General features: G+C 58.0%; 56 protein-coding genes and 2 pseudogenes (2 of these 58 running past the window's edge). 38 read left to right on the top strand and 20 right to left on the bottom strand.

Features of this window, described 5'->3' with window-relative positions; translation table 11 throughout:
- Both arsA and arsB read right to left on the bottom strand, forming a co-directional pair.
- On the bottom strand, positions 1-501 hold the beginning of the coding sequence (arsA, locus tag BM186_RS23320) for an arsenical pump-driving ATPase (RefSeq protein WP_003118375.1). The gene continues 1,254 nt to the left of window position 1, outside the view; only the first 501 of its 1,755 coding nucleotides appear in the window; the start codon lies at positions 499-501; its stop codon lies beyond the left edge, outside the window.
- A 9-nt stretch (positions 502-510) separates the two neighbouring features.
- Positions 511-1,590 (bottom strand): ACR3 family arsenite efflux transporter, encoded by a 1,080-nt coding sequence (gene arsB, locus BM186_RS23315; RefSeq protein ID WP_003460650.1) that lies wholly within the window; start codon positions 1,588-1,590, stop codon positions 511-513.
- Positions 1,591-1,699: 109 nt separating this feature from the next.
- On the opposite strand from arsB, the gene BM186_RS23310 reads away from it, so the two are divergent.
- Genes BM186_RS23310 through BM186_RS23260 form a run of 11 tightly spaced genes read left to right on the top strand, consistent with a single transcriptional unit; the run spans position 1,700 to position 9,443 of the window.
- Positions 1,700-2,482, top strand: a complete 783-nt coding sequence (locus BM186_RS23310) for a metalloregulator ArsR/SmtB family transcription factor (RefSeq protein ID WP_003118377.1) — start codon at positions 1,700-1,702, stop codon at positions 2,480-2,482.
- A gap of 22 nt (positions 2,483-2,504) precedes the next feature.
- On the top strand, positions 2,505-2,975 hold the full coding sequence (locus tag BM186_RS23305; RefSeq protein WP_003118378.1) for an arsenate reductase ArsC: 471 nt from the start codon (positions 2,505-2,507) through the stop codon (positions 2,973-2,975).
- 18 nt (positions 2,976-2,993) lie between these two features.
- Positions 2,994-3,704, top strand: a complete 711-nt coding sequence (gene arsH / locus BM186_RS23300; protein ID WP_003118379.1) for an arsenical resistance protein ArsH — start codon at positions 2,994-2,996, stop codon at positions 3,702-3,704.
- Positions 3,705-3,723: 19 nt separating this feature from the next.
- Complete coding sequence (locus tag BM186_RS23295) at positions 3,724-4,224, top strand: cyclin-dependent kinase inhibitor 3 family protein (protein WP_017678239.1); 501 nt, start codon at positions 3,724-3,726, stop codon at positions 4,222-4,224.
- A gap of 23 nt (positions 4,225-4,247) precedes the next feature.
- Complete coding sequence (locus tag BM186_RS23290) at positions 4,248-5,252, top strand: ArsJ-associated glyceraldehyde-3-phosphate dehydrogenase (RefSeq protein WP_003118381.1); 1,005 nt, start codon at positions 4,248-4,250, stop codon at positions 5,250-5,252.
- An 18-nt stretch (positions 5,253-5,270) separates the two neighbouring features.
- The gene (gene arsJ, locus BM186_RS23285; protein ID WP_074918681.1) at positions 5,271-6,494 is read left to right on the top strand and encodes an organoarsenical effux MFS transporter ArsJ; all 1,224 of its coding nucleotides are present in this window, start codon (positions 5,271-5,273) and stop codon (positions 6,492-6,494) included.
- 27 nt (positions 6,495-6,521) lie between these two features.
- Positions 6,522-6,860, top strand: a complete 339-nt coding sequence (locus BM186_RS23280; protein ID WP_228380056.1) for a class II glutamine amidotransferase — start codon at positions 6,522-6,524, stop codon at positions 6,858-6,860.
- Positions 6,861-6,917: 57 nt separating this feature from the next.
- Entirely contained in the window at positions 6,918-7,814 is an 897-nt protein-coding gene (locus BM186_RS23275) for a cation efflux transmembrane domain-containing protein (protein WP_086005927.1), read from the top strand.
- Positions 7,815-7,862: 48 nt separating this feature from the next.
- A complete protein-coding gene (locus BM186_RS23270) occupies positions 7,863-8,294 on the top strand; it encodes a disulfide bond formation protein B (protein ID WP_003118384.1) in 432 nt (143 codons plus the stop codon).
- Positions 8,294-8,977, top strand: coding sequence for a DsbA family protein (locus BM186_RS23265; protein WP_003118385.1), 684 nt, complete (start codon positions 8,294-8,296; stop codon positions 8,975-8,977). Before BM186_RS23270 ends, BM186_RS23265 begins: the two co-directional genes overlap by 1 nt.
- Positions 8,978-8,981: 4 nt before the next feature.
- On the top strand, positions 8,982-9,443 hold the full coding sequence (locus BM186_RS23260; protein WP_003118386.1) for a methyltransferase family protein: 462 nt from the start codon (positions 8,982-8,984) through the stop codon (positions 9,441-9,443).
- 460 nt (positions 9,444-9,903) lie between these two features.
- On the opposite strand, the gene BM186_RS23250 is transcribed toward BM186_RS23260, so the two are convergent.
- Together BM186_RS23250 and BM186_RS23245 are read right to left on the bottom strand one after the other, a co-directional pair.
- Positions 9,904-10,407 carry a hypothetical protein gene (locus BM186_RS23250; protein WP_003118387.1) on the bottom strand — a complete coding sequence of 168 codons (504 nt, stop codon included), beginning with the start codon at positions 10,405-10,407 and terminating at the stop codon, positions 9,904-9,906.
- A gap of 320 nt (positions 10,408-10,727) precedes the next feature.
- A complete protein-coding gene (locus BM186_RS23245) occupies positions 10,728-12,158 on the bottom strand; it encodes an IS1182-like element ISPa7 family transposase (RefSeq protein WP_023098450.1) in 1,431 nt (476 codons plus the stop codon).
- Between the two features lie 185 nt (positions 12,159-12,343).
- Here BM186_RS23245 and BM186_RS23240 point away from each other — a divergent pair, with 185 nt between their 5' ends.
- The 6 genes from BM186_RS23240 to BM186_RS26685 all read left to right on the top strand — a co-directional run bounded on the left by BM186_RS23240 (position 12,344) and on the right by BM186_RS26685 (position 16,519).
- On the top strand, positions 12,344-12,673 hold the full coding sequence (locus BM186_RS23240) for a hypothetical protein (RefSeq protein ID WP_074918679.1): 330 nt from the start codon (positions 12,344-12,346) through the stop codon (positions 12,671-12,673).
- A 97-nt stretch (positions 12,674-12,770) separates the two neighbouring features.
- On the top strand, positions 12,771-13,739 hold the full coding sequence (locus BM186_RS23235) for a DUF932 domain-containing protein (RefSeq protein ID WP_074918677.1): 969 nt from the start codon (positions 12,771-12,773) through the stop codon (positions 13,737-13,739).
- An 80-nt stretch (positions 13,740-13,819) separates the two neighbouring features.
- Entirely contained in the window at positions 13,820-14,824 is a 1,005-nt protein-coding gene (locus BM186_RS23230; protein WP_074918675.1) for a YqaJ viral recombinase family nuclease, read from the top strand.
- 91 nt (positions 14,825-14,915) lie between these two features.
- On the top strand, positions 14,916-15,866 hold the full coding sequence (locus tag BM186_RS23225) for a recombination directionality factor (protein ID WP_074918674.1): 951 nt from the start codon (positions 14,916-14,918) through the stop codon (positions 15,864-15,866).
- Positions 15,838-16,335, top strand: a complete 498-nt coding sequence (gene radC / locus BM186_RS23220; RefSeq protein WP_074918671.1) for a RadC family protein — start codon at positions 15,838-15,840, stop codon at positions 16,333-16,335. The genes BM186_RS23225 and radC overlap by 29 nt, the downstream gene beginning before the upstream one ends.
- Before the next feature lie 10 nt (positions 16,336-16,345).
- Positions 16,346-16,519: a hypothetical protein gene (locus tag BM186_RS26685; protein ID WP_009686156.1), complete on the top strand. Its 174-nt coding sequence runs from the start codon at positions 16,346-16,348 to the stop codon at positions 16,517-16,519.
- Positions 16,520-16,588: 69 nt separating this feature from the next.
- On the opposite strand, the gene BM186_RS23215 is transcribed toward BM186_RS26685, so the two are convergent.
- The 3 genes from BM186_RS23215 to BM186_RS23205 all read right to left on the bottom strand — a co-directional run bounded on the left by BM186_RS23215 (position 16,589) and on the right by BM186_RS23205 (position 17,988).
- Entirely contained in the window at positions 16,589-16,870 is a 282-nt protein-coding gene (locus tag BM186_RS23215; RefSeq protein WP_074918669.1) for a type II toxin-antitoxin system RelE family toxin, read from the bottom strand.
- On the bottom strand, positions 16,860-17,105 hold the full coding sequence (locus BM186_RS23210) for a type II toxin-antitoxin system Phd/YefM family antitoxin (RefSeq protein WP_033942931.1): 246 nt from the start codon (positions 17,103-17,105) through the stop codon (positions 16,860-16,862). The genes BM186_RS23215 and BM186_RS23210 overlap by 11 nt, the downstream gene beginning before the upstream one ends.
- A gap of 184 nt (positions 17,106-17,289) precedes the next feature.
- A complete protein-coding gene (locus tag BM186_RS23205) occupies positions 17,290-17,988 on the bottom strand; it encodes an inovirus Gp2 family protein (protein WP_074918667.1) in 699 nt (232 codons plus the stop codon).
- Between the two features lie 927 nt (positions 17,989-18,915).
- Here BM186_RS23205 and BM186_RS23195 point away from each other — a divergent pair.
- The 5 genes from BM186_RS23195 (at position 18,916) to BM186_RS23175 (ending at position 26,742) form a co-directional block, all read left to right on the top strand.
- Complete coding sequence (locus tag BM186_RS23195) at positions 18,916-20,178, top strand: TolC family protein (RefSeq protein WP_003139513.1); 1,263 nt, start codon at positions 18,916-18,918, stop codon at positions 20,176-20,178.
- Positions 20,175-21,635 (top strand): efflux RND transporter periplasmic adaptor subunit, encoded by a 1,461-nt coding sequence (locus BM186_RS23190; RefSeq protein WP_003452298.1) that lies wholly within the window; start codon positions 20,175-20,177, stop codon positions 21,633-21,635. Before BM186_RS23195 ends, BM186_RS23190 begins: the two co-directional genes overlap by 4 nt.
- Positions 21,632-24,781: an efflux RND transporter permease subunit gene (locus tag BM186_RS23185; RefSeq protein ID WP_074918666.1), complete on the top strand. Its 3,150-nt coding sequence runs from the start codon at positions 21,632-21,634 to the stop codon at positions 24,779-24,781. Before BM186_RS23190 ends, BM186_RS23185 begins: the two co-directional genes overlap by 4 nt.
- Before the next feature lie 145 nt (positions 24,782-24,926).
- Positions 24,927-25,259: a DUF2790 domain-containing protein gene (locus BM186_RS23180; RefSeq protein WP_074918664.1), complete on the top strand. Its 333-nt coding sequence runs from the start codon at positions 24,927-24,929 to the stop codon at positions 25,257-25,259.
- A gap of 157 nt (positions 25,260-25,416) precedes the next feature.
- Positions 25,417-26,742 (top strand): OprD family porin, encoded by a 1,326-nt coding sequence (locus tag BM186_RS23175; RefSeq protein WP_074918662.1) that lies wholly within the window; start codon positions 25,417-25,419, stop codon positions 26,740-26,742.
- 178 nt (positions 26,743-26,920) lie between these two features.
- Here the strand turns inward: BM186_RS23175 and BM186_RS23170 are convergent, their stop codons facing one another.
- From BM186_RS23170 to BM186_RS23145, 6 genes are all read right to left on the bottom strand, one after another.
- Positions 26,921-27,364, bottom strand: coding sequence for a DUF411 domain-containing protein (locus BM186_RS23170; protein ID WP_003246746.1), 444 nt, complete (start codon positions 27,362-27,364; stop codon positions 26,921-26,923).
- Positions 27,354-28,196 carry a c-type cytochrome gene (locus BM186_RS23165; RefSeq protein ID WP_074918660.1) on the bottom strand — a complete coding sequence of 281 codons (843 nt, stop codon included), beginning with the start codon at positions 28,194-28,196 and terminating at the stop codon, positions 27,354-27,356. The genes BM186_RS23170 and BM186_RS23165 overlap by 11 nt, the downstream gene beginning before the upstream one ends.
- 9 nt (positions 28,197-28,205) lie before the next feature.
- The gene (locus BM186_RS23160; RefSeq protein ID WP_074918658.1) at positions 28,206-29,297 is read right to left on the bottom strand and encodes a copper resistance protein B; all 1,092 of its coding nucleotides are present in this window, start codon (positions 29,295-29,297) and stop codon (positions 28,206-28,208) included.
- Complete coding sequence (locus BM186_RS23155) at positions 29,287-29,601, bottom strand: hypothetical protein (protein WP_074918656.1); 315 nt, start codon at positions 29,599-29,601, stop codon at positions 29,287-29,289. Before BM186_RS23155 ends, BM186_RS23160 begins: the two co-directional genes overlap by 11 nt.
- 12 nt (positions 29,602-29,613) lie before the next feature.
- Positions 29,614-31,413 carry a copper resistance system multicopper oxidase gene (locus tag BM186_RS23150; RefSeq protein WP_074918654.1) on the bottom strand — a complete coding sequence of 600 codons (1,800 nt, stop codon included), beginning with the start codon at positions 31,411-31,413 and terminating at the stop codon, positions 29,614-29,616.
- Between the two features lie 188 nt (positions 31,414-31,601).
- Positions 31,602-31,808, bottom strand: coding sequence for a co-regulatory protein PtrA N-terminal domain-containing protein (locus tag BM186_RS23145; protein WP_003246751.1), 207 nt, complete (start codon positions 31,806-31,808; stop codon positions 31,602-31,604).
- A gap of 283 nt (positions 31,809-32,091) precedes the next feature.
- Between BM186_RS23145 and bufA2 the strand changes: the two genes are divergently transcribed.
- Genes bufA2 through BM186_RS23125 form a run of 4 tightly spaced genes read left to right on the top strand, consistent with a single transcriptional unit; the run spans position 32,092 to position 34,389 of the window.
- Positions 32,092-32,352 (top strand): BufA2 family periplasmic bufferin-type metallophore, encoded by a 261-nt coding sequence (bufA2, locus tag BM186_RS23140; RefSeq protein ID WP_074918652.1) that lies wholly within the window; start codon positions 32,092-32,094, stop codon positions 32,350-32,352.
- 44 nt (positions 32,353-32,396) lie between these two features.
- Entirely contained in the window at positions 32,397-33,233 is an 837-nt protein-coding gene (gene bufB / locus BM186_RS23135) for an MNIO family bufferin maturase (RefSeq protein ID WP_004374664.1), read from the top strand.
- Positions 33,230-34,024, top strand: a complete 795-nt coding sequence (locus tag BM186_RS23130; RefSeq protein ID WP_074918649.1) for an HvfC/BufC N-terminal domain-containing protein — start codon at positions 33,230-33,232, stop codon at positions 34,022-34,024. The genes bufB and BM186_RS23130 overlap by 4 nt, the downstream gene beginning before the upstream one ends.
- Before the next feature lie 50 nt (positions 34,025-34,074).
- Positions 34,075-34,389, top strand: coding sequence for a hypothetical protein (locus BM186_RS23125; RefSeq protein WP_074918647.1), 315 nt, complete (start codon positions 34,075-34,077; stop codon positions 34,387-34,389).
- A gap of 19 nt (positions 34,390-34,408) precedes the next feature.
- On the opposite strand, the gene BM186_RS23120 is transcribed toward BM186_RS23125, so the two are convergent.
- Positions 34,409-34,609: a heavy-metal-associated domain-containing protein gene (locus BM186_RS23120; RefSeq protein ID WP_003246756.1), complete on the bottom strand. Its 201-nt coding sequence runs from the start codon at positions 34,607-34,609 to the stop codon at positions 34,409-34,411.
- 238 nt (positions 34,610-34,847) lie between these two features.
- Positions 34,848-35,300: a Cd(II)/Pb(II)-responsive transcriptional regulator gene (gene cadR / locus BM186_RS23115; protein WP_074918645.1), complete on the bottom strand. Its 453-nt coding sequence runs from the start codon at positions 35,298-35,300 to the stop codon at positions 34,848-34,850.
- Between the two features lie 191 nt (positions 35,301-35,491).
- On the opposite strand from cadR, the gene BM186_RS23110 reads away from it, so the two are divergent.
- The 6 genes and pseudogenes from BM186_RS23110 to BM186_RS23085 all read left to right on the top strand — a co-directional run.
- A complete protein-coding gene (locus tag BM186_RS23110; protein ID WP_043217286.1) occupies positions 35,492-37,768 on the top strand; it encodes a heavy metal translocating P-type ATPase in 2,277 nt (758 codons plus the stop codon).
- Positions 37,769-37,780: 12 nt separating this feature from the next.
- Entirely contained in the window at positions 37,781-38,125 is a 345-nt protein-coding gene (locus BM186_RS23105; RefSeq protein WP_021703088.1) for a DUF3703 domain-containing protein, read from the top strand.
- A gap of 315 nt (positions 38,126-38,440) precedes the next feature.
- The gene (locus tag BM186_RS23100; protein ID WP_052520214.1) at positions 38,441-39,709 is read left to right on the top strand and encodes an OprD family porin; all 1,269 of its coding nucleotides are present in this window, start codon (positions 38,441-38,443) and stop codon (positions 39,707-39,709) included.
- A gap of 162 nt (positions 39,710-39,871) precedes the next feature.
- On the top strand, positions 39,872-40,099 hold the full coding sequence (locus BM186_RS26460; RefSeq protein WP_021703090.1) for a hypothetical protein: 228 nt from the start codon (positions 39,872-39,874) through the stop codon (positions 40,097-40,099).
- A gap of 310 nt (positions 40,100-40,409) precedes the next feature.
- A complete protein-coding gene (locus BM186_RS26455; protein ID WP_021703091.1) occupies positions 40,410-40,637 on the top strand; it encodes a hypothetical protein in 228 nt (75 codons plus the stop codon).
- 150 nt (positions 40,638-40,787) lie between these two features.
- Positions 40,788-41,347: pseudogene (locus BM186_RS23085) on the top strand (IS3 family transposase); the annotation flags it as partial.
- 433 nt (positions 41,348-41,780) lie between these two features.
- Here the strand turns inward: BM186_RS23085 and BM186_RS23080 are convergent.
- The 3 genes from BM186_RS23080 to BM186_RS23070 form a co-directional block, all read right to left on the bottom strand.
- Positions 41,781-44,969 (bottom strand): CusA/CzcA family heavy metal efflux RND transporter, encoded by a 3,189-nt coding sequence (locus BM186_RS23080; RefSeq protein WP_074918641.1) that lies wholly within the window; start codon positions 44,967-44,969, stop codon positions 41,781-41,783.
- A 23-nt stretch (positions 44,970-44,992) separates the two neighbouring features.
- Positions 44,993-46,540, bottom strand: a complete 1,548-nt coding sequence (locus BM186_RS23075) for an efflux RND transporter periplasmic adaptor subunit (RefSeq protein WP_074918639.1) — start codon at positions 46,538-46,540, stop codon at positions 44,993-44,995.
- A gap of 77 nt (positions 46,541-46,617) precedes the next feature.
- Entirely contained in the window at positions 46,618-47,805 is a 1,188-nt protein-coding gene (locus tag BM186_RS23070) for a TolC family protein (RefSeq protein WP_083431643.1), read from the bottom strand.
- Between the two features lie 561 nt (positions 47,806-48,366).
- Between BM186_RS23070 and BM186_RS23065 the strand changes: the two genes are divergently transcribed.
- The 6 genes and pseudogenes from BM186_RS23065 to BM186_RS23040 all read left to right on the top strand — a co-directional run bounded on the left by BM186_RS23065 (position 48,367) and on the right by BM186_RS23040 (position 54,259).
- Positions 48,367-49,041 carry a heavy metal response regulator transcription factor gene (locus tag BM186_RS23065; protein ID WP_074918691.1) on the top strand — a complete coding sequence of 225 codons (675 nt, stop codon included), beginning with the start codon at positions 48,367-48,369 and terminating at the stop codon, positions 49,039-49,041.
- Positions 49,038-50,483, top strand: a complete 1,446-nt coding sequence (locus tag BM186_RS23060) for a heavy metal sensor histidine kinase (protein WP_074918637.1) — start codon at positions 49,038-49,040, stop codon at positions 50,481-50,483. Before BM186_RS23065 ends, BM186_RS23060 begins: the two co-directional genes overlap by 4 nt.
- Before the next feature lie 188 nt (positions 50,484-50,671).
- Complete coding sequence (gene tnpA, locus BM186_RS23055; protein ID WP_003282986.1) at positions 50,672-50,989, top strand: IS66-like element accessory protein TnpA; 318 nt, start codon at positions 50,672-50,674, stop codon at positions 50,987-50,989.
- Positions 50,986-51,321, top strand: coding sequence for an IS66 family insertion sequence element accessory protein TnpB (tnpB, locus tag BM186_RS26925; RefSeq protein ID WP_003282984.1), 336 nt, complete (start codon positions 50,986-50,988; stop codon positions 51,319-51,321). The genes tnpA and tnpB overlap by 4 nt, the downstream gene beginning before the upstream one ends.
- 61 nt (positions 51,322-51,382) lie before the next feature.
- Positions 51,383-52,921, top strand: coding sequence for an IS66 family transposase (gene tnpC, locus BM186_RS23045; protein WP_074918635.1), 1,539 nt, complete (start codon positions 51,383-51,385; stop codon positions 52,919-52,921).
- Between the two features lie 30 nt (positions 52,922-52,951).
- Positions 52,952-54,259 (top strand): annotated as a pseudogene (locus BM186_RS23040) (OprD family porin).
- A 139-nt stretch (positions 54,260-54,398) separates the two neighbouring features.
- On the opposite strand, the gene BM186_RS23035 reads toward BM186_RS23040, so the two are convergent.
- Positions 54,399-56,762, bottom strand: coding sequence for a heavy metal translocating P-type ATPase (locus BM186_RS23035; protein WP_158234282.1), 2,364 nt, complete (start codon positions 56,760-56,762; stop codon positions 54,399-54,401).
- Between the two features lie 5 nt (positions 56,763-56,767).
- Positions 56,768-56,795 carry the end of a DUF2933 domain-containing protein gene (locus BM186_RS23025; RefSeq protein WP_003246761.1) on the bottom strand. It continues 221 nt past the right edge of the window, so the window shows 28 of its 249 coding nt (coding positions 222-249); its start codon lies beyond the right edge, outside the window — the gene reads right to left on this strand; the stop codon is at positions 56,768-56,770.

The following is a 56,795-nucleotide window of genomic DNA, read 5'->3' as shown; positions in this document are numbered from 1 at the left end:
TTGCCCCGCCTCCAGAAATCCACTCCAGGCACCCGGCAGTTGCAGCAGTCGAATCGTGTGCCCGGTCGGGGCGGTATCGAAAATGATGTGATCGAAGCGGGCCTTCAGTTCATCGTTGACCAGCAGTGAGGTGAATTCGTCGAAGGCTGCGATCTCGGTCGTGCAGGCTCCCGATAATTGCTCCTCCATGCCTTTGACCACATCAGCAGGCATGACACCCCTCGCCGGGCCCACAATCCGATCCCGATAGGCTTGAGCTGCGCCCTGTGGGTCGATCTCCAGGGCCGCCAGGTTTTCCACGGCGGGTACAGCGGTGATCTGATTGCCGATCTCCAGACCGAATACCTGCCCGACATTGGAGGCCGGATCGGTACTGACCAGCAGCACGCGCTTGCCCTGACGGGTCAGTTCCAGGGCTGTCGCGCAGGCAATGGAGGTCTTTCCGACCCCGCCCTTACCGGTGAAGAACAGGAAGCGTGGTGCATTGTCGATAAAGCGCATGCTGACCCCCTAGCGATTGTTGAGGCTGCTCTCGTACCAGTTGCGTGTGCTGTTGACCATGCGTACCAGCCATAGCATCACGGGCACTTCGATCAGTACGCCGACCACGGTTGCCAGGGCGGCACCCGAGTTGAATCCGTACAAGACAATGGCCACGGCTACGGCCAGCTCGAAGAAGTTGGAGGCGCCGATCATGGTGGCCGGGCCCGCTATGTCGTGGCGCACTTTCAGTGTATGGCAGAGCCAGTAACCCAGTGCCGCGATGAACAGTGTCTGCACCAACAGAGGAATCGCGATGATGCCGATGATCAGGGGTTGCTCGACGATGGACTCACCCTGGAAGGAGAACAACAGAACCAGAGTGGCCAGCAGAGCGATGATGGAAAATGGCGAAATCTTCGCCAGCACATTCTCGAAATAGGCTTCGCCGCGCTTCATCAGTTGAGCCCGCAGAAACTGGGCGATGGCCAGCGGGATGACGATGTACATCACCACGGAAAGCAGCAGGGTGTCCCAAGGCACCGGGATCGAAGAAACGCCCAGCAACAGCGCCACGATAGGCGCAAAGGCAAACACCATGACCAGATCGTTCAGTGCCACCTGGGTCAGGGTGAAGTTGGCATTACCCTTACACAGGTTGCTCCAGACAAACACCATCGCCGTGCAGGGCGCCGCACCGAGCAGGATCAAGCCGGCCATGTAGCTATCCAGCTCTTCGGCGGGCAGCCAGGGCGCAAACACCTGCTTGATGAAGAACCAGCCAATCAGCGCCATGGAAAACGGCTTGACCGCCCAGTTAACGAACAGGGTGACGAACATGCCGTTCTTCTGCTGGCGCACTTCGCTGATGGCGCTGAAGTCGATCTTCATCAGCATCGGAATGATCATCACCCAGATCAGCAGGCCAACCGGGATATTGACCTTCGCCACCTCCAGGGCGCCGACGGCCTGAGCCGCTTGCGGCACAACCAAGCCAAGCACGGTGCCCACCACGATGCACAGGAACACCCACAGGGTCAGGTAGCGCTCAAAAACTCCCAGTGGAGCCCCAGAGGCCTGCTTCATCGCGACTTCACACGCATTTGTCATCTTTGCTGCCTATCCTCGTTCCCTTGGCGCGCAACGCGCCGAATATTCATTTTACTGCATATTCGAAAAATAATATATTTGCTCATGTGCATCTTTGATAGGGATCAACATGAGCCAGAAAAAGCGCGTCCTGTTCCTCTGCGTCGCGAACTCCTCACGCTCGCAGATGGCCGAAGCCCTGCTGCGCCACACCGACTCAGAACATTTTGAAGTCTACAGCGCAGGCTCCGCCCCCACTGAAGTCGACACCCGAGCCCGCAACGCATTGGAGCAGCTTGGTGTTCCCACTGATGGGCTTTACAGCAAGTCCATCGAACAGGTCGCTGGCGAGCCTTTCGACTACGTGATCACCCTGTGTGACAAGTCCGCCCTGGAGTGCCAGGCCCTGCCAGGGGCTGGTGAGTACATCGCCTGGAATTTTGAAGACCCGGCAACCAGCTCGCAGAAAGATGCCTATCGCAAGACCCTGCATGAGATTCATGAACGGATAAAGATGTTCGTGCTGATCAAAAGCAAACCGGCTAAAGAAGCTTCCACTCTGCATGCCATGTCGCCAACCGAAGTCTTCAAATGTCTGGCCGAGGAAACGCGGGCGCGAATCGCCTTGCTGGTGACCCTGGAACAGGAACTCTGTGTCTGTGAACTGACCTCGGCACTGGAAGAGGCGCAACCCAAGATATCTCGTCACCTGGCCCTGCTGCGCGGCTGTGGCCTGCTGGAGGATCGGCGTAATGGCCAGTGGGTGTACTACCGCCTGCACCCGCAGCTGCCGGAATGGGTGACCGATATCCTCAAACAGGCCCTGGACAACAATGCCGAGTGGTTACGCCAGGATGTGCAACGCCTCTGGCAAATGCGAGATCGCCCTGGGCGCAAGCCGGCCTGCGATTGAATACCAGCCATTGAGGATGACCATGAAAGTTTTATTTCTCTGCACCGCCAATAGCTGCCGCAGCATCCTGTCGGAGGCTATCTTCAATGCGATGGCTCCCAAGGGCATGCGGGCCTTTAGCGCAGGCAGCTACCCCAAGGGGGAGGTCAATCCGTTGGCTTTGCAGGCACTGCTTGATGCTGGATTCGATGTTGAAGGCCTGTACAGCAAATCAACCGATGCGCATCAGGCTCTCGCCCCTGACATCGTCATTACCGTCTGCGACAAGGCAGCCGGAGAGGCCTGCCCAGTTTTCTTTGGCCCGGCGTCTCGTTGTCACTGGGGACTGAGTGACCCATCCGACGTTAACGGATCTGAGGCGGAAATAAACGCAGCGTTTGCAGCCACCATCCAGCAGATCCAGAAGCGAGTGAGCGCATTTATCGCGCTGCCCTTTGCTCAACTCGACAGCGATGCGCTCAAGGCCGAGCTGAACAGGATCGGCTCGTTGTAGCCCAAGAGGTAAGAACCCATGATCGACAACCTGCCCAACGTCGCCGAGGAGCTGTTTGCCCGCTCTATCCCGACAAATCTGGGCCTCGCCGAAGGCGAGCACAAGCCGCGCATTCTGCTGCTCTATGGCTCCAATCGTGAGCGCTCCTACAGCCGTCTGCTGACCCAGGAAGCGGCGCGCTTGCTGGAAGCCTTCGGCGCGGAAACCCGAATATTCGATCCTTCCGGCCTGCCCATGCCGGACGATGCCGACAGCAGCCATCCCAAGGTCAAGGAACTCATCGACCTGGTGCTCTGGTCTGAAGGTCAGGTGTGGTGTTCACCCGAGCGCCACGGCGCTATGACCGGCGTATTCAAGTCGCAGATCGACTGGATACCGCTGACCATGGGTGCCATCCGTCCCAGTCAGGGCAAGACCCTGGCCGTGATGCAGGTCTGTGGAGGCTCGCAATCCTTCAATGCGGTTAACCAGATGCGTGTGCTGGGGCGCTGGATGCGCATGTTCACCATCCCCAACCAGTCTTCAGTGCCCAAGGCCTACCTCGAATTCGACGAGGCCGGGCGCATGAAACCTTCCAGCTATTACGACCGCGTTGTGGACGTCATGGAGGAACTGGTCAAGTTCACCCTGCTGCTGCGCGGCCACAGCGACTATTTGGTCGACCGTTACTCGGAACGTAAAGAGTCCGCTGAAGAACTCTCCAAGCGCGTCAACCAGCGCGCCATCTGACTACCAGGAAACCCTCTCAATGAATCACCCCTACGACCGGCTCAGCATTCCCGGTATCCAAGGCAAACTCATCTTCACGCCCTGTCCCGGCACCAAAGACAGCAGCCTTGTCGACTCGCTGGCCACGCTGAAACAGGCCGGTGCCTCTGCCGTGATCAGCCTGATGCCGGCAAGCGAACTGGCCTCCAACGGGGCCGAGGACATCGGCAAGCAATGCCAGGCGCAGGACATGGCCTGGTTCCACCTGCCGGTGGCGGATGAGCAAGTACCGCTCGAAGATTTCGGCCAGGGCTGGAAAGCCTGCAAACAGAGCATCCTTGAGCGGCTCAATGCGGGCCAGGACATCGCCATCCACTGCAAGGGCGGCTCGGGACGCACCGGGCTGATTGCGGCGCGGATCATGATCGAGGCCGGCATTCCCCGCGCCGATGCCATTGCCCTGGTGCAAGCCCTGCGTCCCAAGGCTATTCAACACCCTGCCCACATCAACTGGATCACCCAGTTCGATGCTGCCCACTAACTCCAGTAGATGAGTCGAAAAACATGGCTATCAAAATTGGTATCAACGGTTTCGGTCGCATCGGTCGTTTGGCGCTGCGCGCCTCCTGGGACTGGCCCGAGTTCGAATTTGTCCGCATCAATGATCCGGCAGGCGATGCCGCCACCCATGCGCACCTGATCAACTTCGACTCGGTGCACGGTCGCTGGCACCACGAAGCCGGCAGCGAAGGCGATTGCGTGGTGATCGGCGGCAAGCGCATCCAGGTCACCGCCAACAAGGCGATTGCCGACACCGACTGGTCGGACTGCGATCTGGTGATCGAGGCCAGCGGCAAGATGAAGACCGTGGCGGTATTGCAGGCTTACCTGGATCAGGGCGTGAAGCGGGTCGTGGTCTGCGCGCCCGTGAAGGAGAAAGGCGCACTGAACGTGGTGATGGGTGTCAACCAGCAGCTGTTCAATCCAGCCGAGCACCGCATCGTCACCGCTGCCTCCTGTACCACCAATTGCCTGGCTCCGGTGGTCAAGGTGATTCACGAGAACCTCGGCATCCGCCATGGCTCGATCACTACCATTCATGACCTGACCAACACCCAGAGCATCCTCGACACCCCGCACAAGGATCTGCGCCGTGCACGCGCTAGCGGCATGAGCCTGATCCCGACCAGCACCGGTTCGGCCACCGCCATCGCCGAGATTTTCCCCGAGCTGCGCGGCAAGCTGAACGGCCATGCCGTGCGCGTGCCGCTGGCCAACGCCTCGCTGACCGACTGCGTGTTCGAAGTCGAACGGGCCACCACGGTGGAGGAAGTCAACCAACTGCTGAAGGCTGCTGCCGACAGCCAGCTGAAAGGCATCCTCGGCTACGAGGAACGCCCGCTGGTCTCCATCGATTACCGCACTGACCCGCGCTCCTCAATCATCGATGCGCTGTCGACCATGGTCATCAACGGCACTCAGGTGAAGCTGTATGCCTGGTACGACAACGAATGGGGCTATGCCAACCGCACCGTGGAGCTGGCCAAACTGGTCGGCCTGGCCGTTTAACCAAGTAGGGATGCAAGCATGAAGGCGTTGTCAGCCCTGGCCCCGGAGGTCAAACAGTACCTGCTGGTGACCGGCAATTACTGGGCATTCACCCTCACCGATGGCGCCTTGCGCATGTTGGTGGTGTTGCACTTCCACAGCCTGGGCTACAGCCCCTTGCTGATTGCCGCGCTGTTTCTGTTTTACGAGATCTTCGGCGTAGTCACCAACCTGGTCGGCGGCTACCTCGGCGCCCGATTGGGCCTTAATCGCACCATGAATATCGGCCTGGCGATGCAGGTGGTCGCACTACTGATGCTCACCGTGCCCGCCGCCTGGCTAACCGTGCCTTGGGTCATGGGCGCACAGGCGCTGTCGGGGATCGCCAAAGACCTCAACAAGATGTCGGCCAAGAGTTCCATCAAACTCCTGGTGCCCGATGCCCAGCAGGGCACGCTGTACAAGTGGGTGGCAATCCTCACCGGCTCGAAGAATGCGCTCAAGGGCGTGGGTTTCTTCCTCGGCGGCGCCCTGCTGGCCGTGCTGGGTTTTGCCGGCGCGGTATTGACCATGGCCGGCGTGCTGGCGGTGATCTGGATCGCCAGTCTGTTCCTGTTGAAGAAGGATCTGGGCAAGGCCAAAGCCAAGCCCAAGTTCAAGGACATCCTTTCCAAAAGCCGGGCGATCAACATCCTCTCCGCCGCGCGCCTGTTCCTCTTTGGCGCCCGCGATGTCTGGTTTGTGGTTGCCTTGCCGGTTTACCTGAGCACGGTTTTCGGCTGGGACTTCTGGATGGTCGGTGGCTTTTTGGCCAGCTGGATCATCGGCTACGGCATCGTGCAGTCCTTCGCTCCGGCCCTGACCGGCAAGCGCAGCGGGCATGTGCCCGATGGCCGTGCGGCGTTTCTCTGGGCGGCGCTGCTAGCCGGCATTCCGGTTGCGATTGCTCTGGGCCTGGATAGCGATTTACCCAAGCAGGCGGTACTGGTAGGTGGTCTACTGATCTTCGGTGCCGTGTTTGCCATCAACTCGTCGCTGCACAGCTACCTGATCGTCAGCTACGCCAAGGAAGACGGCGTGTCACTGGATGTCGGTTTCTACTACATGTCCAACGCGCTTGGCCGGCTGGTCGGGACGCTGTTGTCCGGCTGGGTCTTCCAGCAATACGGCCTGGAAGCCTGCCTGTGGGTCTCCAGCGCCTTTGTCGTGTTGGCCGCGCTGATATCCATCGGTCTGCCCAGGCATCAGCAGTTGGTGAGCTAAGCCAATACCCTATCCGGAGCACGCGCCATGTGTGAGTTGCTGGGAATGTCTAGTCGGTATCCCGCGAGACTGACCTCGTCACTGATGAGTCTGGCAGCACACGCAGGGGGTGCCAGCAGGAACAGCGATGGCTGGGGCATTGCGCTCTACGATGAGCGCGACGTGGCAGTTTTTAGAGAAACTGGCCGGGCTAGCGAGAGCCCGCTAGTACAGTTCCTGCTGGCTGGAGGGCCCTGCACGACACTGGCACTCGGGCATATTCGACATGCAACCCAAGGTGCCAGGACGCTGGCTAACACTGCACCCTTTACCCGAGAGTTAGCGGGTCGAATGCACGTATTTGCACACAATGGCATGCATGCTTGACCCTGTAGCTACTACATGGTTTGTAATCCGCAGGCTCAAGTTCAATAGGAGATATGGATAGTGAGCTCTTGTGAAAAGTCCTGTGGTTGCGGTTCTACTGCGGAAGCCATTGAAGCAGCGGCCATATCTTCGAGTGAAGGAAGCTGGGTCAGCAGTTTTTCTGTGCCCAAAATGGATTGCCCTTCCGAAGAGCGGATGATTCGGCTCGCACTCAATGGCTTGCCTGAACTTCACTCGTTGTCCTTTGATTTAGCCGGCAGGCAAGTACGCGCATTTCATGATGGGTCGGTTGATCAGATTGCCAGCAAGCTGGAGTCACTTGGCCTGGGCGCAACACTGCTAGGCACTCAACCAGCCAGCCAGGAGTCCGTCTCGGCCAACAGTGCTAGTGAAGAGCTAACTGCTTCGAAAGAGGCCAGTACGCTGAAAATCCTGCTCGGCATCAATGGCGCGATGTTTGTCACCGAGATGACCGCTGGTTTAATCGCTCAGTCGGCTGGCCTGGTTGCCGACTCTTTGGACATGTTTGCTGATGCTGCCGTTTATGGATTGGCTCTATACGCGGTCGGCCGCAGCGCGCAGTTGCAAGTGCGCGCAGCCCATCTGGCGGGCTTCCTTCAAATCGTATTGGCTCTGGGTGTACTCGGAGAAGTGATTCGGCGCTTCTTCTACGGTAGTGAGCCTGAGTCGATGCTGATGTTGGGGGTAGGTCTAGTCGCACTGGTGGCAAACGTCAGCTGCCTTTTGCTGATCTATGGCCACCGCGAAGGTGGTGCTCACATGAAAGCGAGCTGGATCTTTTCAGCAAACGACGTGCTCGCGAACATCGGTGTAATCACTGCAGGGGCATTGGTTGCCTGGACAGGCTCACCCTACCCAGATCTGGTCATTGGCACTGTAGTAGGACTGTTCGTGCTGAACGGTGCGCGCCGCATACTGGCCTTGAAGGCCTGATCAACAGGATCGTCTGCCGTAGCGCCCGCTAGGCATAAGGAAATTACGATGAGCCTTCAACCTTCCTCCGGCAGCTGGAATCTGCTGCTGCTCGCCTGGTTAGTAGCTTTGGTGTCGACTCTCTCCGCGCTGTTCATCGGCGAGGTAATGGGTCAGGCACCTTGCGTGCTGTGCTGGTTCCAGCGTGCCTTTATGTTCCCTCTGGCGGTGGTTCTGGCTATCGCCTGCTACCGCTCAGACTTCGCCATTTGGCGTTATGCCTTGCCGCTGGCCGCTATTGGCGCGGTGTTGGCCTTCGCCCACACGCTGCTCTACGCCGGACTGATTCCCCAGCCGATTCAGCCTTGCACGGCTACCGGCCCGTCCTGCTCAGGAGCCGAGATGACCATATTCGGCGGCGTGCCGTTGCCAGTGCTGGCTCTGCTCGCATTCATCCTGATCACCGTTCTACTCATCATCATCCGCCGGAGAACCATCTAATGAACCGCCGCCCCCTGGTCCTGATCATCAGTGTGGTGATCCTAGCTGTCTTCGCTGCCGCCGCTTACCTGTACGCGCCATCCAAATCGTCCCAGACATCGCAGCAGCCCCAGGCAACCGCGCCAGCACAAGCCGCAACGGAAGCCACCTCAGACAGCAGCAACCTGGTCCGTTTCCACTCGCCGGTGTTCGGCCCAGCTAAAGCCCCGGTGACCATTGTCGAGTTCTTCGATCCGTCTTGTGAGGCATGCCGGGCCTTCTACCCGCATGTGAAGAAAATCCTCGCCGAGAACCCCGCCGAAGTGCGCTTGGTGCTGCGCTATGTGCTGTTCCACCAAGTATCCGAGGAGGTGGCGCGCCTGCTGGAGGCCTCGCGTAAACAGAACCTGTATCCGCAGGTGTTGGAAGCGGTACTAGAAGCCCAGCCGGGCTGGCACGACGACCCCAAGGCCCAAGAGGCCTGGGTCGTCGCCGAACGAGTCGGTCTGGATGTGGAGAAGGCTCGTGCGGACATGAATAGTCCTGGTGTCGACGCCGTACTGAAGCAGGATATGCAAGATGTTAAGGCCGTGGGCGTTCAGGGCACGCCGACTTTCTTCGTCAATGGCCAGCCGTTGGATGAGTTCGGCCTAGAGCCGCTGCGCCAGCTGGTGAGCAGCGAAGTCGCCAAGGTAAGGAAGTGACACGATGGGCGTGTTAGAAAACCGAATTCCGCCGCCCTTGGTTGCAACCATCATTGGAGTGCTGATGGGGGCTTCCTATCGCTACCTGCCAGGCTTTGAGCTGACGCTTGGCTGGCGCCTAGCCGCCGCTCTGCCGGTGCTGTTACTCGGGCTCGGCGTATGTCTTGCTGGTGTATTGTCATTTCATCGTGCTCGCACCACGGTCAACCCGCTACGTCCGGAGAGCGCCTCCGCTCTGGTCGATGGTGGCATCTACCAGTACACCCGCAACCCAATGTATCTGGGCTTTGCCACCGCCCTGGTGGCTTGGTCGCTGCTGCTGGCCTCGCCACTCACACTGCTCGGTGTGGTCGTCTTCGTGCTGTACATGAACCGCTTCCAGATTGTTCCCGAGGAACGGGCACTAACGATGCTGTTCGGTGTGGATTTCGCCCGTTACTGCTCGCAGGTGAGGCGCTGGCTCTAAATCATCGAATGTCTGCTTCTGGCTGTGGCTCAACCTCCGAGCGCAACTTGGAGTAATCGTCGCCTCGATCGACGAGAGGTAAAGCGCTCGCCCTTAGGATCATTGATCGGCAAGAGCGATGCAGAGCCTCCACTATCTAGTACATCACGCTCGACTGACTCCAAGACCTCCCGACTAACCCCAGAACCAATGCGAATACTCACGCACGCCACGTCTTCGGCGTCAGACTGCATCACCATTACCGAGTTTCAGCCCGCTGGCTCCCGCAGAGCTTCCTAGCATCTGGAGCGAGGGCACTTACTGGGTAATTGAAAGATGTGCTAACGCGGCAGCCGACGCAGCGGGCGAGTGAGACCGAGCAGTTGCTACCGCATGAGGTCCTGCCCACCTCACGCAAGGTGAGGTGGGCAGACGCTTAGTGATGGGAGTCGGGCGGTTCCCGTGGAACAAGCGTTAGGGCTTAGCGAGGCGGAGTGCCCATGTGCTGCTGATGCTGCATCATCTGATCCATCATCATCTGTTGCATACCCATGTATCTGTCCATCATGTATTGATGTTGCCTCATCTGTTCAGGCGACATCTGGGAGTAGTGGCTGCCCATTTGGCCCCAGCCCATCATGTGGCCGCCCCCCATCATTTGCCCACCCATCTTGCCGCCTCCGCAGCAATCCATCATTCCGTCGCCCCACATCCCGTTCATCATTTGCATTCCATGCTGCATCATGACTTGGTGCTGTTGCATCAATTTCTGGCGCTGCGCAGGATCGGCCGCCTTCTGGATTAGGCTCATCTGCTCCTGCATGTTCTTCAGGTTTTCCTGCGCCTTCGCCATCTCCTGGTCAAATTGCTCGATGCTCATAGACTGCTGAGTCGGCTTGGCGGCGTTAGCGTCCTGCTGCGCAAAAGCTAAGGCTGGGAAAAGTACAGCCGCCAAAGCGAGGGCGGCGAGTTTGGATGCTTTCATAATTCAGATCCTTGTACGGGATAGTGGGCAGGGAGTGGATTGCCACTAATCAATATAGGCCTCGATTCAGGGCGCAAACTGATGTAAGTCAAAGGGTGACCTGACGCCTCAACACACGCAATGATGAGGGGCGTGCATGGCCGCTTTTGGCCCAGACCGTGTAAAAACGCAGCAAACGATGACCATCAACTTCCGGGGATTTTCTCAGCGTCTAGGAGGCCGTCGGAGGCCCAATCAGGCGCAATCGATAATTCTGGTTGCTATGGCACTTTCGGCTTCAGTACGCCTGCTGGAGGGCGGTACGAGTCGTAGAACAGGCCTCAGGCCTTCATCGCTGCCATCAGGGCACCGCTGCCCAGCACGTTCAACACGCGTTTGAGATTGTAGGCGAGCACATGCAGGCTCATCTCGGTACTCACTCGGTCGAGAGTCTTGGTGAGGAAGTGGGTGGCGCCCATCCAGCTCTTCAGCGTGCCGAACGGGTGCTCGACCGTCTGACGGCGGATTCGCATCATTTCAGGCGCTTGATCCAGGCGACTCTGCATCGCTTCGAGCACTGCCTCATGCTCCCATCGGCTCACTCGGCGCTCTGAGCTAGGCGTACAGTGCTCTTTCAACGCACAACCCTGGCAATGCGAACTCCAGTAGCGGTGCAGTTTCAGCCCTTTTTCGACGCTTGAGAACCGCCAGATCAGGCTTTGCCCAGCCGGGCATCGATACTCGTTCTTGGCTGCGTCATAGATGAAATCACCTTTGCCGAAGCGACCAGCCGCTGTCGCTCCCGAGGTCAGCGTCTTGGGCACGAAAACGGTGATTCCAGCCTCATGGCACGCCAGGATTTCTTCGCCTTTGAAATACCCTCTGTCTGCGACCGCCGAGAGTTCCTCGACACCCATGGCCTCTCGCGCTTGCTTGGCCATGGAGCTCAGTTGGTCTCGATCGACCCCGTCGTTCGTGACCTCGTGGGTCACGATCAGGTGGTGCTTCGCGTCGACCGCCGCCTGCACGTTGTAGCCGACTATTCCGCTGCCCCGGGTCTTCATTGAGCGGGCATCGGGATCGGTCAGGGAGATCTGTTTATCCGGTGTTTCGTTGAGCTGTACCTCGACTTCCTTGAGCTCCCGCAGCTTAGTTTTCAAGGTCGCAATCTTGTCGTGGAGGCGTTCGGCTTTGACCTGCGCCACGGCCGGTTCCTGGCGATCAGCGGTATCCAGTGCGGTCAGGTAACGGTTGATGCTGGACTCGATCTCCTCCATTCGCCGCTGAAGCTTGGCGCTGGTGAAATTGCGGTCACGGTTGTTGACCGCCTTGAACTTGCTGCCATCAATGGCTACCAGCGCTTCAGAGAACAGGCCAAGTTGCTGGCACAGCACCACGAACTGCCGACAGACGCCGCGGATTGCCTTGCCGTTATCCTTGCGGAAGTTGGCGATGGTCTTGAAGTCCGGCATCAAACGTCCGGTCAGCCACATCAACTCAACGTTGCGCTGACTCTCGCGTTCGAGACGTCGACTGGACTGGATACGGTTGAGGTAACCGTAGATGTAGATCTTCAGCAGGTCAGCAGGATGGTAGGCGGGTCTGCCGGTTTCCGCCGGGACGACACCCTCGAAACCCAGTAGGCCAAGGTCGAGTTCATCGACGAAAACATCGACCACCCGCACCGGGTTGGTGTCCGCCACGTAGTCATCCAAGCTCTCGGGAAGCAGTGTGCTTTGCCCTCGGTGCTCTCCCTGGATAAAGCGCTTCATTGGCGTCCCCCGCTGATTTTGAATCCATCAAATCACAGCAAGGACGATGCCAACGTTTTTACACGGTCTGGGTCGACTCCAGCCAGTTCGCACTCAGTTAGCGCTGCTGAAAAGCAGCCATTCGATTCAAAAAAATCTCAGCAACACATTACCGCAATGACATCAGCACCAAGGAGGTTCGCCCCATGTCATTGCAGTGCCCCCGCTGTCACTCCCCCAAAGTCGCTTCTTTCCATCACGCCATGAAAGCTGGCGCGGCCATCGGCGCTGTCGGTGGTCTCGCACGAGGCATCAGTGCTGCTCTGGCAGGCGGCAAGGCCGGCGCAGCGCTCGGCGTAATCGCCGGCCCTGTCGGTATCACACTTGGTTCGGTATCCGGCGCCATTCTCGGCGGCCTGGCCGGAAGCGTCGGCGGCTGTGCGATTGGCGCTCAGCTCGGCGAGTCGCTCGACCGCCATGTCCTGGCTCACAACCTCTGCCTGCTCTGCGGTCATCGCTTCAATCTGCCGGCCTGATCCGGCAACTGCTCTCCTCTTACTTATCCATCACTGATTGCCGGTGCTGCGCTCTGCGCGGCGCTTTATGCCGGCCTGCACCCAAAGGAAATTCGTCATGGCTCATCAAATCGAACAAATGGCCTATGTTGGCGCTACCCCGTGGCACGGCTTAGGCAACAACCTGCCGCAGAAACAGCCTATCGAGGTCTGGCAACGCGAAGCCGGCATGGATTGGCAGATCCTGGAAAGCCCCGTGCATTTCAAGTCGGACGCCATCGGCCACCTGGGCGCGATCCACTCATTCCCCGAGCAGAAGGTGCTCTACCGTTCGGACACCAAGGCACCGCTGTCGGTGGTCTCGCAGCGCTACCACACCGTCCAGCCTCGTGAGGTGCTGGAGTTCTACCGCGATCTGACCGAGGTCTCCGGCTACGAGCTGGAAACCGCTGGCGTGCTCAAGGGCGGTCGCAAGTTCTGGGCGCTGGCGCGAACTGGCCAGGGTGCAGCGATCAAAGGTAACGACCAGGTGAATGGCTACCTGCTGTTGGCCACTTCCTGCGACGGCACCCTGGCCACCACAGCAACGCCCACCACCATCCGCGTAGTTTGCAACAACACCCTGACCATCGCCCTGGACGGCACCAGCCGTGCGATCAAGGTGCCGCACAGCACACGCTTCGATGGCGATCTGGTGAAGAAGCAGCTCGGTATCGCCGTCTCGCAATGGGATGACTTCATGTACCGCATGCGCCACCTGGCTGAACGCAAGGTGCAGTGGCATGAGGCACTGGGCTTCTTTATGAACGTGATGTGCGACACAAGCCCGACTGGCGCACTGCCGGAGCAACTGCCCAACGAACGCGCTCTGCGCAAAGTGCAGGAGCTGTACGAAGGTCGTGGTCGCGGCAGCCAGCTGGACTCGGCACGCGGCACCGCCTGGGGCTTGCTCAATGCCGTGACCGAGTACGTCGATCACGAACGCCGGGCACGCAGCACGGAATACCGCCTCGACTCTGCCTGGTTCGGCCAAGGTGCCCAGATCAAGCAACGCGCTCTGGATACTGCCCTGCAACTGGTCGCCTGACCTTTTTACCTACTCCACCCCATAACGCCCGACCCGCTTCGTTGCAGGTCGGGCGTTTCTATTTCTGCAAGGTGAACGCTATGAAAGCCACTTCATTGAATCGCAGCACCAGCAAATCTCGTCCAGCTCTGCGCCTGGTCAGCACTAAGGAGCTGCCACGCGAGGACTGGCTGCAGATCCGTAAGCAAGGTATTGGCAGCTCGGATGCAGCTGCAGCCGTAGGACTCAACCCCTACAAGTCGCAGCTGGAACTCTGGATGGAGAAGACCGGCCGTGATGCTGGCATGCCCAAGGCCGACCCACAGGATGAGGAAAGCCCGATGTACTGGGGCAACGTGCTGGAGCCCATCGTGGCCTGGCACTACAGCAAGCGCACCAAGAATAAGGTACGCCGCATCAACGCCGTGCTGCAGCATCCCAATCCGGAGCTGCCCTGGATGCTGGCTAACATCGACCGCGAGGTGATCGCGGCGGACGATGTGCAGATCCTCGAATGCAAGACAGCAGGCATAAATGGGGCACGACTCTGGAAAGAGGGCGTGCCTGAGTATGTGCAGCTGCAGGTGATGCACCAGCTCGCCGTCACCGGTAAGCAGGCGGCGGATGTAGCGGTACTGCTGGGTGGCCAAACGCTGGAGATCCACCGTATCGAACGGGACGAGCAGATGATTGCTCGCCTGATCGAGCTGGAGCGCCAGTTCTGGCACTACGTGGAAACCGACACCCCACCGCCGGCCGATGGCACGGCTTCAGCTGAGTCTGCGCTGCGCTACCTCTACCCGGAGGACAACGGCCAGGTCGTCGACTTCAGCCAGCATGCTGGTCTTTCAGCGGCTTACATCGAGCTGAAAGCCGTGCGTCAGTCGATTGCCGACAAGGAAAAGCGCGAGGCCGAGCTCAAGCAGGTGCTGCAGCAGGCCATGGGCGATGCCAGTCGGGCGGAGTTCTCCAGCGGCTATGTCAGCTGGCGCAAGGCCAAGGACAGCATCGGTCTCGATGTAGCTCAACTGCTTAAGGACAAGCCCTACCTGCAGGCCAAGTACCCGTTGCTGAAACCGGGCGCACGGCGCTTCCGGCTCGGCTGAACCCCAGCTTTTCCAACTCTTCCCTCCCCTTGGCCAGTCCATGCAGTTCGCTCTGCGTGGCTGGCCTTTTTTCATTTCCAGGAGACTCACCATGCTCAAAGGTCTGGCTATCACTCCGCCGGTACTCGGGCGGATTTCCATCGGCAAGGTCATCGAGAAGAACGGCAAGCGTCTGCCGGAGAAAGATGACCAGTTCACCATCACTTCCCAAGTGCAAGGCAAGGACGGCTGGCTGCTGCACCCGCTCAATGACGAGCTGCGCCAGGGCAAGGACGACAAGCTGCGCAGCATTCCGGTACGGCTTCTGTTCAACGAACCGGAGCTGAATTTCCGAGCTGACTACACGCTGTTCGACCGACAGTCCGGACGCCCAATCTGCGTGGGCAATGGTGAAACCTGCAAGCGGGTCACTCAGGACGGCATGCAGTCACTGCCCTGCCCGTCACCGGATGCCTGCCCACTGGCCAAAGGCGGTGCCTGTAAGCCCTACGGCCGACTGAATGTGGTCATTGGTGATGAGGATCCGCTGGGCAGCTTCGTGTTCCGCACCACCGGCTTCAACAGCATCCGCACCCTCGCCGCTCGCCTGCATTACTTCCAGGCCATCTCGGGCAACCGCCTGGCCTGCCTGCCACTGGAACTACGTCTACGTGGTAAGTCGACTCGCCAGAGCCATGGCACGCCGATCTTCTACGCCGATCTGACGGTACGTGGTGGCATGGACATGTCTGAAGCACTGGTGTCCGCCAGTGAACTCGATTCGCGGCGGCAAGCTGCCGGCTTCAATCAAGCAGCGTTGGATGAGGCTGCACGACGCGGCTTCGGCAACGGAGCCTTCGAGGACAGCGAGGAGGATGCCAGCGCCATCGTGGAAGAGTTCTACCCCGAGGGTGAAGCTCCTGCTGCAGCAACAATTTCCCAACTCAACCCCACCAAACCCAGCCTGGCTGAAAAGCTCGATGCACAGGCTGCTCGTCACACCCCACCCACAGACCAAGACCAAGGAGGCCGCCATGCACCTGCACAAGCTGAAAGCCAGTGACACGGCCGGCACCTACTTGGTCGAGTCCCCGGTGACGGAAAACGACATCCTGCTGATGGCCAGGCAACTGGCCAGCCTGCGCCTGCGCAAGGGACGTGCACTGACCTCGCCTAAGGAGGCGTTCAGTCACCTGCAGACGCTGCTGGCTGATTATGAGCACGAGGTTTTTGCACTGCTCATGCTCGACAGCCGACACCGGGTGATTGCGTTCGAGGAAGTGTTTCGCGGAACCCTGGATGGAGCCAGCGTCTACCCACGGGAAATCGTGAAGATCGCCTTGGAACACAACGCAGCGGCAATCATCCTGGTACACAACCACCCCTCAGGTGATCCCGAGCCCAGCCAGGCGGATCGCAATCTCACCACGAAACTGCAGGACGCACTGAATCTGGTCGGAGTCAGAACGCTCGATCACGTTGTGGTAGGCCAGGAGGATTGTGTGTCGTTGGCTGAGCGCGGCTACCTGTAAGGAGGTGCCAATGAAACTGCTGCTACGGACTGTTGCCTCGGCATTCATGTTTGCCGGGATCTTGGCCGGTTGTCTGGCGATATTGCTGCTGATGATTCTGATGGTGCGCTTTCCACCATTGCTGATTGCCGTGGTGTTGGCGTGCTGGATCTACCGGAAGCAGAAAGTAAGAATGAACCCTTGAACGGTGAGCCAGCGTGGGTAGTCGAAAGACTGCCTGCAATGGCTCTCACTTCTTCTTTTGCCCTGGTAGCTAACGCTTACCTGCTGCCTTGTAAGCTGCACTTCGTTCACGCTTGCCCACTGCGACCACAATCACAACCACCCGATCATCTTCGACCCGATACACCAAACGATAGCCTGCTGTTCGGAGCTTGATCTTGTAGTGCCCAGGCAGATCCCTGAGGGCATCAGCCTGTACCTTTGGTGCTTCCAGCCGCTCACGCAGTTTTTTCTTTGCCTGCTCACGCACTGTATGACCCAGCTTCTCCCATTCCTTCAGCGCTGAGGGCAGGAACTCGAGCTTATAGGTCATCCAGGTTCACCGGCACCCCCTTCTCACCGGAGCGTGCATTAACGACATCGATCAGATCCAGATCGTCCAGACGGTCCAGCATCTGCTCGTACAGCTCGGCTGGCACCATGTACCCCATCACGCGGTTATGATTGAGAACGGCGACCGGCATGCCACCAGCACCAGCCATAACACCGGTGGGGTTTTTCTTCAGCTCAGAAACGCTCACTGCAACGTCAGCCAAAACACTCTGCATACCATAGCTCCTTTTTTAGGTCTTTATTTTGGTCTTAAGGTGCATAGCATAGCAAGGCATCCCCATGGGCAATCTTCCAAATGGCACGAGGCGTCCAATTTTGAACCGCCGCCATCTGGGAGAACTGATTGCCCTGAAGCCTCCCATTGAGCTGTGAGCCCATGCGGCTTGCGCGGACTGCTCCCTACCCCCGACTGGTCTCGAAACTCCGCTGACGATCGCCGTAGGACTTGGTCGCTTTCTTACACAGGTAGCTGGCTCGTTTGAACAGCTCAGGCAGCTCATCGAACTCGTCTCGACGAATTTCTCGATTGATAAAGTACTCAGGATTCTTTGGCCTATGGACCACCCCCCTAACCTGATCAGCTGATAATCCAAGTACACTGGCCCAAGACTCTTCAATCCGTCTGAACATGTTAATCCGTTCAGAACCTATCCGGCCTAGCCTGTAATAGGCATCACGGTTCAAAAGAATCAGTAGGTGGTAATGGCGACGACCTCTCTGACCGATCTCTTTCGACCAGACGTATCGTACTTTGCAACCACGCGAGTAACCACGCTCAGCCACGCGCTCCTGGTGGTACTGGATCTTCTTCGTAAACGATTCGAAGAACTTGCTTATGACCTTGTTCGTATAGGCGTACTCGGGTAGCTCGATAGCATTAGGCACATAAAGATCTACTCTGAAGGCAAGTACTCTAGGGTACTCAGCCATGGCTAAGTCGATGGTATGTTTGAGATCATAAAGGTATTCCAGAGCAAAGGGGCCTACTTCTGCCTGGATAGGAAAACCTTCAAAGGTCTCCCCGTAGTGCAAATGAAGATTGGTATTATCGGGATGACGTAGTGGGGAGTGCTGGGTTGTAGCGATATCGTTGACCATGGTTATGACTCCAGTTAATTTGACTCATAACACATATGCCATTATTAAATATTTAATACACCCTACACCCTCCACCCTTAACACCCGCACCATGCTAGATAAGTTTAATAGTTATCAATAAAATAATAATACTCCCGCCGCAAAATAAATAAGCAGAAAGCCCAGCAAACACGAAGGGCGCTATAGATAAAACAAAGCAATTACAGAGCCTTTAACAATCAATACAATTTCGGAATTAAATTATCCAAATTATCCAAAAATAATACGCTGATCCATGTAGTTAATTATAGAGTGATTATAGAATCCTCTTTGGCCTGAACTCTATCGCTTGCTCGATTGAAATCTCACCCGCTACAAAATCAGCTCGCCCTGTGAGACCAGCCACTCTATTTGATCCAAATCAACGAAGTGCTGTTATCGTCAAAAGGAGCATTCATGGCTCGGGGGCAATCTGCTATCGTCGGCCTATTGCCCCGCCTGGTGAATTGCTGTGCGTCGGATTGGATTGATCCTGCTAATGATTGCTAGCCTCGTGCTGCCGACCTTCGGCGGTGTGGCTTTCAGCATGCCGGCACAACCTTGCCCGATGCAGAGCGCCGATCATCAGGGCCATGCAATGGCCGATGCTCCGTGCTGCGAGCAAATGGACAAGTCTGATGGGGTGGCCAAGAAGTCCCCTTGCAAACCCGGCCAGGAATGCAAGACCGGAGGACTTCTCCAGACCACCGTGATCAAGAGCATATCCCCTCTCCCCTCACGCCCCGAGATATTGCTGACCCAGTCGGTGATTAAGCGAGAGCCCGCAGGACTCTGGCGCCCTCCTCGTTTCGTCTAATGCAGTGATCATCCCGCGCCTTACAGTCAGGCGCATCGTCGCGGTCACGTTTCGTAGTCGCGACTTCGATCAATCGCATTGGAGGCGAAAGCATGTCCGCTTTCCTTTTTCCACGCCGTGGCTTTCTCGGTGTGTTGGCTGCCGCATTCTGGGCAGCTCCCTGGCTTGCCGCGCAGGCGCAGCCCCTAACTTTCGAACGAGCCCAAGCTCTGGCCGAGCAGAGTGCCCCTGAGAACCTCGCGCGCCAGGCGCAGGTGGCATCGGCACAGCAGGCTGTCGAGCCCGCAGACGCCCTGCCCGATCCCAAGCTGATTCTAGGCATCGACAACCTGCCGATCGAAGGCCCTGACCGTTACACGCTTAATCGTGACTCCATGACCATGCGCCGCATTGGGTTCATGCAGGAAGTCCCCAACAGTGACAAGCGTCAGGCTCGGCGCCAGTTGGCCGAGGCTTCAGTAGGCCGAGCCGAGGCCGAGCAGCGTGCCATGCAGTTGGAGATCAAGCGCCAGACGGCAGTGAGCTGGCTGGATGTGTACTACGCCGAACGCAGTGTTGGCCTCTTCGATCAACTGGACCGTCAGATCGAGATGCTCCGCTCGACCGTGCAATCGCTGATTGCCGGCGGTAGTGCTCAGCCTGGCGAGCTGTTGCAGGCCGACCAGGAAGCTTTGGCGTTACAAGATCGGCGAGATGAACTGAATCGCGATGTGGCAGTAGCTCGTGCCAAGCTGCGCCGCTGGATAGGCAACGAGGCTGACCAGCCTTTGCAAGGAGGTGTTCCCAGTCTGAACCTGGTGGCACCGCACCTGCAGCAACGCATTGCCTCACACCCTGAGTTGCGCGCTGCCTCCGCCCGAGTCGGCGAGGCTAGCGCCGAGCTGAACGAGGCCATCGCCGAGAAGACCCCCGACTGGGGTGTTGAGTTTGCCTACAACAATCGCGACAACCAGTTCGGCGATATGGTGATGGTGCAATTTACCTTCGACCTGCCGTTGTTCGTAGGCACACGTCAGGGGCCCAAGATCAACGCCAGACAACAAAGCGTGTCGCAGATGGAAGCCGAGCAGGAAGCATTACTGCGCGCCCATCAGGCTGAGCTGGAAGGCGGTATTGCCGAGCTTGAGCAACTGCGCAGGACCTTGTCACGCACCGAAAAAACCTTGATCCCGCTTGCAAGCAAACGTGCCGATCTCGAACTGGCCGCCTACCAAGCCGGTAACAGCCAGCTCACATCCGTTATTACTGCCCAGCGCGACCTGATTGATGCGCAACTGCGGCAGATTGAACAACAGCGCAAGTTGAGCCAGCTCTCCGCAAGCCTGTACTACGCCTATGTGGAGGGCCTGAAATGAAGATATCGACATTTGGTTTTGCGGTCGCCGTGCTGACCGTGGGCATTGGCGCGGCGGGCGGTGGCTACTGGCTGGCCCAGCGGCAAGCCAAACACGAGCTACTGCCTAGCTCCGCACCGACGGACGAGCGCAAGGTGCTCTATTGGTACGACCCGATGCAGCCTGAGCAGCGCTTCGATAAACCGGGCAAGTCACCTTTCATGGATATGGAGCTTGTCCCTAAATACGCAGGATCCGAGCAAGATCCGTCTGTCCTGAGCGTCCCCGCTCAAGCCGTGCAGAACCTCGGAATGCGGACCTCGACGGTGATCCGCGGTGTACTGCCCTCGGATATCGAGGTGGTCGGCTCCCTGGCCTATAACCAGCGAGAGGTAGCGAACCTCCAGGCCCGCGCTGGCGGATTCGTCGAGCGGGTTTACGGGCGTGCCCCTGGCGATGTACTGCCAGCTGGAACACCCCTGGTCGACCTGCTGATTCCCGAGTGGTCCGCCGCGCAGTTGGAGTTCCTCGCGGTACTGCGTACCGGTGACGCCCGCTTGATCACTGCGGCCCAAGAGCGCCTCCGCCTGCTCGGCATGCCACAAGCGTTGATAGAGCAGGTTCGCCGCAGCGGCAAACCGCGGGCAGTGCAAACCCTCACCACACCTATCAGCGGCGAGCTCCAAGCCTTGCAGGTACGCGCCGGGATGACCGTTGAAGCCGGGCAGGATCTGGCGTTGATCAACGGGCTGTCCAGTGTCTGGCTCGATGCGGCGATACCCGAGGCCATGGCCGGAAGTATCCAGGTCGGGGACGAGATCCGCGCCAACCTGACGGCCTTTCCTGATCGACCGCTGCTGGGCCGCGTCATAGCCTTGCTGCCGAGTGCCGATCCGCAAACGCGCACGCTCACGGTACGCAGCGAGCTACCCAACCCTGCCGGTAAGTTGCGCCCCGGCATGTTCGCCGCCGTACGCCTGAACAGTGCCGTCGAACAATCCACGCTTCTTGTGCCGAGTGAAGCCGTGATTCGCACCGGGAAGCGTGCATTGGTGATGCTGGCCGAAGGCGACGGACGCTACCGTCCCCAGGAAATCACCTTGGGCCGCGAGGCCGATGGGCGTCTGGAGGTGTTTTCCGGTCTTGAGGAAGGTCAGGCGGTCGTTACCTCCGGCCAGTTCCTCATCGATTCGGAAGCCAGCCTGCAGGGCATCCTGGCCGGCAATGCAGAACAGGACAGCACGGAGGGGCTGCATGTGTCTCACGGCGTTATTCGCGCACTGGACGGGAAACAAGTCACCCTGGAGCATGGCCCCTTCGAGAGCCTGAATATGCCAGGTATGACCATGGCTTTTCCTCTGGTCAGCTCCGAAGTAGCTGTGGGACTTAAGCCAGGAGATCACGTACGCATCGCCGCACGTCAGACAAACTCCGGCCTGCTGATCGAGCAGCTCCGCAAGGAAGGAGACCAGCCATGATCGCGCGCCTGATCCATTGGTCGATCGGCAACCGCTTCCTGGTACTGCTGGCCACCCTGTTCATCACCGCCCTGGGCCTCTGGTCGCTGCGCAACACGCCGTTGGATGCACTGCCGGACCTATCTGACACCCAGGTCATCATCAGAACCAGCTTTCCCGGACAGGCACCGCAGATCGTCGAGAACCAGGTGACCTACCCACTGGCCACAACCATGCTCTCGGTACCGGGGGCGAAGACGGTGCGCGGCTACTCGTTCTTCGGCGACTCCTTCGTCTACGTGCTGTTCGAGGACGACACCGACCTCTACTGGGCGCGCTCGCGGGTGCTGGAGTACCTCAACCAGGCGCAGGAACGCCTGCCCGAGGGTGTTACCACCACCCTTGGGCCGGATGCCACCGGCGTGGGCTGGATCTACCAGTACGCCTTGGTCGACCGCAGCGGCCAGCATGATCTTGCCCAGCTGCGGGCACTGCAGGACTGGTTCCTCAAGTACGAACTCAAGAGCCTGCCCAACGTAGCCGAAGTGGCCACCCTCGGCGGCATGGTCAAGCAATACCAAGTGCTGCTCGATCCGCAGAAGCTGGTGGCTTATGGGGTAACTCAGCAGGAGGTCGAAGCGGCGCTGAAGAGCGCTAACCAGGAAACCGGCGGCGCCATCTTGGAGCTGGCGGAGCGCGAGTACATGGTGCGGGCCTCGGGCTATTTGGAGAGCCTGGATGATTTTCGCAATGTGCCGCTGCGGGCTTCGGCAAGCGGAATTCCGGTGCTGCTAGGCCAGGTGGCCACCATTCAACTGGGGCCAGAGATGCGTCGCGGTATCGCCGAATTGGACGGCCAGGGTGAAGTGGTCGGTGGCGTGGTCATCCTGCGCTCCGGCAAGAATGCCCGGGACACCATCGCTGCCGTGAAGACCAAGCTGGACAGCCTGAAAGCCAGCCTGCCCACCGGCGTCGAAGTGGTCACTACCTATGACCGTTCGCAACTGATCGACCGTGCCATCGACAACCTCAGCTACAAGCTGCTGGAAGAGTTCGTGGTGGTTGCCTTGGTTTGCCTGATCTTTCTCTGGCACCTGCGTTCGTCGCTGGTGGCGATCATCACCCTGCCCCTGGGCATCCTGATGGCCTTCATCGTCATGCGCTACCAGGGCGTCAATGCCAACATCATGTCGCTCGGCGGGATCGCCATCGCCATCGGCGCCATGGTCGATGCCGCCGTGGTGATGATCGAGAACGCGCACAAGCACATCGAGGCCTGGAAGGCTCGGCACCCCAATGAGCCGCTCCAAGGCGAGGCGCACTGGCGAGTGATCGGCGAAGCCGCAGCCGAAGTCGGACCGGCACTCTTCTTCAGCCTGCTGATCATCACCCTATCGTTCCTCCCGGTATTTACCCTGGAGGCCCAGGAAGGGCGCCTGTTCGGCCCTCTGGCCTTCACCAAGACCTATGCCATGGCCGCCGCCGCCGGCCTCTCGGTCACCCTGGTACCGGTGCTGATGGGCTACTGGATTCGTGGGCATATCCCCAGCGAACAGCAAAACCCCTTGAACCGCTGGCTGATCGGCGCATACCGGCCGGTGCTGGAGTGGGTGCTGGCCTGGCCCAAGGTGACCTTGGCGCTGGCCGTGCTGGTCTTTGTGTCCAGTCTGTGGCCCCTCAGCAGACTCGGAGGAGAGTTCCTGCCGCCCATGGACGAAGGCGACCTGTTGTACATGCCTTCGGCCCTGCCCGGCTTGCCGGCGAGCAAGGCAACCCAGCTGCTGCAGCAAACCAACCGCATGATCCTCACGGTGCCGGAGGTGGCCCGGGTATTCGGCAAAGCCGGGCGAGCGGAGACAGCCACCGATCCGGCGCCGCTGGAAATGTTCGAGACCACCGTGCAGTTCAAGCCGCGCGAGCAATGGCGCGCGGGTATGACGCCGGAGAAGCTGATTGAGGAGCTGGATCGTGCGGTGAAAGTCCCAGGGCTGTCCAACATCTGGGTGCCGCCAATTCGCAACCGCATCGACATGCTGGCCACGGGGATCAAGAGCCCCATCGGCGTGAAGGTCTCCGGAACCTCCCTGGTCGATATCGAGCGCATTACTCGCGATATCGAGGTGGTGGCCAAAGATGTACCTGGGGTGAGCTCAGCGCTGGCAGAGCGCCTCACCGGCGGACGCTATGTGGATATCCAGATCGATCGCCTGGCCGCGGCACGCTACGGCCTGAGCATTGCCGACGTACAAGCGGTGGTATCGGGTGCCATTGGCGGCAGCAATATCGGCGAGACGGTCGAAGGATTGGCCCGCTTTCCGATTAACCTGCGCTATCCCAAGGAGTGGCGGGACAGTCCCCAGGCGCTAAGGCGTATGCCGATCCTCACCCCTGCCGGCCAGCAGATCACCTTGGGCACCGTCGCCCAGGTTAGCCTGACCGAAGGGCCACCGATGCTGCGCAGCGAGAACGGGCGCCTGTCCGGCTGGGTCTATGTCGATGTCCGTGGGCGCGACCTGGCATCGACCGTGCGTGAGCTGCAGCAACGCGTAGCTGAGCGGGTAAAACTCGACGCTGGCATGACCGTTTCTTACTCCGGTCAGTTCGAGTACCTGGAGCGCGCCAATGCGCGGTTGTCCTGGGTGGTGCCGGCGACCTTGTTGATTATCTTCGTGCTGCTCTACCTGACCTTCAGCCGCTTCAGCGAGGCCCTGCTGATCATGGCCACCCTGCCCTTCGCCCTGTCGGGGGGCATCTGGCTGCTCTATTGGTTCGGCTTCAACTTGTCGGTGGCCACTGGGGTCGGCTTCATTGCCCTGGCCGGCGTCTCAGCCGAGTTCGGGGTGATCATGCTCTTGTATCTGAGGAACGCCTGGCATGCTCGGCTGGACTCTGGACGCAGCGGTGATCCGGCCCTGCTTGAGGCCATTCGTGAGGGCGCGGTGCTGCGCGTGAGGCCTAAGGTGATGACGGTGGCCGTGATCATCGCCGGCCTGCTGCCGATCCTCTGGGGCGGCGGTGCCGGTTCCGAAGTGATGAAGCGCATCGCCGCGCCCATGGTCGGCGGCATGATTACCGCGCCGCTGATGTCCATGCTGGTTTTGCCGGCCGCCTACTGGCTGATGCGAAGGCAGCGTACACAGAAGGTTCGCGCACCACAGGAGATATAGCTTTACAAACCCGGGCAAGCCACGCGCCAAGCTGACTCGCCCGGGTAACGCGGCAGGAAGCATTACGGCGATGTAACTTTGACTTCATTTTTATGACAGGTTGAGCGGATATATTTTAATCACCACCTTGAAGGAGTGATTAAATATGAAAAGCCTCAAAGTTATTGCAGCCCTTGCCGTTATGGTTGTTTCCTCTGCCGCTCTGGCAGAAGGCGGCGCTGATCGTGTTTATGGTCGGATGATTCAGGCCAATGAGCAGGCCATGCAAGAGTATGCTGCCGCTAACGGAAAGAATCCGCCTGAAGTTATTCATTACCGCTACGGCATGAAACTCGATATCGCCAGGGTCGTGGCCACTACCCCGACGGACTCTAGCTGCGGTGTGATGCCGGCCCAGATGACCTACGAGGACTCCAATGGCGATCTGAATATTCTTGAATACCGGGCAGCCGGGACAGGTTGCCTTAATCAAAACTAGATAAATGACATCGCGCTGACTGAAATGTAATTTCCAAGTCACCCTGACGTTATTTGGCATGTGGAAATATGACCAAGGCGTGCCTGGCTATGCCCGGCGCGCTTGGCACATATATGCGACCACACAATGACAACTGCCAATAACATCAGGAGCATTTATGAATAACAGAACCCTGTTAGGACTTTCTCTGCTCACTCTGAGCGTCAGTACCGGGCAAGCTGCAATGGCCGCCGACGAGAAAGGCGAGGGATTTATCGAAGGCAGCAGCCTGACCATCCTCAATCGAAATCTCTACTTCAACCGTGACTTCCGCAAAGGCCAGTCCAGCAGCTCGGGTAATGGCTATTCGGAAGAGTGGGCGCATGGCGTGATAGGCAGATTCGAGTCTGGTTTCACCGAGGGCACCATAGGCTTTGGTGTCGATGCCTTTGCCATGCTAGGGCTCAAGCTTGACACCGGCGACGGCCGTTCTGGAGCAGGCGGCTCAGTCGACGTGATGCCTTACAACAGCCTCGGGCAGGCTGAGGACAACTACTCCAAACTGGGGGGCGCGGTGAAAACTCGGTTCATGGATACCGAGATCAAGGTAGGCGACGTCTTTCCCGTCAGCCCGGTCGTCCAATACGGTGATGCACGGCTTTTACCGGAGAGTTTCCGAGGTGTCACCGTGGTCAACAGCAGCGTGGAAGGACTGTCGCTTCAGGGCGGTCGCCTCCACTCGATGAGCCAACCCAATACCAGCAGCATGCGCGACGGCTTCGCTACCTTCTACGCGGGCGAAGTGGACTCGCCATGGATCGCCTATTTCGGTGGTGATTACACGCTTAATGACAACGTCGGCTTTAGTCTCTACACCAGCCGCCTCAAGGATGCCTGGAATCAATATTACGCGGGCACCACGCTGAGCTACCCGCTTGCGGACGATGTCGCCTTGATCGGCGGGCTGAACTACTACAAGGCGGTCGATGAAGGGAGGCAGCTCCTCGGGAGCTTCGATAACAACATCTGGAGCGGCAAGGTCGGCATCCAATTCGGCGCTCATACAGTGCTGGTGGGTCTCCAGCGCAACAATGGCGATGATGACTTCGACTACTTGCGCCAATCGGACTCCATCTACCTCGACAACTCCATCCAGTACAGCGACTTCAACTCGCCGAAGGAGAAGTCATGGCAAGTGCGCTATGACCTGGATATGGAGCCTTTCGGTGTGCCTGGATTGAGCTTCATGACTCGATATGCCCAGGGCTGGGATGCCGACTACAGCAACGCCAACGAAGTCTATATGCGCCGTGATGACAACGGCGATCCGTTGACCAACCAGAAGCGCTGGGAGCGGGACATCGAGGCCAAGTACGTTGTGCAGTCTGGGTCGTTGAAGGACATGTCCTTTCGCATTCGACAAGCCACGACTCGCGCCACCGACTTCGAGTCGGATTTGGATGAGTTCCGCCTGATTGTCGAGTACCCGCTGGAAGTTCTCTAACCCTGGCAAGCGAGCGGGTTGATTGCCCCGCTCGCTCCTTGGTCCTGCTGTCCCCTCGTAGTGCTCCTTTGGTTTGGAGACAGCCCTTGGCGCCCTAGGGCGCCTTTTTTACTTAGGTTAAAGGACGTATGAAAATGAGTCGGCCACTACACACAAGCGGCCGTGCTGGCAGGCAGTACTACTGGGCGGGATATTCTGCAACGACCTGATCAGAACCCGTCTTGGTCAAGCCAATGACCTGGTAGGCATGCTGTACGCCATCGACTTCCATGCCGGGGGAGCCCGCCGGCATCCCGGGAACAGCGATGCCCAGCAGATCATCGCGCTTGGTGAGTTCGATGACCTGAGCCGCCGGCACATGACCTTCGACGAACTTGCCGTCAATCACCGCGGTGTGGCAAGACGCTAACCGTGGCGCGACGCCCAGTCTTTGCTTCACTGCTGTCATGTTGCTTTCAACATGGTCGACGACTTTGAAGCCATTCGCTTCGAGGTGTGAAATCCACTTCTTGCAACATCCGCAATTGGCATCACGATGGACATCAATCGTCAGGGCATCAGCTGCTTGAACCGCAGACGTGACGGAGAGAGCGGCCAGTAAGGCCAGATATTTAGCTTTCATGTACGTGCTCTTTGCCATCGGCGTGGGTGTGGGTCTTGGGCGAGGCGTTCGGAGCCTGCTCGGCGTGATGATCACCTCCGTTGGACGACGCCTCATCTCCAGCATGGTGGTCATCGCCACTCATATCCGAATGGTGACCTGCCTTAGGTGCGGAGCCACCCTCGCTATCCGTAGCCGCGGCATCGTGATGGCCAGGCTCTCCGGCATCACCTGTTCCATGATGGTCTTCGCCACCGCCGCTATTGCCATGATGGCCAGGCTTGTTGTCGCCGTGCTGACCTTCATGATTGTGCATTTGCGTTTCCCCACCACCATGCTGATGGCCGCCACTGGATGCGACGAGTGCTTGGTATTGCTTGGCATCCATCGTCGGCAATTGGTCAATGAAGGCAACCATGCCCCAGATGTACTCATCGCCCATGCTCTTGCCCCACGCAGGCATACCCGTTGCCTTGATGCCATGCTTGATCACCCAGAACGCTGCTGACGGATTGCCATCGACACCGATCTTGGCGAGGTTGGGGGGCGCAGGATAAAGCGATTGGCTTAGCTCGGTCTCCGCCACACCTGGCGCCAAATGACAGCCGATACACATGGAGTTGTAGTTGCCCGCACCGGCGCGAATAAGAGCTTGATCATCCAGGTTGGGAACCTCGATGTCCCGCGAACGGACTTCGATAGAGCGGTCACGGGCCATCGTGAGAAACGCATGCACTGCAGGAAAATGGGGATCGTCGGCCCCCACGTTGACCACGCCAAAGTAGGCGCCGGCCAGGACAGCTGTGCTACCGACCACGCCGGCCGCCACCAAAGTTTTAATTGTTCTTTTCATGTCAGGTTCTTAAAACCACATCCGGATACCGGCGACAAAACGCGCCTCGTCTACATCACCGCCCTCGTCGCGCACCATGTCTGCCGTGTTGCCATAGGAGCGGCTCCAGGAAACCCCGATATAGGGGGCAAACTCCCTGACAATCTCGTAACGCAGACGCAAGCCGAGCTCGGTATTTGCCAACCCAGACCCCACACCTCGCTCAGGATCGTTCTTGCCGTAGAAGTTCATTTCGGCAGTTGGCTGGAGAATCAGCCGGTTGGTCAGCAGAATGTCGTACTCGCCCTCCAGTCGGGCAGCAGTTTGGCCATTCTCGCCGACGAAGGCCGTGGCTTCGGCCTCAAAGGCGTAAAGCGCCATGCCCTGGATACCGAAGGCGGCCCAAGTCTGCGGCGACTCCGGTTTGAAGTCCTGGCGAACGCCCGCGACGACATCCCACCAAGGGCCGATCGAGCGGCCGTACAGCAGCTGTAATTCAGCATCCTCGGTCACGCCGTTGGTACGCTCGCCTTCGGAGCGGAACCAGACCCGGTTGATATCACCGCCTACCCAGCCCGACGCATCCCAGGCCAGGGTGCTGCCCTCATCTGCGTCCTGGTATTCGAGCTGATCGAGCAGGAAAAAACTGTTGATGGCGCTGTCGTGAACCTTGTGGCCAGGTAATGGCGGGAAAGCCGCTTGGCGATCAGCATCCGTCAGAACGGGAATCGGCGTACGGCTGGTGGTTCTCGGGGCTTCAGCGGAGCCATGGTTCATCTTTGAATGATCCATGCCCTCCATCTGTCCTTGCATGGCGCCATGCCCCATCTTGCTGTGATCCATAGCCTGGGCCTTCTCTTGGCTCTGGCCGTGGCCCATCTGGCTATGATCCATGCTGCCCGAAGCACCCTGCATGGCACCATGGTCCATCTTGCTGTGATCCATGCCCTCCATCGGCGCTTTGGCGGAACCGTGGCCCATCTGGCTGTGGTCCATCGACATGGAGCCGTGCCCCATTGCCGAATGATCCATTTCTTCCGTAGCCAAGGTAACGCCGCCGCTGAACGCACTCAGCGACACAGCCAGCGCCAAGAGAGATGGACGTGAAAACTTAGTGGTCATGGTTCGAACCTGCTTCGGCTTCGGTGCCGCCATGCTTATCCATCATGTTTTCGTGATTCATGCTGTCATGCTTCATGTCTCCGTGATCCATGGCGCCATGATCCATCTGCTGGCCAGCCGCCTTATCCTTCGACTGATCTGCATGCTTGCCACTGGCGGTCTTGGGCGCAGCCGACTCGGCAGCATGTTGTTCGTGCTCACTGTGCCCCTCACCTGCCAACGAAACCGGTGCGTGCAGGGCAGCCAATAGGCTGAACATGACTGCGCTGCCAGCCAGGGCATTTCGCTTCATAAAAGTGCTCATCAGAAATCTCCTTTACTCATCCACACGAACTTCACGGAACATGCCCATTTCCATGTGGAGCAACAGGTGGCAGTGATAGGCCCAACGCCCCAACGCATCGGCGGTCACCCGATAGCTGCGCTTGGAACCTGGCGGCATGTCGATGGTGTGTTTACGCACCAGGAAATTGCCGTTCGCATCCTCCAGATCACTCCACATGCCATGAAGATGGATCGGGTGAGTCATCATGGTGTCGTTGACCAGCGTGATGCGAACACGCTCGCCGTACTTGAGGCGCAGAGGCTCGGCGTCAGAGAACTTGATTCCATCGAAGGACCAGGAGAATTTCTCCATATGCCCGGTGAGGTGCAGCTCGATGGTGCGACTTGGCTCACGCCCGTCCGGATCAGGGAAGGTGCTGCGCAGGTCAGAGTACGTGAGGACGCGTCGGCCGTTGTCTCGCAAACCAATACCTGGGTCGTCCAACTTGTGCGTCGGTGTCATGGTCTGCATATCGACCAGCGGGTTGTTGGTCTCTGAGGCTGGGTGTGCCTGCATGGCACCTGCCATGCCTGCCATGCCTGCCATGCCTGCCATGCCCGAATGATCCATTCCAGCCATCTGGCTGTGATCCATGCCGGCCATGCCACCCTGCATGCTCCCATGATCCATGCCCGCCATACTGCCGTGGTCCATTCCGGCCATGCTGCCGTGATCCATACCCATGTCGCCCATGGCAATCAGCGGACGCGGGTCGGGGCTGGGTACCGGTGCACTCAATCCCTCCTGTACAGCAAGGGTGCCGCGCGCATAGCCAGTGCGATCCATGGATTGGGCAAACACGGTATAGGCCTGTTCGCTGTCTGGTTCGACGATCACGTCGTAGGTCTCGGCCACGGCGATACGGAACTCGTCGACGCTGACCGGTTTGACGTGCAGACCATCGGCCGCAACCACAGTCATCTTCAGGCCCGGGATGCGCACATCGAAATAGGTCATCGCCGAGGCGTTGATGAAGCGCAGGCGGATCTTTTCGCCCGGTTTGAATATGCCGGTCCAGTTGCCATCAGGTGCCTGGCCATTCATCAGGTAGGTGTAGGTGTAGCCACTGACGTCAGCGAGATCCGTCGGGCTCATCTTCATCTCGGCCCACATCTTGCGATCGGCTACCGCAGCGGACCACCCCATCTCGCTCACGTCATTGATGAAATCACCAACGGTGCGCTTGTGGTAGTTGTAGTAGTCCGACTGCTTTTTGAGCTTGGCCAGTACCCGCGCTGGATTTTCATCGGTCCAGTCGCTCAGCAGCACGACATAATCACGGTCGTAACTGAAGGGCTCGGGTTCCTTGGCGTCGATGACCAGCGCGCCGTATACGCCGACTTGCTCCTGGAGCCCCGAGTGGCTGTGATACCAGTAGGTGCCGTTCTGGTTGACCTTGAACTTGTACTCATACATGCCGTCGGGGGCGATGCCATGGAAGCTCAGGCCCGGAACGCCATCCATGTTCGCCGGCAGGATAATGCCGTGCCAGTGAATGGACGTGTCCTCCTTGAGGCGGTTGCGTACGCGCAACGTCACGGTCTCGCCCTCCCGCCAGCGCAGGATTGGGCCTGGTAGCGAGCCATTGATCGTCATGGCGGTACGCGCTGCGCCGGTGATGTTTACCGGAGTCTCTCCGATAAACAGGTCGAAATCGTTACCGCTCAGCACGTTCGGCTGACCTGGGCTGGTTACCGCCCAGACCGGCGTGCGCCACATGCCCATGCCGCCGAGAATACCGGCGGCGGCGAGGCCTTTGACGAAAGTACGTCTTGTGGTTTTGCTTTGCATGCCGTTATGTCCAATCCGTCAGATGAGCCGGTGATGTGCATCCGGTCTCGGGTTCATTGACTGCTCCAGTATTGGGAGATTTGATCTTCAAGCCTTGCGTGCTGCGCAAGTCCCCCCGACACCAAGCAGTATAAAACTGCCATATCTCAACCATCCGGGTGATTACATTTCTGTAAGGTTGAAGGGGCTCAGCAGTTGGCGTGTTCCGCCTGTTTGGCTTGGCTGCCGGCGACGGGAGCTCCATCCTTCTGCTGCTTGGCCAGCTGATACGCTTCCAGCGAGACCTGACGGGCCTGCTCCATGCGTGCAAACGTGCGATCGGCACCGCCTTCGGCCATCGCCAGAGTGGAAGCACTCAGGGCAGCAACTACAAACAGGGTTTTGATCGATTTCATTTCGTGAATCCTCGTAAGTTTAGAAGCCCCCGTAACTAGTGGGGGCGAGCCTTAAGCTCGCTGTTACGTTAACCACGAAGCCCTGTCAGCAACCTGATCTGAACATTACAGTTCTGTCAGGTTGCTATTTCTTTCTTGTAGGCCCTCCTGAAGGCTCGGTACTGTCTTCTTGCCCGAGAAGCCTTGCGGATTCCATGGGCCTGCTCGGCAGCAATGCCTGAGCTAACTCGCTCATTCGCACCGACGGATCGCGACCATCAAACAATCAAGAGAAATAGCCACTATGTCGAACAAATCCAACGTAGCTACCGGTGCCGCCCTGGCTCTGGTAGCCGCCAGCCTGTTCTCCACCCTGTCCGTCCAGGCGGCCCAGGACACCAAAGCAGCAGAAGTGAAATGCTTCGGGGTCAATGGTTGCAAAGGGCAGAACGACTGCATGACCGCGAAAAACGACTGCAAAGGCCAAGGCGAATGCAAAGGCCAGGGGTTCAAGTTGATGACCCAGGCCAAATGTGACGAAGCCGGTGGCAAAACCAGCGAATAAGGCGGTTCAGGGGAGTGCATGCCACTCCCCTGCTGGAGTCTCGAATGAGTAAGCGCAAAACTCTGGGTTTCGGTCTTGGCCTTCGCAACGAGTATTACCGGCAGATCCTGGAGGAACGGCCCGCGGTCGACTGGTTCGAGATCATTTCCGAGAATTACCTGGTAGAGGGCGGCAAGGCTCTCTACTTCCTAGATGCGATCGGCGAGCACTACCCCCTAGTGATGCACGGGGTGTCTCTTTCGATTGGCGGCTCACATGCCTTGGACATCGACTACCTACGACAGCTCAAGCAACTGGCAGATCGGGTGCAGCCTCAGTGGGTGTCTGATCACTTGTGCTGGAGTCGAGGCAACGCCCATCAACTTCACGATCTGCTACCGCTGCCGTTTACCCAGGAGAGCCTGCTGCATGTCGCGGCCCGGGTGCGCTTGGTGCAGGATGTTTTAGAACGTCCCATCGTGCTGGAGAACGTTTCCTCCTACGTGCAGTGGACAACATCCAGCATGAGCGAGTCTCAGTTCCTCTCGGAGCTCAGTTACCTGACCGGGTGCGAGCTGCTTCTCGACGTGAACAACGTCTACGTCAGTTCGCGCAACCAGGGTTTCGACCCTTGGCAGTTCATCATGGAATTGCCGCACGAGCGGATTCGGCAAATTCACCTGGCCGGGCACAGCGATTACGGGCAGTACCTCATCGACACCCATGACCAGCCCATCGCTGATCCGGTTTGGTCTCTCTACAGCAAGACTTTGAGCTACTTGGGCCCGACATCGACCTTGATCGAGCGGGATGACCAGTTTCCGCCGCTGGAAGAGCTGTTGTCCGAATTAGCACATGCCCGTGCTATCGCCAAATCTGTGATATCGGGGGCCACCCCTTGAGCCTGATCGCCCTACAGACTGCATTTGAAACTTACCTGACAGGTGACAGTGCCCTGCCCTCCAACAAGCTTTTGGAGCAGATCCGAGGTAGCACAGCGCTGAGTGCTCTCGAAGGCCTGCAGATCTACCACAACGCTTACCGTTCGCGCCTGCTTGCGGTCTTGCGAGAAGACTTCCCTGCCCTGCTTCACTGGATCGGCAACGAATCATTCGAGCAGCTCGCACTGGCCTACTTGGCCGCCTGGCCACCACGACATTTCAGCATTCGCTGGCTGGGCGAGAAGCTGCCCGAGTTCATTAGCAGCTACGTCGAAGAACCCCAACTATCGCCGATGCGCGAACTCGCGGAACTGGAATGGGCCTTTACACTGGCCTTCGACGCTCAGGATGTCGAAGCGCTTTCGCTGGAGACCATGAGTGATTTTTCGGCTGAAGACTGGATTTCACTCAGGGTTTCCCTGACTGCATCTGCCCGGTGGTTGCAGCTGCAGTACAACACGCTGGAGTTGTGGAAAGCCGCCAAGTCCGGCAGCTTGCTGCCTGATATTACCCGCCTGCCAACGAACCTAGCCTGTCTTGTTTGGCGTCATGAACTCGTCTGCCAGTACCGGAGCCTGGAGCCAGCGGAGGCTTCGGCATTGCAGTTTCTCATCGAGGGCGGATCGTTCGCTGAACTCTGCGAGTCGTTGAGCGCCACGCATGGCGAGCAAGCTCCCTTGCAAGCCGCGACCTGGTTGAAGTTGTGGGTCAACGACGGTTTGCTAAAGCGCGGCCAGCTATTACACGAATGACCCGGAACCTTTAGGCTAGCGCTCTCTCTTTGGCCACTCCGAGCGCTTCTATGACTCACCGCATCATGCATTTCAAACAGCAAGCCTTGCTTGACCCGGAGACCTATCAGGCAATGCTGGCCGACGGCGTTGGTCACTGGGAGCGGCTTGCAGGAGAAGTCGTCGGCATAGAAGACGAAAAAAGCCACGAGTTCGCTGCATTGAAAAGCCTGTTCAAGCGCAAGCGGTACTCCTATGACACGCTGGAAATGCGCGAGCCAGGCGATCACTCAAACTGGCTTCGCGGCCGAGATGCTTCAGAAGGTATGACCAACGAGGTCACCAGTATCCCAGGGCTAAAAGAGCTCTCAGAACTGGAGATTTAGTGGGATAGCAGGTCAGCGCTCAAGCGCTGACCTGGGCCGAATAGCCAAGCTCCTGGATGAGTTCGCGGATCGATTCGGCACTTTCTGTGCTCTCAACGGTGACCTTGCCGGCCGCTCGATCCACTTCTACTCGTGCATCCTGATCCAGAGCTTGAATGGCCTTCGTGATTTTGCTTACGCAACTGCCACAGCCCATCCCCGCAACACTCAGACTGAACATGTCTTTCACCTCATTTCGTCAGCGGCTCAAGTTACCGCACAGACAGGATCGACCTTGACACGATGGCAAGGTCAAGCCCGTACTCTACAAGAGGTTCAAGCGCCAATGCAGGCTGCGATCTGGCTGAAGTGACGAGCTACTGGTCCGCTCAAGGAAGGCCAATGAAGATCCTTGCTATGAATAGGCCCAGAACACCTCATTCCATGTGGGGAAACACAGCAACGAGTTGATTGATGCTTCAGTGGCGATGGCTCTTGCCAACGTGCGTATGCTCTGCCTCAGGCAAAGGTTGAACCCCTCCGCTCGAACTAAGTTGCTGGATGATTGCGCATGCATCGACACTTCTCTCCGCGGCGCATCGATGGCGCAACTCAACGAGCTGCTTCTGCAGAGCTAACAGACTGTTGATCCGAAGCTCCACATGGCGAATGTGCTCGTCTACCAAGCCGTTAACGCTATCGCAGCTCTCCTCCGGACGATCGATGAGCAAAAGCAGCCGCCGTATTTCATCAAGCGTCATGTCCAGGGTTCGGCAGTTACGGATGAATACGAGCCGCTCTAGGTGCTCCTTCCCGTAGACCCGGTAGTTCCCCTCGCTTCGACCAGGAACAGGCAGCAGCCCTTCACGTTCATAGTAACGAATAGTCTCCACCTGACAGTCAGCCTGCTTTCCGAGCTCACCAATCTTCATGGGACGAATCTCCTGATCAATGCTTGACCCTATAGTGGCTTCAGGGTGTTGACTCTGCAATGACTTAGATAAGAGGTCCCGCCATGAGCAGTTGCTGCAGTCACGACCACTCGGATCATCATAAACCTGAAGACCAAAAGCGCGAGCCAGCGCCACCAGGAACGACATTCAGCGCTTTCCACATCCAGGCGATGGACTGTCCGACAGAGCAGAGCCTGATTCAGAGCAAGCTTGGCTCGCTGGCCGGGATACACCAGCTCGACTTTAACTTGATGACTCGCGTTCTAGGGGTACAGCACAGTCTCCCTTCGGTCACCCCCATCATTGATGTGATCGCCTCCCTGGGTATGCAGGCCGAGCCCACGGACGCTCATGTACAAACACGAATTCGCATCGAGCAGATGGACTGTCCTACTGAGGAGAAGCTCATTCGCGACAAGCTCGCTAACCAGAAAGGCATCAGCAATCTGCAGTTCAACCTGCTGCAACGCACTCTGGTCGTAGACCATGTTCCAGAGCTGTTACCTCAGCTCATGGCAGCCATCCAGGAGCTCGGGCTTTCACCGGTTGTCGAGGAGAGTGCCGACCGCCAGGAACCTACCCCAACGAAGAAGAAGCATTGGTGGCCGCTGGCGATCGCGGGGATCGCTGCGGTTTCAGCCGAAATAATCCACTTTGGGCAGTTGGCCCCCGAATGGGCGGTTGCAGCCTTAGCAATAGTGGGGATAGCGCTAAGTGGGCTCGGTACCTACAAGAAGGGCTGGATTGCGCTCAAGAACCGCAACCTGAACATCAATGCCCTCATGAGCATTGCTGTAACCGGTGCCGTATTGATTGGCCAATGGCCCGAAGCGGCCATGGTTATGGTGCTCTTCGCGGTAGCCGAGGTTATTGAAGCGCGCTCACTGGAGCGTGCACGTAACGCCATCCGTGGACTCATGGACTTAAGCCCCGAGCGGGCCACTGTTTTGCAGGCGGATGGATCCTGGCTAGATGCGGACATCAAGGCGGTAGCACTTGGCGCTGTTGTTCGGGTACGGCCAGGTGAGCGAATTGGCTTGGATGGCGAGGTGACGGCAGGCACCTCCACCGTCAATCAAGCACCTATAACCGGCGAGAGCTTGCCGGTAGATAAGAGCATTGGAGATCAGGTTTTTGCGGGCACGATAAACGAGGCAGGGTCGTTGGAGTTCAGGGTAACAGCAGCGTCTACCAACACTACCCTGGCTCGGATCATTCATGCGGTGGAGGAGGCTCAGGGCTCTCGGGCGCCGACCCAACGTTTCGTTGACCGCTTTTCTCAGATCTACACCCCCGCCGTGTTCTTGGTGTCCCTAGGGGTCGCCTTGCTCCCACCGCTATTGCTGAGTGGCGCATGGCAGGAGTGGATCTATCGAGCGCTGGTATTGCTGGTCGTCGCGTGCCCATGCGCGCTGGTCATTTCCACTCCCGTTACCATCGTCAGCGGCCTGGCAGCGGCGGCTCGCAAAGGCATCCTCATCAAAGGTGGGGTCTATCTGGAGAGCGGCAAAGATCTGGCACTGCTTGCACTCGACAAGACTGGAACCATCACTCAAGGGAGGCCGGTTCAGACAGACTTCCTGCCGCTCAAAGAAACAGATATCGAAATGCATCGTGTCAGTGCCGCTAGCCTAGCTGCTCGCTCTGATCACCCGGTATCAAAAGCACTCGCTCGACATGCGATGGATAACGATGTGTCGCTACTGGACGTCAAGGAGTTTGAAGCGCTTCCTGGACGGGGAGTCAAAGGCCGTGTGAAAGGCCAACTGTTGTATCTAGGCAACCATCGTCTGGTTGAGGAGCTGGGGCTCTGTTCTAAGGAGCTGGAGCTTACGCTGGAGCGGCTGGAGCGTCAGGGTAAGACCGTCGTCATCCTGTGCGACGGCCAACAGCCCCTTGTTCTATTCGCAGTCGCAGACACCGTGAAAGAGACCAGTGCCGATGCCATGCGGCAGCTCCACGAGCTTGGGGTAAAGACATGTATGCTCAGTGGCGATAACGAGCACACAGCCCTGGCGATAGCCCAGCAGGTGGGTATTGATGAGGCTCGTGGCAACCTGTTGCCGGCAGACAAGCTCACAGTCATCGCTGAAATGCAGGCCCAAGGTTTAACGGTTGGCATGGTGGGAGACGGCATTAACGATGCCCCAGCGCTGGCAAAAGCTCAGATTGGCTTTGCCATGGGTAGCGCAGGGACCGACACGGCGATAGAAACCGCGGACGTTGCACTGATGGATGACGACTTGCGCAAGGTCGCTACGTTCGTCCGTCTATCTCGTAGTACTGCTGCCATCCTCAAGCAGAACATCGCCCTGGCACTTGGCATCAAGGCTATCTTCCTGGGCATAACCATCACAGGAGGCGCCACTATGTGGATGGCTGTCTTCGCTGACATGGGCGTCAGCCTGCTCGTGGTGTTTAACGGCCTGAGGCTGCTCAGACAATAATGGGAGGTAGCCATGCAATCTCAATTGAAATCAGCAATTGCAGAGGCCTTTGCGCAAGCCGATACGAACCTGCGGCTGAAGCAGCCTGGTAGAGCATTTGAGTGGTTAGAGCGCGCCCACATCCTGACTCAACGGCATCCCTACCTGCATGCAAAGTCACATTGGCTGATGCTACGCCTAGGCCTGCAGACCAAGAACTATCGGGAGGTCCTTGGGCAAATACCTCGCATAGTGGCTGCACTACTTTTCTCACGCATCTGGGTCCCCATTGGCAATACTGGGCGTGCACGAGTTAGCGCATTCCTCCCCATGACCGTCCCAGAAGATCTGCAGCAGCTCCTCGCAAACGGTAACTAAACCAGAACTGACTCCCTCGACCCTGCGCACCATTCGAGTGCGCCGCTGGGTGTCGTTTGTGCAAAAAATGTCAAATTAAGCAGCTCATCCCTCATCTTTTCGAAGATTACAAAATTGTAATTTTCCAATCATCTTCAAGTTATCTACGGCTTGCAACGATAGGTGCGACCGCCTCTGGCTGCTCTCGCACCGGGGCTCAATACCTACAAGAACAGTCATGGCAAATATCCAATTCTGCCAAGAATAAAGGAGCAATTAATGAGCAAGACCAAATTATCTCTTGCAGTATTTTCGGCAATCATTGGAATCAGCCCCATGGTGGCCACTGCTGAGGAAACAAAAGGCGAGGGTTTCGTTGAAGGAAGCAGCCTTAATATCCTCAATCGAAATTTCTACATGAACCGTGACTTCCGAGATGGTCAGTCCAGCTCAACTGGAAATGGCTATTCCGAAGCATGGGCGCATGGCGTCATGGTGAACTTTGAGTCCGGCTTTACCGAGGGAACCGTCGGGGTGGGTATCGACGCGTTCGCCATGCTGGGCATCAAACTGGATACCGGTGATGGTCGCTTTGGCCCTGGCGGCAGCATCAACCTGCTTCCCGTGAACAGCGATGGGGAAGCGGAAGACGAGTACTCCAAGCTGGGCGGAGCTGTAAAAGCTCAGCTCTTCGATACGGTCATTAAGGCCGGCGATGTGTTCCCGATGACCCCGGTTCTTCACTATGGTGACTCTCGCCTCCTTCCGGAAACCTTCAAGGGTGTCACCGTCGTCAATAACAGCGTTGATGGTCTGACCCTGCAGGGTGGTCGAGTTCATGCGATGAGCCAACCGCAGCAGAGTGGCATGAGCGAAGACTTCGCCACCTTCTACGCCGGCGGCGTGGATGCACCTTGGGCGGCCTACTTTGGCGGCGACTACACCCTGAATGACAACCTGGCGTTTAGCCTTTACACCAGCCGCCTGGAAGATGCCTGGAATCAGCACTATGCCGGCATGTCCTGGAGCCACCCGCTTTCTGAGAGCGTCTCGTTGTTCGGCGGCCTGAACTACTACAAAGCCGTTGACCAGGGGCAGAAGCTGCTGGGCGAGTTCGACAACGACATCTACAGCGGCAAGGTCGGTGTGAAGTTCGGTGCCCACTCCCTGGCGTTGTCTCATCAGCGCAACAACGGCGACGATGACTTCGACTATCTGCGTCAGTCTGACTCGATCTTCCTCGATAACTCGATCCAGTACAGCGACTTCAACTCCCCGAATGAGCGTTCCTGGATGCTTCGCTACGATCTCGACATGGCCACCTTCGGTGTCCCTGGCCTGAGCTTCATGACCCGCTACGCCTTCGGTACCGACGCCGACTACTCCGATGCGAACAACGTGTACATGCGTCGTGATGAAAACGGCAACCCGCTGACCGATCAGAAGCGCTGGGAGCGAAACATCGAAGCGAAGTACGTAGTTCAGTCTGGCTCGCTGAAGGATATGTCCTTCCGCGTTCGCCAGATGACCACTCGTGCGACCGACTACGAGTCCGATCTGGATGAAGTTCGCCTGATTGTCGAGTACCCACTGGAAGTGCTCTGACTAGAAAGTGGAGCGGGCAACTACTTGCCCGCTCTCTCTAGCGCTGCATGTCAATATTGTAATTTTGAGCTCATGCTGCCGTTAGCTTCATTTTCGTAAAATCTAGGCATCTTCACAGAGCGCAAGCAAATAGCTCATTACAAACTGAACGAGGCCTGATTTATGAAGATCGCAAATATTGCACTTATTGGAATTCTCGCACTCGGTACTGCTACTTCTGCACTTGCAGAAGATGGCTACGGCCGCTCTTTGGAAGCGGTGAAAAAATTTCGGGAAAACCAAGAAAAAATTCACGGGAAAGACAACAAGGCATTTCAAGTAGAAAGCCAGAAAAGTGGAGTTACTGAAGAAGACGCCGCCAAAAGCAACAACACAACCAACGAAGACTGATTGTTTTTCCCCTACCGAGTCCACCTCTAGAAGCTCCACGAGCTCCTTTGGAAAGAGGTGTACCCTAAGCGCCCTTTAAGGGCGCTTTTTTTATGCATTTCTTTGTCATCATGGCGCGCGACCATGAGAGCTCCTGCATTTACTTGAGGGTCAGTTGTAGGTTCAGCCAGATCTGCCCGTTCTTTATAGTCCTGGATGTCAACATTTTAATTTTGAGCTCACGCTCCGGTTAGTTTCATCTTTCTAAGATTTAGGCGTGTTCAAAGAGCGAAACCCAATAGCTCATCACCAACTGAGAGAGACCCAGCTTATGAAGATTGCACATGCAGCACTTATTGGAATTCTTGCCCTCAGCGTTACAGCTCCCGTGCTTGCGCGAGGTGATAGCCATAACCGTCACGAAATGGTAAAGCGATTCAAAGAGAATCAGAAAAAGATTTACGAAAAAGACAACCAGGCGGCACAAGCAGAAAGCCAGAAAAATAGCAGCACTAAGAAAGATACAGCCCAAGATAAAAATACAGCAAACGAACGCTGATAGCCTTTTCCCTGCCGAGTTCACCTCTAAAGGCTCCACGAGCTCCTTTGGAAAGATGTGTACACTTTGCGCCCTTCCTAGGGCGCTTTTTTATCCCTGTTGTGGCTCAATGATTCTGGACACCCCGATAAGGCGTTAAGCTTCGCCCAAAGTCGTGGTTCCGCAGGAGCCAGAACATTATCGGCAGCGCTGCGAATACAGGGTGTGCAGGTTGGTCACTTTCTGGCTGGACGTCTGATGAAAGAAGCCAGGCTATACAGCTGGCAATGTCGCAAGCATCGCCACCGCAAGGCCGATGGTGAAGGTGCCATTGCGGCCAACACACTGGATCGGCAGTTCACAGTGAGCAGCCCCTACCAAGTGTGGTGCGGTGATGTGACATACATCTGGGCGGGTAATCGTTGGATCTACCTGGCAGCAGTCATGGATTTGTATGCGCGCCGCATCGTCGGTTGGGCACTGCCCAATCGACCTGACTCGCAGCTCACGACACGCGCGTTACGCGTGGCCTACGAGTCCCGAGGTTGCCCGCAGCAGCTAATGTTTCACTCTGACCAGGGTTGCCACTACACCAGCATTGAATTTCGCCAGATGCTCTGGCGCTACCGTATCAAGCAGTGCATGAGCCGCCGCGGTAACTGCTGGGATAACGCGCCGATGGAGCGTTTTTCAGAAGCCTGAAAACGGAATGGTTGCCGGAGCATGGATATGCCAGCCAAGGGCAAGCGGAGGCTGATGTGCTGCCTACCTGACGGATTACGCCTTGCGCTGGATGCAATAGATGGGGCAGATGCATACCCAGAAATGTTTGAATCTTCCTGGGCAGCCCAACCTGATTGGTTTGACGATCCGATGCGAGAAGACTAAAGATTTGGGCGGTTGCAGCGGGTCTAGATGTGGAGCAGACCACGGCTGAGACGAGCTCATCTGACATCGATGACATGCTCGAAGCCGATTGCAGGCTGTATTGGGGATTGGTGTTTCAGGTGCGCCCGCGCTCTTGAACGGCTAGCTGCTGCAGAAGTTCGGCCCAGGAGTCCTGCGCAAAATGGCTCTCGATGAGATTACGAAAGCGAAGGTGGGTTGACCATGCGGTGGTCCATACCGCCTGGGGCACGGACCACCTGGTTCATTTGAGTGACGTCATCCCTTGTGCAAGGCTACATCTCCATCGGTTTCCGACGACTCAGCATCCTCTTCCTCATCCCGTCGGTGTACCCACTGATACAGCACTGGCAGTACCAAGAGCGTGAGGGTGGTGGAGGATAGAATCCCTCCGATGACGACTGATGCCAGAGGTCGCTGAACTTCGGCCCCGGTACCTGTCGCCAGCGCCATTGGCACAAAGCCCAGCGACGCCACCAACGCTGTCATCAAGACCGGCCGCAAGCGAGTCAGAGCACCTTCAATGATTGCCTCGTGCAGCGTCCTTCCTTCCTCACGCAGATTACGGATGAAGGAAATCATCACCAAGCCGTTCAGAACCGCGACGCCCGACAAGGCAATGAAGCCGACGCCAGCCGAGATGGACAGGGGGATATCTCGCAGCCAAAGGGCTAGTACACCGCCAGTCAATGCGAAGGGAATGCCGGTGAACACAACCAGGCCATCCTTGACGTTATTGAACATCATGAAGAGCAAGGTGAAGACCAAGAGCAGAGCGACCGGGACTACGATCTGCAGCCGCTTGGCTGCTGACTGCAGCTGCTCAAACTGACCACCCCAGGTGGTCCAATATCCGGCCGGAACCTTCACATCCTGCAGCAGGCGATCGCTGGCCTCTTGAACAAAGGATCCGATATCCCGTCCTCGCACGTTGGCACTGACCACCACCAAGCGTTTACCGTTCTCACGGCTGACTTGGTTAGGGCCAAGTACGAGGTCGAGGCTGGCGACTTCTGATAGTGAGATGAACGATATCTGCTCTGCCGCTCCGCCTGATGGCGCAGGAACTGGAATCAGCAGGCGCGAAAGGCCCTCGATATCCGTACGCAGCCGATCCGAGAGCCGCACCACCATGTCAAAGCGACGGTCGCCATCGAACAAGGTGCCTGCACGCTGGCCTCCTACCGCGAAAGCGATAGTGTCTTGAACATCGCCTACGTTCAGGCCAAAGCGAGCAGCCTTGTCACGATCAATGTTGATGGTTAGCACGGGCAGCCCAGTGGTTTGCTCAACCTTTACCTCGGAAGCGCCCTCTACTTTCTCCAAGGTTTCCGCAATCTCAGCAGCAGTGCTGTTGAGCACACCCATATCGTCACCAAACACCTTCACCGCGACGTCACTGCGTACACCTGAAATCAGCTCGTTGAAGCGCAACTGGATGGGTTGAGAAAGCTCGTAGTTGCTACCTGGAACTTCCGCACTCACACGCTGCAGGTCAGCTATCAACTCTTCTCGCGACTTGTCCGGATCAGGCCACTGGTCCTTGGGCTTGAGCATGACGTAGGCATCCGAGATGTTCGGCGGCATTGGGTCAGAGGCGATCTCAGCGGTACCGGTCCGGGCAAATACCCTCTCGATCTCCGGCACCTTCTCTACCAGTCTCTTTTCCAGGCGCGCCTGCATCTCCACCGACTGCGTCAGGCTAGTTCCTGGTACGCGCAATGCCTGCAAAGCAAAGTCCCCCTCGCTGAGGCTAGGGATGAACTCGCTGCCCATGCGACCTGCCAATACACCGGACAACACCACCAAGGTAACTGCGCCGGCAAATACTGCGGTTCGGTTGCCCATGACCCAGCCCAGTACCGGCTCGTAGCCTTTGCGGGCGGCACGCATAACGAAGTTCTCTTCCTCTTTGACCTTGCCGGTGATGAAGAGCGCAATTGCAGCTGGAACAAAGGTCACGGAAAGAATCATCGCCCCGAACAGAGCAATCACCACAGTGAACGCCATGGGGTGGAACATCTTCCCTTCGACCCCTGTCAGCGCAAAGATCGGAAGGTAGACCACCATGATGATTAGCTGGCCGAAGATCAGGGCCCTGCGCGCCTCTCGCGAGGCGGCAAACACTTCATGCAAGCGTTCGGAACGGGTAAGCATCCGGCCATGGTGCTGTTGCGCATGAGCCAGCCGGCGAATGGCGTTCTCGACAATGACCACCGCGCCATCAACGATGATGCCGAAGTCCAAAGCACCGAGGCTCATCAGGTTAGCGCTCACCTTGTTGGTGAACATCCCAGTGAAGGTGAAGAGCATCGACAGCGGGATCACCATCGCGGTGATGATCGCTGCGCGAATATTGCCGAGGAACAGGAAAAGGATGGCGATTACCAGGATCGCGCCCTCGATGAGGTTCTTCTTAACCGTAGCGATGGCCTTGTCCACCAGATCGGTTCGGTCGTAGACCGTGATGGCTACTACCCCATCTGGGAGCGATCGATTGATCTGCTCCAGCTTGGCGGCAACTGCCTGCGAGACGCTGCGACTGTTCTCGCCAATGAGCATGAACACCGTGCCGAGCACAACTTCGCGACCGTTTTCGGTGGCAGCTCCAGTACGCAGTTCTCGGCCAATCTGCACATCCGCAATATGGCTGACCCGAATGGAGGTCCCGTCGACGTTGCTAATTACAATGTTGGCGATGTCCGCTGCAGTGGCGACCTGCCCGGGAGCCCGAATCAGCAGCTGCTCGCCACTGCGCTCGATATAACCAGCACCAACGTTGGCATTGTTGCGTTCAAGCGCAGTGACCAAGTCTCCCAAGGTGAGCTTATAGGCGGCCAAACGCTTGGGGTCCGGGGCGATCTGGTATTCCTTCGCGAAGCCACCGATGGTGTTGATCTCAGCCACGCCTGGAACATTGCGCAGCTGAGGCTTGATGATCCAATCCTGGATTACCCGCAGGTCGGTGGGCGTATACGGCGTGCCGTCCTCCTTCAACGCCCCCTCTCTAGCCTCGACCGTCCATAAGAAGATCTCACCCAATCCTGTTGAGATTGGGCCCATGATTGCCTCTGCCCCCTCTGGCAGTTGTTCGCGGGCAACCTGCAGGCGCTCATTGACGAGCTGGCGGGCAAAGTAGAGATCCGTGCCGTCTTCGAAAATTACAGTCACCTGCGACAAACCAGAGCGCGATAGCGATCTGGTCTGTTTGAGGTGCGGTAAGCCGGCCATGGCCGTCTCGATCGGAAAGGTAATGCGCTGCTCGGTTTCTAGAGGTGAGAAGCCTGCTGCTGCGGTATTGATCTGTACCTGAACGTTGGTGATATCAGGTACAGCGTCTATGGGGAGCTTCTGGTAGCTGGCAATACCTAAGCCAGCCATAGCCAGTACGGCAAGCATCACGATGATGCGCTGCTCGATAGCGAACTGAATAATGCGTTCGAACATACGAATTTTCCGTAAATGGCGGGTCAGTGGGCGTGGTCGGCGGAGCCTTTGCCCAGCTCGGACTTGAGGATGAAGCTCCCTTCTGTCGCAACCTGCGCTCCGGCGGTCAAGCCTTGGGTAATTTCCACAGTCCCTTCGCTACGGGTGCCTAGCACCACGGGAAGTGCCACGAATCCATCGTCCACGCGAACGAAAACCGTGGGTTTCTCTTCGATGGTCTGAATTGCCTGGACTGGAACGGTGACGTTGGCCTGGCGGGAGTCGGCTGACAACGCGACGGATACGAAGAGGCCTGGGCGCCATGCGCCATTTGGATTTTCGAGAGTGGCGCGGGCAGTAGCCGTGCGTGTCTGCTCGCCAAGCAAGCTACCCACGTACGAAACGTTGCCTACAACCTCAGCCTCCAGTTCCGGAGCACTGATTTTGACCGGCTTGCCGACCCGGACCTTGCCCAAGTCCCGCGGTGCAACACTGAAGGTTGCCCAGACACGGCCGAGATCTGAAATGGTGAAGGCGTTGCTCGCTTCGTTCACGACTTCGCCAAGCACTAGGTGCTTTTCAACCACGATGCCATCGAACGGGGCCCTAAGCTCGTAGCGGTTCCCCCCCGCAAGAGCAACGTTTTCACCCAGGGTTCCCATTTTCTGACGAGCATTGCTGAGAGCAATTTCTGCCTCCTGCAGCGTTTGGCGGGCCTGCAGATAATCCTGCTCTGCGGAAATTTTCTCCTTCCACAGTTGCTGCTCTCGCTCAAAGGTTGTACGGGCCAGTTCGACCCTACGCTGGGCCGCAGCAAACTCACTGCGCTGATCTGATATTTGCTGGCTTGCGATGACAGCTAGGAGTTGGCCCTTCTTGACGGCCTCGCCTAAGTTGACCTGGACGCTCTCCACTACACCTGCAGTTCGAGGAACCACGTGAGCCGTATGGTCCTCATCGAAGCGAATCTCACCGGGAAGGATGATGGTAGTGCTCATAGCCCCGGCAGCAGCCTTCACCAGCTGGACTCCGGCGGCATCGATTTGCTCGTTGCTGAGCTCGATGAGCCCCTCCTCTTTGGAGTAGCTGAAGCGATAGGCCCTTCCTTCTCGCTCAATCAGAATGCGAGCCTCGAAGTAGTGCGGCTCGGCGATACCCATGGCACTGATGAAGGCATCGCCCTTGGGCTCAAATCGGAGCGTATTCACTTCACCTGAAGGACGTCTGACCTCCATGGACACCCGGGTATTCTCCTCGGGCACAATCTGCTGCCCTCCCTGTGCTAGATACAGCGACATGGGAGCACTTCCATCCTGACTCTCTGGCGCAACTAGCTCGGCACTGAAGTTGTCCTGACTGAACAGCGTTCCTCCGTTTGGACCGCGAGAGTGATGCTCGGTATCTCCATGCTCATCAGCATCGCCGTGGCCCTGCTTCGCTTTTTCGCCATGGTGCTCTGTGTCCTGATGGCTGCTTGTCTCGGCGTGCTCATCCGATCCATGGCCTTTCTCCTCATTCATGAGGGTTACTCCGCCACCAATAAGCCCTATGCCCGCAAGGATCGCGAGTACGAGGGGTAATTTTTTGCTCATAAGCAACTCCTAAAGGAAATGCAGCGACCCGCACTCCAGATGCGGGTCACCAAGAAGGTCGGTAGGAGCTCAGCGGCTCAACGTGCGGCGGGGATGGCTGATACATCGCCATACACGCGCTCTAACTGCACCCATGCCGCGGTAGCTGAGGCCAGGGCGTCGACATACTGCGTGCGGGCACCAATCAACGTGCGCTGAGCATCCAGCACATCGAGAAAAGCGAATTTGCCCATCTCAAATCCGCGGGTAGCGCTATCAACAGCGCTCTTGGCCGAGGGGAGAATCGTCTGGTCGAACGAGTTGATCTCCTCGTTCGCAACGACCCACTGATCCATGGCTTGCGCTATATCTGCCCTGAGGCGTAGCTCGGTGGCGTTGCGCAGGTCGCGAGCTTGGTCGGCGCGACGTGCAGCGGAGAGAATGTTGCCCTGGTTGCGATTGAAGAGAGGGATCGGCATCGATAGGCCAACTACGTTGACTCGCTCCCGATCTTCAGCGCTGTATTGGCTGCCCAGACTCACGTTCAGGTCTGGAATGCGCTGGGTCTTTTCCAGCTCGAATGAGGCTTCTTGCTGATCCACGGACAGCCGGGCTAGGCGCATTTCTGCGGTTGTTTCCAAGGCTGACCACAGCTGATTGATTGTTGGCGGTTTAGGGATGCTGGTCGCACTCCCAACAACCCTGATTTCTGCACTCCCGCCGATGACAGCCTGCAGTCGAGATTGTGCGCTAGCCTGATCCAGCTGAGCTCGACGTAGCTCAAGGCGGACCTCAGAGAACTGCACCTGGGCCCGTGTCAGCTCAACGGGTGAAACCTTGCCTGCCTTGACTCGCCCCTCAGCTCCCTGAACCCCTCGTTCAGCCAGCACGAGAGATTGCTCCGCCAGTTCGACGCGCATCTTTGCTTGCAGGTTGTCGTAGAACGCCTGAATAACATCGGCGCGCAGCCCATTCTGACTGCGCTCTAGCTCGACCGATGCCGCACTCTGCCCTTTCTCCGCTAGCTCGATACGAGCCCCTCGCTTCCCCCCCAGCTCAATCGGCTGCGTAATCTGGGTGGTAGTGGTCCGCGTGTTGCTGCGGGTGTCTTCCACCTCCCATGACAGCTCCGGGTTTGGCAGCAGGCCGGCTTGCTGCCGCTCGCCCAAAGAGATGTCTACCAATCGGCTTGCAGCCGAGAGAGCCGGACTGTTGTCTTGCGCTTGGCGCAATGCTTCAGCCAGCGACAGCTCCGAAGACGCAGCTACTGCTGGTCGGCCAACCATCCATAGGGACACCAATAAAGCCGGAAGCAACTTCCGATAAAAAACTGCAACAACACCATCGCAAGAGAGCAAGGGTTAATCCTCCGCAACCAATGATCATCCCTGAACTAAAACGGCTCGACCCGGCAGTGGCGGTCAGCTGATGACGACAGGAAATGAGTTAGCCGCAGAATTTAGATGTCAGTTCATATCGCCAAGGTGACTGGAAAATTACAAATATGTAATCAAGGCCTGCAGGCTATTTCGCTGTATTAAGATGCCCCATCAGAGAGCCATTTGAAGTTACATGCTGATACAAACCTGGCGTCAGCGAAGGAACCTTTTGGGAAATCAGTAACCCCAGCAGAGAAATCTGCCTGAAATGCTCGAGACATGCGACGCCTTGTCGCAGCGCCAGTTACAGCAAGGCTTGCGCATTGACCCTGTAGCCGCTACAGGCTTTAGGATTGCCTACTCATATCGTGCGCTAAAAGCCTCTTCATGCCACGTTACTATTAATCTCATGAAACTTTACGCGGCCCAACAAACAACAAAATGCCGCTTGCCTTGGATGAATTTAATATGCGAATCCTAGTTATCGAGGACGAGCCAAAAACTGCCGAATATCTGCATCAAGGATTGACCGAGAGTGGCTATATAGTCGACAAGGCCTCTACTGGATTAGATGGTCTTCATCTTGTGCGTCAACACACTTACGACTTAGTTATTCTGGATGTAAATCTTCCGGAAATAGATGGCTGGAGCGTGTTGGAAAATCTCCGCCGTGATAACAACACACGAGTAATGATGCTCACCGCCAGGGGAAGGCTGGCAGACAAGATCAGGGGCCTGGACCTAGGGGCGGATGACTACTTGGTGAAACCCTTTGAGTTTCCTGAGCTGCTGGCCCGAGTTCGCACCCTACTGCGTCGCAGTGAACAAGCTCCGGCGCCAGAAACTCTACGTGTAGCAGACTTGGAGCTGGACCCAGCTAGACATCGAGCATTCCGCGGTGAGCAACGGATAGACCTGACGACCAAAGAGTTTGCGCTGTTGCACTTGCTGATGAGGCGTTCGGGTGAGGTGCTTTCACGCACTCAGATCATTTCGCTGGTGTGGGACATGAACTTCGATTGCGACACCAATGTGGTCGAAGTCTCCATCCGCCGCTTGCGCGCCAAAATCGACGATGCCTTTGAGAGGAAGCTCATCCATACCCTCAGAGGGGTTGGTTACGTGCTTGAGGAGCGGGAATGAGACTTGCCAGCCTCTCCATGCGACTTGGGCTTTCTGTCGCCTTGATGGGGGCCGCACTGGTGGTACTTCTGGCCGCCCTTGCTTACTTCTCGCTGACGCACGAGCTGGCCTCGCTGGCCCGAAGTAGCCTGACCGGCAAGCTTGAGCAGATCCAGCACCGACTCAAAGAGGATTCGATATCGAGTGCTGACATCGCCAAGCAACCGCATGGACTGCTCGACCTTGTTGTAGGCCACGACAACCTACAACTTGCCATCTATGAGCGAGGGCCTGAAGGTAAGAAGTTGCTGAGCGTTAGCAACAGGTCGGACGCTCCGAAACTGCATTCTGAAGGCACCGTAGGAGTTTTCTTCCACGAATGGCTGGATAGCACCAAGCACAGCTTTCTGACGGCTTCGAAGCATGTGCGCTTGAAAGATGGCAGTGAAGTCACGATCCAGCTCTCTATAGATCGATCTGCAGACGACGCACTGCTAACGGCGTACCTGCGATCCACCATGATCGCTCTGCCTTTTCTTCTGCTCTTCATTGGCGTTGGAGCTTGGTGGATTGTCCAACGCGGATTGTCACCGCTGCGCCAGTTTAGAAAAATAGCGTCACAGGTTTCCACTCAGGACCTGACCCATCGCATACCAATAGATCGACTGCCTCAAGAGCTCAGCGAACTGGCACACGGCATCAACTTCATGCTCCATCGCCTGGACAGTGGCGTTCAACAGCTCTCGCAGTTTTCTGATGACCTGGCTCACGAGCTGCGTTCCCCCATTACCAATCTGATGGGTAAGGCTCAAGTAACCCTTTCACGAGAGCGTCCACCAGAAGAGTACAAGGCGGTACTTGAATGCTGTACCGAGGAGCTTGGACGCGTGACGCGCATCGTCTCGGACATGCTTTTCCTCGCCCAGGTAAGTCACCCTGCTTCGTTGGTGCCCTTCGAGCGCATTGACTTAGACGACGAAGCACGCCGAGTTGCAGATCTCTTCTCTATTTCCGCCGAGGAAAAGCAGATTGCGATAGACATCAGCGGGGCCGGCCACACCTTCGGTGATCGATTGATGATCCAAAGAGCCGTCTCGAACCTCCTGTCGAACGCCATACGCCACAGCCCTCGCAACAGCAGGATCTCGTTGCTGATTGAAAAGCAGCATGAGACGGTCTCGCTGTCTGTTGGCAATCCAGGGATTGGTATCCCAGCACAGCACATTCCTCATCTGTTCGAGCGCTTCTACAGGGTCGATACCAGTAGATCCCGAGCAGAGGGAGGCACAGGTCTGGGGCTGGCCATCGTGCGATCTATCATGAGCCTGCACCAAGGCTCCGTCGATGTGTCCAGCGTTCCGGGCAACTACACCGTTTTCCGATTGTTGTTCCCTCGCGCGCCAGAAACTTCAACGAGCCTGCTGCGTGCCGGAATCGGAAAGCAGAGAAGACAGCTGAGCTGACTTCTATCGCACCCTGCCTATGTGGTTTCACATACGGCTGAGCCGCCTTTACACCGGAGCATCGCCATGAAAAAAATAAGTGCCTCCCGTATCCGTCCGGCCAACTCACCTTCCGAACTCCAGCATTAAGGACGATGGTGTCCGCGTATTTTTAAGCGGACGCGATAGCCCTTATCGCCGGGATTTCCATGCGCCAACGAAGCTCTTACCCCAAACCGTTCAAGGCCCAGGTTGTTCAGGAGTGCCTGCAACCCGGTGCGACCGTTTCCAGCGTTGCCATCCGCCACGGCATCAATGCCAACGTCATTCGCAAGTGGCTACCGCTTTATCGAGATCAACTGCCAGCGGCGTTGCCGGCGTTCGTTCCTGCGAGAGTTACGCCAAAACGACCAGTTGAACCAGCTGTGATTATCGAGCTACCGCTGGGCGAGCAATCGATCACAGTGAAATGGCCAGCTTCCGATCCTGAAGGATGCGCCCGCTTTGTCCGGGGGCTCGCCCAGTGATCCGTATCGATAGTATCTGGCTCGCCACCGAACCCATGGATATGCGCGCGGGCACTGAAACCGCGTTGGCCCGCGTGGTGGCGGTGTTCGGTGCGGCGAAGCCGCACTGCGCCTATCTGTTCGCCAATCGCCGCGCCAACCGCATGAAAGTCCTGGTGCATGACGGCGTGGGTATCTGGCTGGCCGCGCGGCGATTGAACCAGGGCAAGTTTCACTGGCCAGGCATCCGCCACGGCTCGGAAGTTGAACTCGACACCGAGCAACTTCAGGCGTTGGTACTGGGGCTGCCCTGGCAGCGGGTCGGTGCGGGCGGCGCGATCACAGTGCTGTAGCACCGGCCATTAGCCCATCGGTGTATCTGCGCAGAGCGTCTGCTCTGGCACAATCAGCAGCATGAACTCCTCGCCCAATCTCGACCAACTGACAGCTGAGCAACTGCGCACACTGGCCGCGCAGTTGCTGACGCAGGTCGACGTGATGGGCAAGAAAATCCACCGTGATCAAACCATCATTGAGCAGCTCACACACGAAATCGCTTGGTACAAACGGCACAAGTTTGCCAAGCGTAGCGAGCAACTGAGCCCTGACCAGGGTAGCTTGCTGGACGACCTGCTCGACACTGACATCGCCGCCATCGAGGCGGAGCTGAAAGCTGTCAATCCCCCGGTTGCTCCAGCCGAACCCCGCCAACAGCCCAAGCGCACACCGCTGCCGGCACAATTTCCGCGCACCGTGATCCGCCACGAACCGGAGAACACCCAATGCGCCTGCGGCTGCCAGCTGCAACGCATCGGTGAAGACATCAGCGAAAAGCTGGATTACACGCCGGGCGTTTTCACCGTCGAACAGCATGTGCGTGGGAAATGGGCCTGTCGCCAGTGCGAAACACTGATCCAGGCCCCCGTGCCGGCCCAGGTGATCGACAAGGGCATCCCCACCACCGGCCTTCTGGCTCACGTGATGGTGGCCAAATTCGCCGACCACTTGCCGCTATATCGGCAAGAGAAAATCTTTGGCCGTGCCGGCCTGGCCATCGCTCGCTCGACACTGGCGCAGTGGGTCGGACAAACCGGCGTGCAGCTCCAGCCGCTAGTCGATGCCCTGCGCGAAGCCGTGCTGGGCCAACGCGTGATCCACGCTGACGAAACCCCGGTGCAAATGCTCACCCCAGGCGAGAAGAAAACCCATCGGGCTTACGTCTGGGCCTACAGCACCACACCCTTCGCCGATCTGAAGGCCGTGGTGTATGACTTCAGTCCCAGCCGTGCCGGCGAGCATGCGCGCAATTTTCTTGGTCAGTGGAATGGCAAGCTGGTCTGCGACGACTTCGCTGGCTACAAGGCCAGCTTCGAGCAAGGCATTACCGAAATCGGCTGCATGGCCCACGCCCGCCGCAAGTTCTTCGATCTGCACGCTGCAAACAAAAGCCAGTTGGCCGAACAAGCACTGCACGCGATGGGCAGCCTGTACGAAATCGAACGGCAAGCACGGGACATGAGCGATGAAGAACGCTGGCGAATACGACAGGAAAAGGCTTCACCGATCCTCGATACACTGCATGACTGGATACTGGCCCAGCGTGATCTTGTGCCCAACGGATCGGCCACGGCGAAAGCCTTGGATTACAGCCTTAAACGCTGGCAGGCACTGACTCGCTATGTCGAGGATGGTGCTGTGCCCATCGACAATAACCAGGTCGAGAACCAGATTCGTCCATGGGCCCTGGGGCGCTCGAACTGGTTGTTTGCCGGGTCGCTACGCAGCGGCAAACGCGCGGCGGCGATCATGAGCCTGATCCAGTCGGCCCGCATGAACGGGCATGATCCGTATGCCTATCTCAAGGACGTGCTGACACGCCTGCCGACGCAACGGGCGAGTGAGGTCGGCCAACTGCTGCCATCAGTGGGCGCCTGCCTGAGTCGCGCAAGGTGAGTTCGGCGTACGCTTACTGCCTCCCTAGCACTGGGACTTTTGAGCCAGCATGTATATGCCGCCGGCTTCATCGAAGACAGCAAGGCCAGCCTCGGCCTGCGCAATTTCTACATCAATCAGGACACCCGCAACGAAGCGGCCAACACCCAGGAAGAATGGGGTCAGGGCTTCCAGTTCAACTACATCTCCGGCTACACCGAGGGGACCGTCGGCTTCGGCGTCGACGCTCTCGGCCTGCTCGGCGTCAAGCTGGATTCCGGCAAGGGTCGCCATTACAACCCCGACTCCAGCAAATACGGCGGCACCGTGTTCCCCACCGACGAGAACGGTCGCGCGGTGGACAACTTCGGCAGCCTGGGGCTGACCGGCAAGGTGCGTCTGTCGAAGACCGAGGCACGCATCGGTACCCTGCAGCCCAAGCTGCCGGTGGTCACCTTCAGCGACGGTCGCCTGCTACCGCAGACCTTCGAGGGTGGCCAGATCACTTCAGCCGAGATCGACAACCTGACCCTGGTCGGCGGCCAGCTGGAACACGCCAAGGGGCGCAGTTCGAGCAACAACGAAGGCCTGTCCATCTCCGGAGCCAACAACGCCAAGACCGGCCAGTTCAGCAACAAGTTCTACTACGCCGGTGGCGACTACAAGATCGGCAAGGACCTGCTGGCGCAGTACTACTACGGCGAGCTGAACGAGTTCTACCGCCAGCACTTCCTCGGCCTGACCCACAGCCTGGCCATCGGCCCGGGCGCGCTGAAATCCGACCTGCGCTACTTCAAGAGCGACGCCGACGGCAAGAACGACAGCGCCGCCGGGGTGGCCAAAGGCTATGCCAGCACTGGCTACTACGGTCTGAACGCGGCCGGCAAGGCGATCACCAAGGGCGAAGTGGACAACGACACCTGGAGCGCCCTGTTCACCTACAGCCTCGGCGGCCACGGGCTGAGCGCCGGCTACCAGGAAGTCTCCGGCGACAGCAACTTCCCCTACCTGAACCAGGGCGACGGCGCCACCGCCTACCTGATCACCGACCGGCAGATCGGCAAGTTCGCCAGTGCCGGCGAGCGCACCTAGCTGGCCGAGTACGGCTACGACTTCACCAAGGCCGGCCTACCAGGTCTGAAGGCCACTGTCACCTATCTATCCGGCGACAACATCGATTCGGCCGACGGCGAGAAGAAGGAATGGGAACGCGACTTCCGCCTCGACTACGTGCTTCAGGACGGTGCCCTCAAAGGCCTCGGTTTCTCCTGGCGTAACGCCAGCCTGCGTGGCAACACCAGCGCCGCCGACCAGGACGAGAACCGCCTGATCGTCAGCTACAGCCTGCCGATACTCTGAGCTAGCCCCAAGAGGAGCCTCGCCTGATGGCGAGGCTCTTAGATTGCTATGTCGTGGGCGATGGGGAATGCCCCTACGATGAAATGGCGTCAGCTTGCCCTTCGTCGACCGAGGCAAACGATGTTAGCTACCGCAAGGTCTAATCGATCCGTGACTGCCGCAGCCGTAAGGCGTTAAACACCACGGACGCGGAGCTGACACTCATCGCCAGCGCAGCAATCAAGGGCGACAGAAGATGCCCCGTCAACGGGTACAGCAGCCCCGCTGCAAGCGGGATTCCCATCGAGTTGTAGAGGAACGCAAAGGCAAGGTTCTGCCTCATGTTCTTCACTGTGGCCACCGACAAGGTGCGCGCCCGCAGGATGCCCATCAGGTCTCCCTTGACCAGGGTCACTTGGGCGCTGTTCATCGCCACGTCGGTGCCCGTGCCCATGGCGATGCCTACGTCGGCCCTGGCCAAGGCCGGCGCATCGTTGATGCCGTCGCCTGCCATGGCAACACGCCGGCCATAGCTCTGCAGTTCGGCGACTAATTTCTCCTTGTCCTGCGGTTTCACCTCGCCATGCACCTCCTCGATGCCTAACTGATTCGCCACGGCCCTTGCTGTGGTGAGGCCATCGCCAGTGGCCATGATGACCTTCACGTCAGCGTTCTGGAGTTGAGCAACAGCCTGTTGGGAGGTCGGTTTGATTGGATCGGAAACGGCCAGGAGACCCGCCAGGCGACCATCTACGGCCAGATAGATGATGCTGATACCCTCCAGGCGCAGTTGCTCTGCACGGTTACGCAGCGAAGTAATATCGACGCCCGCCTCCTCCATCAACGCTGTGTTCCCGAGCTGCAGTTGATGGCCATCGACCTGTCCGCGCACACCAATACCTGAGCCAGACTCGAAGGTCTCCGGTTTCACCAAGGCAAGACCCTGTTCACGCGCATGATCGACAATGGCATGAGCCAGCGGATGCTCGCTGCCCTGGTCGAGGCTTGCGGCCAAGCGCAGAACCTCGACCGAGTCGAACGAACCGGTTCCCTCTGCACTATGAAAGGTCGGCCGCCCCTGCGTCAGGGTCCCGGTCTTGTCGACGATCAAAGTGTCGATTTTGCAGAGGTTCTCGATAGCGCTGGCATCACGGAACAACACACCGCTGCTGGCGGCCTTGCCGGTCGCGACCATGACCGACATCGGCGTTGCCAAGCCCAGGGCGCATGGGCAGGCAATGATCAGTACGGCCACGGCGTTGATCAGGCCAAATACCCAACCTGATTCCGGCCCGAACAACCCCCAGCCAAAAAATGTCAGGATCGCGATCAGGATCACCCCCACCACGAAATACCCTGCAACGGCATCGGCCATACGCTGCATGGGCGCCTTGGAGCGCTGGGCCTTAGCCACCATCTGGACGATCTGCGACAACATGGTTTCGGCGCCCACCTTCTGCGCTTCCATCACCAGACTGCCGTGGGTGTTCAGGGTGGCACCGATGAGGGTATCCCCTGCCCGCTTGGTGACGGGCACCGGCTCGCCGGTGAGCATCGACTCGTCGACAGCGCTCTCGCCCTCCAGCACGGTGCCATCCACCGGGACTTTTTCGCCCGGCCGGACACGCAAGTGGTCACCCTGATGGACGTGGGTCAGCGGAATATCTTCTTCCTGGCCGTCAGGCCTGATGCGCCGGGCAGTCTTGGGGGCCAATCCCAGCAGTGACTTAATGGCGGCAGAGGTCTGCGAGCGGGCTTTGAGTTCGAGCATCTGGCCCAACAGCGTGAGCGAGATGATCACCGCGGCGGCCTCGAAGTAGACGCCGATGCGTCCATCCTGAACGAAGGCCGCCGGGAACCACTGCGGCACCAGGGTGGCTGCCACGCTGTAGAGGTAGGCGGCTGCAGTTCCTAATCCGATCAGGGTCCACATGTTGGGGCTGCGGTGGCGGATGGAGTCAATGCCGCGGGTGAAGAATACCCAGCCACCCCATAGCGTCACGGGCGTCGCCAGAGCCAGCTCGACCCAGTTCTGGGTCGTGCCATGAAACAGTTGCAAGGAATGGCCGGCCATCGCCAATACGGTCACGATGACGGTCAACGGTAGGGTCCACCAGAACCGCAGCGAGAAGTCCTTCAGCTCTGGATTTTCCTCCTCTTCCAGCTCCGGGATGACAGGTTCCAGCGTCATCCCGCAGATCGGGCAGTTTCCGGGAGCCGGTTGACGGATTTCTGGATGCATCGGGCAGGTGTATTCAGCACCTACAGGTGTCGATGTGGGTGCTGGAGTCGCGTGCTGGTGATGCTCCCCATGAGACTGATGGCTCATGTACTGATGAGGATCTGCTTGGAATTTCTCTAGGCACTTCGCACTGCAGAAATGATAGGCCTTCCCTTCAAAGCTCTCGCGATAAGGGCCATCAGGTTTGACCTCCATGCCACACACCAGGTCGCGCTGGCTCTCGGAGTGGGCGTGCGAGTTATGTGAATGATCCTGGTCATGATGGCAGGAGGTCTTTTGCATGCGATCTATGTCCTTTCTTCGTCCTTGGAAACA

The organism is Ectopseudomonas toyotomiensis, assembly GCF_900115695.1.
Lineage (GTDB): Bacteria > Pseudomonadota > Gammaproteobacteria > Pseudomonadales > Pseudomonadaceae > Aquipseudomonas > Aquipseudomonas toyotomiensis.
Note: the sequence above shows the minus strand (reverse complement) of the source record. Positions and strands in the feature narration are given on the sequence as shown.

Coding starts and splice junctions, on each gene's coding strand:
- bufB (WP_004374664.1), top strand. CDS start 32,397: ATGAGTAAGCGCAAAACTCTGGGTTTCGGTCTTGGCCTTCGCAACGAG.
- BM186_RS23245 (WP_023098450.1), bottom strand. CDS start 12,158: ATGAAGCGCTTTATCCAGGGAGAGCACCGAGGGCAAAGCACACTGCTT.
- BM186_RS23125 (WP_074918647.1), top strand. CDS start 34,075: ATGACTCACCGCATCATGCATTTCAAACAGCAAGCCTTGCTTGACCCG.
- BM186_RS23280 (WP_228380056.1), top strand. CDS start 6,522: ATGTGTGAGTTGCTGGGAATGTCTAGTCGGTATCCCGCGAGACTGACC.
- BM186_RS23065 (WP_074918691.1), top strand. CDS start 48,367: ATGCGAATCCTAGTTATCGAGGACGAGCCAAAAACTGCCGAATATCTG.
- BM186_RS23210 (WP_033942931.1), bottom strand. CDS start 17,105: ATGCAGAGTGTTTTGGCTGACGTTGCAGTGAGCGTTTCTGAGCTGAAG.
- BM186_RS23175 (WP_074918662.1), top strand. CDS start 25,417: ATGAATAACAGAACCCTGTTAGGACTTTCTCTGCTCACTCTGAGCGTC.
- BM186_RS23190 (WP_003452298.1), top strand. CDS start 20,175: ATGAAGATATCGACATTTGGTTTTGCGGTCGCCGTGCTGACCGTGGGC.
- BM186_RS23250 (WP_003118387.1), bottom strand. CDS start 10,407: ATGAAAGCATCCAAACTCGCCGCCCTCGCTTTGGCGGCTGTACTTTTC.
- BM186_RS23260 (WP_003118386.1), top strand. CDS start 8,982: ATGGGCGTGTTAGAAAACCGAATTCCGCCGCCCTTGGTTGCAACCATC.
- bufA2 (WP_074918652.1), top strand. CDS start 32,092: ATGTCGAACAAATCCAACGTAGCTACCGGTGCCGCCCTGGCTCTGGTA.
- BM186_RS23235 (WP_074918677.1), top strand. CDS start 12,771: ATGGCTCATCAAATCGAACAAATGGCCTATGTTGGCGCTACCCCGTGG.
- BM186_RS23060 (WP_074918637.1), top strand. CDS start 49,038: ATGAGACTTGCCAGCCTCTCCATGCGACTTGGGCTTTCTGTCGCCTTG.
- BM186_RS23070 (WP_083431643.1), bottom strand. CDS start 47,805: ATGGTTGGCCGACCAGCAGTAGCTGCGTCTTCGGAGCTGTCGCTGGCT.
- arsH (WP_003118379.1), top strand. CDS start 2,994: ATGATCGACAACCTGCCCAACGTCGCCGAGGAGCTGTTTGCCCGCTCT.
- BM186_RS23185 (WP_074918666.1), top strand. CDS start 21,632: ATGATCGCGCGCCTGATCCATTGGTCGATCGGCAACCGCTTCCTGGTA.
- BM186_RS23080 (WP_074918641.1), bottom strand. CDS start 44,969: ATGTTCGAACGCATTATTCAGTTCGCTATCGAGCAGCGCATCATCGTG.
- BM186_RS26455 (WP_021703091.1), top strand. CDS start 40,410: ATGAAGATTGCACATGCAGCACTTATTGGAATTCTTGCCCTCAGCGTT.
- tnpC (WP_074918635.1), top strand. CDS start 51,383: ATGAACTCCTCGCCCAATCTCGACCAACTGACAGCTGAGCAACTGCGC.
- BM186_RS23205 (WP_074918667.1), bottom strand. CDS start 17,988: ATGGTCAACGATATCGCTACAACCCAGCACTCCCCACTACGTCATCCC.
- BM186_RS23120 (WP_003246756.1), bottom strand. CDS start 34,609: ATGTTCAGTCTGAGTGTTGCGGGGATGGGCTGTGGCAGTTGCGTAAGC.
- BM186_RS23145 (WP_003246751.1), bottom strand. CDS start 31,808: ATGAAATCGATCAAAACCCTGTTTGTAGTTGCTGCCCTGAGTGCTTCC.
- arsB (WP_003460650.1), bottom strand. CDS start 1,590: ATGACAAATGCGTGTGAAGTCGCGATGAAGCAGGCCTCTGGGGCTCCA.
- BM186_RS23110 (WP_043217286.1), top strand. CDS start 35,492: ATGGACTGTCCGACAGAGCAGAGCCTGATTCAGAGCAAGCTTGGCTCG.
- BM186_RS23150 (WP_074918654.1), bottom strand. CDS start 31,413: ATGCAAAGCAAAACCACAAGACGTACTTTCGTCAAAGGCCTCGCCGCC.
- BM186_RS23195 (WP_003139513.1), top strand. CDS start 18,916: ATGTCCGCTTTCCTTTTTCCACGCCGTGGCTTTCTCGGTGTGTTGGCT.
- BM186_RS23160 (WP_074918658.1), bottom strand. CDS start 29,297: ATGACCACTAAGTTTTCACGTCCATCTCTCTTGGCGCTGGCTGTGTCG.
- arsJ (WP_074918681.1), top strand. CDS start 5,271: ATGAAGGCGTTGTCAGCCCTGGCCCCGGAGGTCAAACAGTACCTGCTG.
- BM186_RS26685 (WP_009686156.1), top strand. CDS start 16,346: ATGAAACTGCTGCTACGGACTGTTGCCTCGGCATTCATGTTTGCCGGG.
- BM186_RS23035 (WP_158234282.1), bottom strand. CDS start 56,762: ATGCAAAAGACCTCCTGCCATCATGACCAGGATCATTCACATAACTCG.
- BM186_RS23295 (WP_017678239.1), top strand. CDS start 3,724: ATGAATCACCCCTACGACCGGCTCAGCATTCCCGGTATCCAAGGCAAA.
- BM186_RS23310 (WP_003118377.1), top strand. CDS start 1,700: ATGAGCCAGAAAAAGCGCGTCCTGTTCCTCTGCGTCGCGAACTCCTCA.
- BM186_RS23290 (WP_003118381.1), top strand. CDS start 4,248: ATGGCTATCAAAATTGGTATCAACGGTTTCGGTCGCATCGGTCGTTTG.
- BM186_RS23230 (WP_074918675.1), top strand. CDS start 13,820: ATGAAAGCCACTTCATTGAATCGCAGCACCAGCAAATCTCGTCCAGCT.
- radC (WP_074918671.1), top strand. CDS start 15,838: ATGCACCTGCACAAGCTGAAAGCCAGTGACACGGCCGGCACCTACTTG.
- BM186_RS23180 (WP_074918664.1), top strand. CDS start 24,927: ATGAAAAGCCTCAAAGTTATTGCAGCCCTTGCCGTTATGGTTGTTTCC.
- BM186_RS23215 (WP_074918669.1), bottom strand. CDS start 16,870: ATGACCTATAAGCTCGAGTTCCTGCCCTCAGCGCTGAAGGAATGGGAG.
- BM186_RS23305 (WP_003118378.1), top strand. CDS start 2,505: ATGAAAGTTTTATTTCTCTGCACCGCCAATAGCTGCCGCAGCATCCTG.
- BM186_RS23170 (WP_003246746.1), bottom strand. CDS start 27,364: ATGAAAGCTAAATATCTGGCCTTACTGGCCGCTCTCTCCGTCACGTCT.
- BM186_RS23225 (WP_074918674.1), top strand. CDS start 14,916: ATGCTCAAAGGTCTGGCTATCACTCCGCCGGTACTCGGGCGGATTTCC.
- BM186_RS23270 (WP_003118384.1), top strand. CDS start 7,863: ATGAGCCTTCAACCTTCCTCCGGCAGCTGGAATCTGCTGCTGCTCGCC.
- BM186_RS23075 (WP_074918639.1), bottom strand. CDS start 46,540: ATGAGCAAAAAATTACCCCTCGTACTCGCGATCCTTGCGGGCATAGGG.
- tnpA (WP_003282986.1), top strand. CDS start 50,672: ATGCGCCAACGAAGCTCTTACCCCAAACCGTTCAAGGCCCAGGTTGTT.
- BM186_RS23240 (WP_074918679.1), top strand. CDS start 12,344: ATGTCATTGCAGTGCCCCCGCTGTCACTCCCCCAAAGTCGCTTCTTTC.
- BM186_RS23155 (WP_074918656.1), bottom strand. CDS start 29,601: ATGAGCACTTTTATGAAGCGAAATGCCCTGGCTGGCAGCGCAGTCATG.
- BM186_RS23165 (WP_074918660.1), bottom strand. CDS start 28,196: ATGAAAAGAACAATTAAAACTTTGGTGGCGGCCGGCGTGGTCGGTAGC.
- BM186_RS23100 (WP_052520214.1), top strand. CDS start 38,441: ATGGTGGCCACTGCTGAGGAAACAAAAGGCGAGGGTTTCGTTGAAGGA.
- BM186_RS26460 (WP_021703090.1), top strand. CDS start 39,872: ATGAAGATCGCAAATATTGCACTTATTGGAATTCTCGCACTCGGTACT.
- BM186_RS23105 (WP_021703088.1), top strand. CDS start 37,781: ATGCAATCTCAATTGAAATCAGCAATTGCAGAGGCCTTTGCGCAAGCC.
- BM186_RS23265 (WP_003118385.1), top strand. CDS start 8,294: ATGAACCGCCGCCCCCTGGTCCTGATCATCAGTGTGGTGATCCTAGCT.
- cadR (WP_074918645.1), bottom strand. CDS start 35,300: ATGAAGATTGGTGAGCTCGGAAAGCAGGCTGACTGTCAGGTGGAGACT.